Annotated in this window: 58 protein-coding genes (1 of these 58 cut by a window edge); 36 read left to right on the top strand and 22 right to left on the bottom strand. The window is 56.5% G+C overall.

Translation table 11 applies throughout. The annotated features are described in order from the left end of the window. Positions 1–623, top strand: the 3' end of a protein-coding gene (locus BLU05_RS19085) for a DUF3422 family protein (protein ID WP_244518428.1). 685 nt of this gene lie to the left of the window's left edge; only the last 623 of its 1,308 coding nucleotides appear in the window; the start codon falls outside the window, past its left edge; it ends in the stop codon at positions 621–623. On the opposite strand, the gene BLU05_RS19090 is transcribed toward BLU05_RS19085, so the two are convergent. Together BLU05_RS19090 and tet are read right to left on the bottom strand one after the other, a co-directional pair. Further along, entirely contained in the window at positions 624–1,526 is a 903-nt protein-coding gene (locus BLU05_RS19090) for a LysR family transcriptional regulator (protein ID WP_091883484.1), read from the bottom strand. It lies immediately after the preceding gene. A 29-nt stretch (positions 1,527–1,555) separates the two neighbouring features. Continuing rightward, the gene (gene tet / locus BLU05_RS19095) at positions 1,556–2,755 is read right to left on the bottom strand and encodes a Tet(A)/Tet(B)/Tet(C) family tetracycline efflux MFS transporter (RefSeq protein ID WP_091883486.1); all 1,200 of its coding nucleotides are present in this window, start codon (positions 2,753–2,755) and stop codon (positions 1,556–1,558) included. Positions 2,756–2,821: 66 nt separating this feature from the next. Here tet and BLU05_RS19100 point away from each other — a divergent pair, with 66 nt between their 5' ends. The 5 genes from BLU05_RS19100 to glcF all read left to right on the top strand — a co-directional run bounded on the left by BLU05_RS19100 (position 2,822) and on the right by glcF (position 8,190). After that, positions 2,822–3,451: a TetR/AcrR family transcriptional regulator C-terminal domain-containing protein gene (locus BLU05_RS19100; protein WP_091883489.1), complete on the top strand. Its 630-nt coding sequence runs from the start codon at positions 2,822–2,824 to the stop codon at positions 3,449–3,451. A 129-nt stretch (positions 3,452–3,580) separates the two neighbouring features. Continuing rightward, positions 3,581–5,077 carry an FAD-linked oxidase C-terminal domain-containing protein gene (locus tag BLU05_RS19105; RefSeq protein ID WP_091883491.1) on the top strand — a complete coding sequence of 499 codons (1,497 nt, stop codon included), beginning with the start codon at positions 3,581–3,583 and terminating at the stop codon, positions 5,075–5,077. Between the two features lie 3 nt (positions 5,078–5,080). Next, the gene (locus BLU05_RS19110) at positions 5,081–5,650 is read left to right on the top strand and encodes an ASCH domain-containing protein (protein WP_091883494.1); all 570 of its coding nucleotides are present in this window, start codon (positions 5,081–5,083) and stop codon (positions 5,648–5,650) included. Between the two features lies 1 nt (position 5,651). After that, a complete protein-coding gene (locus tag BLU05_RS19115; RefSeq protein ID WP_091883496.1) occupies positions 5,652–6,863 on the top strand; it encodes an FAD-binding protein in 1,212 nt (403 codons plus the stop codon). 1 nt (position 6,864) lies between these two features. Beyond that, entirely contained in the window at positions 6,865–8,190 is a 1,326-nt protein-coding gene (gene glcF / locus BLU05_RS19120; protein WP_091883499.1) for a glycolate oxidase subunit GlcF, read from the top strand. Positions 8,191–8,262: 72 nt separating this feature from the next. Here the strand turns inward: glcF and BLU05_RS19125 are convergent, their stop codons facing one another. Next, a complete protein-coding gene (locus BLU05_RS19125) occupies positions 8,263–9,057 on the bottom strand; it encodes a L,D-transpeptidase (protein WP_091883501.1) in 795 nt (264 codons plus the stop codon). A gap of 193 nt (positions 9,058–9,250) precedes the next feature. Here BLU05_RS19125 and BLU05_RS19130 point away from each other — a divergent pair, with 193 nt between their 5' ends. The 6 genes from BLU05_RS19130 (at position 9,251) to msrA (ending at position 14,692) form a co-directional block, all read left to right on the top strand. Further along, entirely contained in the window at positions 9,251–9,898 is a 648-nt protein-coding gene (locus tag BLU05_RS19130) for a DNA-3-methyladenine glycosylase I (protein WP_091883731.1), read from the top strand. 132 nt (positions 9,899–10,030) lie between these two features. Then, entirely contained in the window at positions 10,031–11,545 is a 1,515-nt protein-coding gene (hisS, locus tag BLU05_RS19135; protein ID WP_091883504.1) for a histidine--tRNA ligase, read from the top strand. A gap of 7 nt (positions 11,546–11,552) precedes the next feature. Beyond that, positions 11,553–12,674: an ATP phosphoribosyltransferase regulatory subunit gene (locus BLU05_RS19140; protein ID WP_091883505.1), complete on the top strand. Its 1,122-nt coding sequence runs from the start codon at positions 11,553–11,555 to the stop codon at positions 12,672–12,674. Then, positions 12,671–13,369: an ATP phosphoribosyltransferase gene (gene hisG, locus BLU05_RS19145; RefSeq protein ID WP_091883508.1), complete on the top strand. Its 699-nt coding sequence runs from the start codon at positions 12,671–12,673 to the stop codon at positions 13,367–13,369. Before BLU05_RS19140 ends, hisG begins: the two co-directional genes overlap by 4 nt. 115 nt (positions 13,370–13,484) lie before the next feature. Beyond that, positions 13,485–13,982, top strand: a complete 498-nt coding sequence (gene msrB / locus BLU05_RS19150) for a peptide-methionine (R)-S-oxide reductase MsrB (RefSeq protein WP_091883510.1) — start codon at positions 13,485–13,487, stop codon at positions 13,980–13,982. A gap of 23 nt (positions 13,983–14,005) precedes the next feature. Beyond that, entirely contained in the window at positions 14,006–14,692 is a 687-nt protein-coding gene (gene msrA, locus BLU05_RS19155) for a peptide-methionine (S)-S-oxide reductase MsrA (protein ID WP_091883513.1), read from the top strand. A 64-nt stretch (positions 14,693–14,756) separates the two neighbouring features. Here the strand turns inward: msrA and BLU05_RS19160 are convergent, their stop codons facing one another. Beyond that, a complete protein-coding gene (locus BLU05_RS19160) occupies positions 14,757–15,164 on the bottom strand; it encodes a DoxX family protein (protein WP_091883515.1) in 408 nt (135 codons plus the stop codon). A 110-nt stretch (positions 15,165–15,274) separates the two neighbouring features. Next, positions 15,275–16,666, bottom strand: coding sequence for a class II fumarate hydratase (gene fumC, locus BLU05_RS19165; protein WP_091883518.1), 1,392 nt, complete (start codon positions 16,664–16,666; stop codon positions 15,275–15,277). Between the two features lie 186 nt (positions 16,667–16,852). Here fumC and BLU05_RS19175 point away from each other — a divergent pair, with 186 nt between their 5' ends. Further along, entirely contained in the window at positions 16,853–17,260 is a 408-nt protein-coding gene (locus tag BLU05_RS19175; protein ID WP_091883523.1) for an SRPBCC family protein, read from the top strand. A 1-nt stretch (position 17,261) separates the two neighbouring features. After that, positions 17,262–17,615 carry a VOC family protein gene (locus BLU05_RS19180; protein WP_091883524.1) on the top strand — a complete coding sequence of 118 codons (354 nt, stop codon included), beginning with the start codon at positions 17,262–17,264 and terminating at the stop codon, positions 17,613–17,615. A 7-nt stretch (positions 17,616–17,622) separates the two neighbouring features. Here BLU05_RS19180 and BLU05_RS19185 read toward each other — a convergent pair whose 3' ends face one another. Further along, positions 17,623–18,303: a glutathione S-transferase family protein gene (locus BLU05_RS19185; RefSeq protein ID WP_091883527.1), complete on the bottom strand. Its 681-nt coding sequence runs from the start codon at positions 18,301–18,303 to the stop codon at positions 17,623–17,625. A 69-nt stretch (positions 18,304–18,372) separates the two neighbouring features. After that, complete coding sequence (locus tag BLU05_RS19190) at positions 18,373–18,933, bottom strand: NADPH-dependent FMN reductase (protein WP_091883528.1); 561 nt, start codon at positions 18,931–18,933, stop codon at positions 18,373–18,375. 91 nt (positions 18,934–19,024) lie between these two features. Here BLU05_RS19190 and BLU05_RS19195 point away from each other — a divergent pair, with 91 nt between their 5' ends. Next, positions 19,025–19,429, top strand: coding sequence for a winged helix-turn-helix transcriptional regulator (locus tag BLU05_RS19195; RefSeq protein ID WP_091883531.1), 405 nt, complete (start codon positions 19,025–19,027; stop codon positions 19,427–19,429). 107 nt (positions 19,430–19,536) lie between these two features. On the opposite strand, the gene groL is transcribed toward BLU05_RS19195, so the two are convergent. The 3 genes from groL to BLU05_RS19210 form a co-directional block, all read right to left on the bottom strand. Then, complete coding sequence (gene groL / locus BLU05_RS19200) at positions 19,537–21,183, bottom strand: chaperonin GroEL (protein ID WP_091883533.1); 1,647 nt, start codon at positions 21,181–21,183, stop codon at positions 19,537–19,539. Positions 21,184–21,249: 66 nt separating this feature from the next. Beyond that, positions 21,250–21,546, bottom strand: coding sequence for a co-chaperone GroES (groES, locus tag BLU05_RS19205; RefSeq protein WP_091883536.1), 297 nt, complete (start codon positions 21,544–21,546; stop codon positions 21,250–21,252). A gap of 240 nt (positions 21,547–21,786) precedes the next feature. Continuing rightward, complete coding sequence (locus BLU05_RS19210) at positions 21,787–22,158, bottom strand: winged helix-turn-helix transcriptional regulator (RefSeq protein ID WP_091883539.1); 372 nt, start codon at positions 22,156–22,158, stop codon at positions 21,787–21,789. Positions 22,159–22,258: 100 nt separating this feature from the next. Between BLU05_RS19210 and BLU05_RS19215 the strand changes: the two genes are divergently transcribed. Next, on the top strand, positions 22,259–23,272 hold the full coding sequence (locus BLU05_RS19215) for a zinc-binding alcohol dehydrogenase family protein (protein ID WP_091883540.1): 1,014 nt from the start codon (positions 22,259–22,261) through the stop codon (positions 23,270–23,272). Positions 23,273–23,306: 34 nt separating this feature from the next. On the opposite strand, the gene BLU05_RS19220 is transcribed toward BLU05_RS19215, so the two are convergent. The 4 genes from BLU05_RS19220 to BLU05_RS19235 all read right to left on the bottom strand — a co-directional run bounded on the left by BLU05_RS19220 (position 23,307) and on the right by BLU05_RS19235 (position 26,794). Next, a complete protein-coding gene (locus tag BLU05_RS19220) occupies positions 23,307–24,551 on the bottom strand; it encodes an MFS transporter (protein WP_091883544.1) in 1,245 nt (414 codons plus the stop codon). 94 nt (positions 24,552–24,645) lie between these two features. Then, complete coding sequence (locus tag BLU05_RS19225) at positions 24,646–24,948, bottom strand: ArsR/SmtB family transcription factor (protein WP_091883547.1); 303 nt, start codon at positions 24,946–24,948, stop codon at positions 24,646–24,648. Further along, a complete protein-coding gene (locus tag BLU05_RS19230; RefSeq protein WP_091883549.1) occupies positions 24,948–25,955 on the bottom strand; it encodes a cation diffusion facilitator family transporter in 1,008 nt (335 codons plus the stop codon). Before BLU05_RS19230 ends, BLU05_RS19225 begins: the two co-directional genes overlap by 1 nt. 134 nt (positions 25,956–26,089) lie before the next feature. Beyond that, on the bottom strand, positions 26,090–26,794 hold the full coding sequence (locus BLU05_RS19235) for a glutathione S-transferase family protein (protein WP_091883552.1): 705 nt from the start codon (positions 26,792–26,794) through the stop codon (positions 26,090–26,092). A 133-nt stretch (positions 26,795–26,927) separates the two neighbouring features. On the opposite strand from BLU05_RS19235, the gene BLU05_RS19240 reads away from it, so the two are divergent. From BLU05_RS19240 to BLU05_RS19270, 7 genes are all read left to right on the top strand, one after another. Then, on the top strand, positions 26,928–27,263 hold the full coding sequence (locus tag BLU05_RS19240; RefSeq protein WP_091883733.1) for a winged helix-turn-helix transcriptional regulator: 336 nt from the start codon (positions 26,928–26,930) through the stop codon (positions 27,261–27,263). Positions 27,264–27,368: 105 nt separating this feature from the next. Next, positions 27,369–28,217, top strand: coding sequence for a TIGR01459 family HAD-type hydrolase (locus BLU05_RS19245; protein ID WP_091883734.1), 849 nt, complete (start codon positions 27,369–27,371; stop codon positions 28,215–28,217). Between the two features lie 12 nt (positions 28,218–28,229). Then, positions 28,230–29,210 carry a bifunctional riboflavin kinase/FAD synthetase gene (locus tag BLU05_RS19250; RefSeq protein WP_091883554.1) on the top strand — a complete coding sequence of 327 codons (981 nt, stop codon included), beginning with the start codon at positions 28,230–28,232 and terminating at the stop codon, positions 29,208–29,210. A gap of 105 nt (positions 29,211–29,315) precedes the next feature. Next, a complete protein-coding gene (locus tag BLU05_RS19255) occupies positions 29,316–30,164 on the top strand; it encodes a MipA/OmpV family protein (RefSeq protein ID WP_091883557.1) in 849 nt (282 codons plus the stop codon). A gap of 282 nt (positions 30,165–30,446) precedes the next feature. After that, a complete protein-coding gene (gene ileS / locus BLU05_RS19260; RefSeq protein ID WP_091883560.1) occupies positions 30,447–33,365 on the top strand; it encodes an isoleucine--tRNA ligase in 2,919 nt (972 codons plus the stop codon). Between the two features lie 191 nt (positions 33,366–33,556). Next, a complete protein-coding gene (locus BLU05_RS19265) occupies positions 33,557–34,225 on the top strand; it encodes a hypothetical protein (protein WP_091883562.1) in 669 nt (222 codons plus the stop codon). 132 nt (positions 34,226–34,357) lie between these two features. Continuing rightward, positions 34,358–35,344 (top strand): Lnb N-terminal periplasmic domain-containing protein, encoded by a 987-nt coding sequence (locus BLU05_RS19270; protein WP_091883565.1) that lies wholly within the window; start codon positions 34,358–34,360, stop codon positions 35,342–35,344. On the opposite strand, the gene BLU05_RS19275 is transcribed toward BLU05_RS19270, so the two are convergent. Beyond that, entirely contained in the window at positions 35,341–35,772 is a 432-nt protein-coding gene (locus BLU05_RS19275; RefSeq protein WP_091883566.1) for a nucleoside deaminase, read from the bottom strand. The genes BLU05_RS19270 and BLU05_RS19275 overlap by 4 nt on opposite strands. A 108-nt stretch (positions 35,773–35,880) precedes the next feature. Between BLU05_RS19275 and BLU05_RS19280 the strand changes: the two genes are divergently transcribed. From BLU05_RS19280 to BLU05_RS19300, 5 genes are all read left to right on the top strand, one after another. Further along, positions 35,881–37,764 (top strand): pseudouridine synthase, encoded by a 1,884-nt coding sequence (locus BLU05_RS19280; protein ID WP_091883569.1) that lies wholly within the window; start codon positions 35,881–35,883, stop codon positions 37,762–37,764. An 11-nt stretch (positions 37,765–37,775) separates the two neighbouring features. After that, positions 37,776–38,333, top strand: coding sequence for a 16S rRNA (guanine(966)-N(2))-methyltransferase RsmD (rsmD, locus tag BLU05_RS19285; RefSeq protein WP_091883736.1), 558 nt, complete (start codon positions 37,776–37,778; stop codon positions 38,331–38,333). 131 nt (positions 38,334–38,464) lie between these two features. Beyond that, positions 38,465–39,838 (top strand): M16 family metallopeptidase, encoded by a 1,374-nt coding sequence (locus BLU05_RS19290; protein WP_244518435.1) that lies wholly within the window; start codon positions 38,465–38,467, stop codon positions 39,836–39,838. Continuing rightward, positions 39,835–41,154 carry a M16 family metallopeptidase gene (locus BLU05_RS19295; protein WP_091883637.1) on the top strand — a complete coding sequence of 440 codons (1,320 nt, stop codon included), beginning with the start codon at positions 39,835–39,837 and terminating at the stop codon, positions 41,152–41,154. The genes BLU05_RS19290 and BLU05_RS19295 overlap by 4 nt, the downstream gene beginning before the upstream one ends. 13 nt (positions 41,155–41,167) lie before the next feature. After that, positions 41,168–42,070, top strand: a complete 903-nt coding sequence (locus tag BLU05_RS19300) for a patatin-like phospholipase family protein (RefSeq protein WP_091883640.1) — start codon at positions 41,168–41,170, stop codon at positions 42,068–42,070. A gap of 21 nt (positions 42,071–42,091) precedes the next feature. On the opposite strand, the gene BLU05_RS26290 is transcribed toward BLU05_RS19300, so the two are convergent. Beyond that, a complete protein-coding gene (locus BLU05_RS26290; protein ID WP_175540670.1) occupies positions 42,092–42,265 on the bottom strand; it encodes a hypothetical protein in 174 nt (57 codons plus the stop codon). Between the two features lie 116 nt (positions 42,266–42,381). Further along, the gene (locus tag BLU05_RS19305; RefSeq protein ID WP_091883642.1) at positions 42,382–44,202 is read right to left on the bottom strand and encodes a monovalent cation:proton antiporter-2 (CPA2) family protein; all 1,821 of its coding nucleotides are present in this window, start codon (positions 44,200–44,202) and stop codon (positions 42,382–42,384) included. A 143-nt stretch (positions 44,203–44,345) separates the two neighbouring features. On the opposite strand from BLU05_RS19305, the gene BLU05_RS19310 reads away from it, so the two are divergent. The 6 genes from BLU05_RS19310 to lpxK are packed head-to-tail and all read left to right on the top strand — an operon-like array spanning position 44,346 to position 49,925. Beyond that, positions 44,346–45,689: a TldD/PmbA family protein gene (locus BLU05_RS19310; RefSeq protein WP_091883738.1), complete on the top strand. Its 1,344-nt coding sequence runs from the start codon at positions 44,346–44,348 to the stop codon at positions 45,687–45,689. Beyond that, a complete protein-coding gene (locus BLU05_RS19315) occupies positions 45,676–46,485 on the top strand; it encodes a 3'(2'),5'-bisphosphate nucleotidase CysQ (protein WP_091883645.1) in 810 nt (269 codons plus the stop codon). The genes BLU05_RS19310 and BLU05_RS19315 overlap by 14 nt, the downstream gene beginning before the upstream one ends. A gap of 41 nt (positions 46,486–46,526) precedes the next feature. Beyond that, positions 46,527–46,775: a DUF4170 domain-containing protein gene (locus BLU05_RS19320; RefSeq protein WP_091883647.1), complete on the top strand. Its 249-nt coding sequence runs from the start codon at positions 46,527–46,529 to the stop codon at positions 46,773–46,775. A 29-nt stretch (positions 46,776–46,804) separates the two neighbouring features. Then, entirely contained in the window at positions 46,805–47,578 is a 774-nt protein-coding gene (locus BLU05_RS19325; protein WP_091883650.1) for a lysophospholipid acyltransferase family protein, read from the top strand. Continuing rightward, positions 47,575–48,897, top strand: coding sequence for a lipid IV(A) 3-deoxy-D-manno-octulosonic acid transferase (gene waaA / locus BLU05_RS19330; protein ID WP_091883652.1), 1,323 nt, complete (start codon positions 47,575–47,577; stop codon positions 48,895–48,897). Before BLU05_RS19325 ends, waaA begins: the two co-directional genes overlap by 4 nt. Beyond that, a complete protein-coding gene (gene lpxK, locus BLU05_RS19335; protein WP_091883655.1) occupies positions 48,894–49,925 on the top strand; it encodes a tetraacyldisaccharide 4'-kinase in 1,032 nt (343 codons plus the stop codon). The genes waaA and lpxK overlap by 4 nt, the downstream gene beginning before the upstream one ends. Here lpxK and BLU05_RS19340 read toward each other — a convergent pair. The 3 genes from BLU05_RS19340 to mutL form a co-directional block, all read right to left on the bottom strand. After that, on the bottom strand, positions 49,920–50,375 hold the full coding sequence (locus tag BLU05_RS19340; RefSeq protein WP_091883658.1) for a hypothetical protein: 456 nt from the start codon (positions 50,373–50,375) through the stop codon (positions 49,920–49,922). The two genes, lpxK and BLU05_RS19340, sit on opposite strands and share 6 nt — an antisense overlap. Before the next feature lie 3 nt (positions 50,376–50,378). Next, on the bottom strand, positions 50,379–50,615 hold the full coding sequence (locus BLU05_RS19345) for a DUF2093 domain-containing protein (protein WP_175540671.1): 237 nt from the start codon (positions 50,613–50,615) through the stop codon (positions 50,379–50,381). A 65-nt stretch (positions 50,616–50,680) separates the two neighbouring features. After that, positions 50,681–52,540 carry a DNA mismatch repair endonuclease MutL gene (mutL, locus tag BLU05_RS19350; RefSeq protein ID WP_091883739.1) on the bottom strand — a complete coding sequence of 620 codons (1,860 nt, stop codon included), beginning with the start codon at positions 52,538–52,540 and terminating at the stop codon, positions 50,681–50,683. Positions 52,541–52,680: 140 nt separating this feature from the next. Here mutL and BLU05_RS19355 point away from each other — a divergent pair, with 140 nt between their 5' ends. Together BLU05_RS19355 and BLU05_RS19360 are read left to right on the top strand one after the other, a co-directional pair. Then, positions 52,681–53,871, top strand: a complete 1,191-nt coding sequence (locus tag BLU05_RS19355) for an acyl-CoA dehydrogenase (protein ID WP_091883663.1) — start codon at positions 52,681–52,683, stop codon at positions 53,869–53,871. Further along, positions 53,871–54,722 (top strand): MBL fold metallo-hydrolase, encoded by an 852-nt coding sequence (locus tag BLU05_RS19360; RefSeq protein WP_091883666.1) that lies wholly within the window; start codon positions 53,871–53,873, stop codon positions 54,720–54,722. The genes BLU05_RS19355 and BLU05_RS19360 overlap by 1 nt, the downstream gene beginning before the upstream one ends. A gap of 2 nt (positions 54,723–54,724) precedes the next feature. On the opposite strand, the gene BLU05_RS19365 is transcribed toward BLU05_RS19360, so the two are convergent. Continuing rightward, positions 54,725–56,011, bottom strand: a complete 1,287-nt coding sequence (locus tag BLU05_RS19365) for an aspartate aminotransferase type Ic (protein ID WP_091883668.1) — start codon at positions 56,009–56,011, stop codon at positions 54,725–54,727. Between the two features lie 96 nt (positions 56,012–56,107). After that, the gene (locus BLU05_RS19370) at positions 56,108–56,446 is read right to left on the bottom strand and encodes a protein tyrosine phosphatase family protein (protein ID WP_091883671.1); all 339 of its coding nucleotides are present in this window, start codon (positions 56,444–56,446) and stop codon (positions 56,108–56,110) included. Positions 56,447–56,498 lie beyond the last annotated feature (52 nt).

Genomic DNA, 56,498 nt, shown 5'->3' on the forward strand with positions numbered 1-56,498 from the left:
CTCGCATTCGCCGTATCGAGGATCGTCTGGCGGGGCTGACGACGGAAATGCGTGCGGCAGATGCGGATAATCATAAGCTTTTGGATGAATTGACATTGCTGGCAGCGGAACTGGAAGCTGATGCTGCCTCAAGCCTTTATCGCTTCGGTGCCAGCCGCGCCTATGATGGCATTGTGCTGGAACGTCTGGCCGCGCTGCACGAAGAGTCTGTCACCGGATATGAGACGTGGGCGGCCTTCATTCAGCGCCGTATGGCACCTGCCATGCGCACCTGTTATTCGGTCAGTGAGCGTCAGGAAAACCTGTCGGAAAAACTCTCTCGTGCGGCAACGCTGCTGCGCACCTCCGTCGATGTGGAACTGGAACGCCAGAACCGCGATCTGCTGAGTTCGATGAACCGGCGCGCGCAATTGCAATTGCGTTTGCAGCGTACGGTCGAAGGGTTGTCCGTTGCCGCGATTTCCTACTACGTGGTGGGGCTGTTCTATTATCTCGCCAAGGGCGTCGAAGCCTATGCGCCGGACCTGCATTCTTCCGTTGTGACGGCGGCATTTGTCCCTGTTGCCATCATCGCCATGTGGTTTGTGGTCAAATCGATCCGCAAGTCCCACAAGGACGAATGATCAGACCCGGTCCCATGGAGCCACGGGCCCGTAAAGCCCAGCGAGATAGTCGATGAACACCCGCACCTTTGCCGGAAGAAACTGCCGGGAAGGGTAGATCGCATAGATGGCGATATTGCCTGATGCTGCGTAATCTTCAAGCACGCGCAACAACTGACCCGATGCCAGTTCCGGGCCGATATCCCATGTTGAGCGCAAGGCAATTCCAAGACCGCCAAGCACCGCCGCCCGCACCACTTCGCTGGAATTGGTCAGGATTGGCCCGGTCGGGCGTAATGATATGCTGCCATCCAGACCATTCAGGCGCCAGGGATCACCATTGTGCGCGGCAAGGCAAACATGATTGTCGAGATCAGCAATGGAGCATGGCATTCCATGTTCGGCGATATAGCGCGGTGAGGCCACAAGAAACCGCCGCACCGGCGCCAGTTTGCGCGCGACGAGACTTGAATCCGACAATTCGGCGATGCGGATGGCGAGGTCATAACCTTCGCCGACAATATCGACAAATTCATCAGTCAAAATAAGATTGATGGAAAGGTCAGGATTGGCCCGCATGAAAGGTTCCAGATGCGGGGCAATATGCATACGGCCAAAGGTTGTAGGCGCAGAAACTTTCAATTGACCATGCGCCTGCTCGGATCGGCGGGAGACGAAAGCTTCCGCCTCTTCAATGCCTGATAGAATGGCAAGCACCCGCTCATAATAGCCCTGGCCCGTTTCGGTCAGGGCTATTTGCCGGGTGGTGCGTTGCAAAAGCCGCGTACCCAACCTTTCTTCCAGCCGTCGCAACCGTTTGGACATGACGGCAGGAGACAGGCCAAGTTCCCGTCCAGCCGCCGACATGCTGCCAGCGGAAACAACACGGGCAAAAATTTCCATATCGTTCAAATGATCCATCAGAGCACTCTTTCTGCCTGATTATCTGAAGGTCAAGCCCTCGAAGCACTTTCGGCATGGCGATAGGCGACGACACGCAGCATCGGAATGCAAAGCACATAGAGCGCTGCACCACAAACCCACACCAGACCACTCCAGTCGGTCCGCGTTGCCGCATAAATCGTCGTGAAGATCACCGGCCCGATAATACCGGCCAAACTGGTTGCGCTGGCCAGAACCCCCTGAACTTCGCCGACTTTGCTCGCATCAACCTGCCGGGTGATGATGGATTGAAGTGCAGGTGTTGCAATGCCGCCCATGGAAAGGAAAAACAGGATGGGCGCGACCATCCAGCTTTCGGTGGCAAATGCCATCAGCAGATAACCGATACAATCTGTGGCCATTCCAAGGACCAGCGTGCGTTTTTCGCCGATCTTCTCGGTCACAGGGCCCGTCAGCATTCCCTGCACAAGTGCATGCAGCAGACCAAATGCTGCGAGTGAAATACCCACAGTGGAGACGCTCCAGAGAAACTGGTCCTGTGTGTAGATGATCCAGAGGGCACCGGGCAGCTGGCCGACCAGTTGCAGCAGCGTGAACATCGCAACCAGTGGCGTCAGGGTTTTGATGCTGGTGATCCACTGGAATGAGCCGATGGGGTTCAGGCTGCGCAGTGAAAAGGGCGTTTTCTCACCCTTGCTGGTTTCCGGAAGGAAGAACAGAGCAAACAGGAAGTTGAGGCCGTTGAGAGCCATGGCGAGCAGGAATGGATAGTGGACGCCGAAACCGCCTGCGATACCGCCGAGCAATGGCCCGGCGATGAAGCCAAGGCCGAAACAGGCACCGATCAGGCCAAAACGTTTGGCCCGGTTCTGTTCCGGAGTAATGTCGGCGATCGTCGCACTTGCCACGGACATGGTGGCCCCGGTGACGCCTGAAATGATGCGGCCGATATAGAGCAGCGGCAGCACGGTCGCAAAAGCCATCACCAGATAATCAAGTGCCGCGCCTGCGAGGGAGCCGAGAATAACTGGGCGTCGGCCAAACCGATCACTCAGTGCGCCGAGCAGCGGCGCGAACACAAATTGCATCAGCGCGTATAGAGCAAGAAGAACACCGTAGTTCCGTGCGACATTATCGGAATGAGCGAGCGTCGTCAGCAGTTGCGGCAAAACGGGCATGATCATCCCGATGCCGATAGCATCGAGGGTGACGGTCGTCAGGATCACGTTCAGAGGTTTGTTGAAAGTCATGGGAAACTCTTATTTATCGTTGATAAGTAACTAGACATATCCTTTATCGGTGATAAATTGTCAAGCATGGCAAAACGTAGTGATGTGAAATTGCAGCGCGAGACCGTTATTCGGGTAGCTCTCGATCTGCTTGACGAAACCGGCATTGATGGGCTGACCACCCGGCGCATTGCGACGGCTCTTGGTGTGCAGCAACCGGCGCTTTATTGGCATTTCAAGGACAAGGCTGCCTTGCTTGATGCGCTGGCCGAGGCGATTCTGGTTGAACACCACGGACCGTCAATACCTGAGAAAGACGAGGACTGGCGGCACTTCCTGATCGAGAATGCGCGTAGCTTCAGGCGCGCTCTACTGGCCTATCGTGACGGCGCGCGGATTCATGCGGGTTCGCGGCCAGGTCCGGTATTCTTTCCAGCCGTGGAGGCGCAAATTCAATTCATGGTTGCCGCTGGTTTCGATCTGGTGCCAGCTGCGCATGTGTTGCGCGTGACAGGGCATTACGTTGTCGGTTCGGTGCTCGAACAACAGGCATTCATGCCGGGGATCAGTTCGCCAGACTTTACGCCTGAGATGCGCGTGGCATTTCCAATGCTCGCTCAGGCTTTTGTCGAAGTTGAACACATCTCTCCGGATGAAGGGTTTGAATTTGGACTTGCGGCACTTGTTGCTGGTTTCGAAAAGCTGCGTTCCAGCTAGTCGCGCGTCACTTTGGCTCCATGCCGCCCCATGACGAAGGAACAGCAACAGTTTAGACTGTTTAGAAACTGCTGGTGTCACTGGTAAAAATAATTTACCAGTTGAAGCATTGCAGGCGAGGGAGGTTTTATGTCCGGGTTGGTGATGCCGAAGGCCGATGCCGCGACCATGGCGCGCCGCAGCGACATTGTCGCCGCATTACAAGCCATTGTTCCTGATGAAGGCGTGGTTGATGTCACCAATGAAATGCGCGCGTTTGAATCCGATGCTTTGACTGCCTATCACCAGCTTCCACTGGTTGTTGTCCTGCCGCAGACCGTTCGCCAAGTCTCGCAAATCCTCAAATATTGCCATGAAAACAACGTGAAGGTTGTGCCACGCGGGTCGGGTACATCGCTCTCTGGCGGTGCATTGCCGCTGGAAGATGCGGTTCTGCTCGTCATGTCCCGCTTCAATCGCATTCTCGAAATCGACTATCCGAACCGCGTCGCCGTCGTGCAGCCAGGTGTGACCAATCTCGGCATCACCAAGGCCGTCGAGCATGAGGGGTTTTACTACGCGCCTGATCCATCCTCGCAGATCGCCTGTTCCATCGGTGGCAATGTTGCGGAAAATTCCGGCGGCGTGCATTGCCTGAAATACGGGCTGACGGCCAACAATGTTCTTGGGCTGGAAATGGTGCTCATCACAGGCGAAGTGCTGCGGCTGGGCGGCAAACATCTGGATTCGGAAGGCTATGATCTTCTGGGTCTGATGACCGGGTCCGAAGGCCTGCTCGGTGTCGTGACCGAGGTCACCGTGCGCATTCTGCAAAAGCCCGCGACCGCCCGCGCGCTGATGGTCGGGTTTCCTTCAAGCGAAACAGCCGGGCAATGTGTGGCCGATATAATCGCTGCTGGCATTATTCCGGGCGGCATGGAGATGATGGATCGCCCGGCGATTCATGCGGCCGAAGATTTTGTGCATGCGGGCTATCCGCTGGATGTGGAAGCGCTGCTGATCATTGAACTCGATGGTCCCGCAGTTGAGGTCAACCACCTCATCGATATGGTTGAGAAGATTGCGGGTAAGAACGGCGCTTCGTCCTGCGTGATATCCCAGAGCGAAGAAGAGCGCATGGCGTTCTGGGCTGGGCGCAAGGCGGCGTTTCCCGCCGTTGGGCGCATCTCGCCTGACTATCTGTGCATGGATGGTACGATCCCGCGCAAGGAACTGCCGAAGGTGCTTGCTGGCATGCGCGAACTGTCGGAAAAATACGGGTTGCGTGTCGCCAATGTGTTTCATGCGGGCGATGGCAATCTGCATCCGCTGATCCTCTATGACGCGAATATTCCCGATGAACTGCGCAAGGCGGAGGATTTTGGCGCTGACATCCTGAGGCTGTGTGTGAAGGTGGGTGGTGTTCTCACCGGTGAACATGGTGTCGGCGTTGAAAAGCGCGATCTGATGCCTGAGATGTTCAACGAGATTGATCTGAACCAGCAAATCCGGGTCAAATGCGCCTTTGATGACAAGCATCTGCTCAACCCCGGCAAAGTTTTTCCGCAATTGCATCGCTGTGCTGAACTTGGCCGGATGCATGTGCATCGCGGTCAGGTGCCATTTCCAAACATTCCGAGATTCTGATCGATGTTGTTCAAGGCACAAACGCTTGAAGCTATTGCACGCGGGGAAGTCGATCTGGCGTTTCGGCGCTGGACCCGTCCGACCGTCAAGGCCGGTACACGTCTGCGCACGACCATCGGTTCGCTGATCATCGGTGCGGTGGACACAGTCGACCCAGACAAACTGACTGTGGATGACGCCAAACGTGCGGGTTTCGAGAACATTGCTGCTTTGGAGCGCAATCTGCGTGAAGGCGATGGAACGCTCTATCGTATCGCCATCGGAGCTGTTGAAGTCGATGAGAGAACCGCTCTGCACGAAGAACCATTGTCGCAAGCGGACAAGATCGCTTTGACGGATCGACTGGCGCGCTGGGACAAAGCGGCTCAGTACGTTGGTTATCACAGGCAAATCCTGCGCATGATTGCCGATCAACCGGGCGTGGTCGCTGCAAATCTTGCCGCACAGCTTGGCGTCGAAACGGTCAAATTCAAACGTGATGTGCGCAAGCTCAAGGAGATGGGTTTGACCATCAGTCTCGACATTGGCTACCGGTTGTCGCCGCGTGGCCAAAGCTTTCTGGACGGGCAATGAAATGACCGTGTTTATGCCTTCAACCGAAGCAGAAATTGTCGAAGCCGTGCAATGGGCGCTGTCCGAGCGCGTGCCGGTGGAGGTCGCGGGTTATGGCTCCAAGCGTGGGCTTGGTCGCCCTGTTCAGACCGAACATACGATTGCCCTGTCGAAATACGTGGGCGTGACGCTGTATGAACCCGATGAACTGGTGTTGAGCGCCAAAGCCGGAACGCCAATCGCGGAACTGGAAGCCCTGCTGGCATCGAAAGGCCAAGCGTTTCAATTCGAGCCTATGGATTATGGCCCATTGCTGGGCGAGGCGGCAGGGCAGGGCAGCCTTGGCGGGGTTCTTGCCACCAATCTGTGCGGTCCGCGCCGCTTGAAGGCGGGCTCGGCGCGCGATCATGTGCTGGGTGTGCGGGTCGTATCGGGGCGGGGCGAACTGTTCAAATCCGGTGGCCGTGTGGTCAAGAACGTCACCGGCTATGATCTTTCCAAGGGCATGGCCAATTCCTGGGGCACGCTTGGCATCGCAACCGAAATTACATTCAAGGTTCTGCCCGCGCCGGAGACGGAGACAACGCTCATTATCAGAGGGTTGATGGATGATGAGGCCGCGCGTGCCATGGCAATTGCCATGGGTTCCAGCGGCGAAGTGGCATCCGCAGCGCATCTGCCTGTGAATATTTCTGGCCGGGTTATTGATGGCGTGCTGAAAGGCGAGGCATCAACATTATTGCGGCTGGAGGGTTTTGCGCCTTCCGTTGCCGACCGGGTGACGATGCTACGGCGATTGCTGTCTTCGGCGGGCACCATTGAAGAAATCTCCGGCGATATCTCGCGCAGGCTCTGGCAGGAAGTACGCGATGTTATTCCTTTCGCCGATGGGACCGAACGGCCCGTGTGGCGCGTTTCGATGGCGCCGATGGAGGCCTATAAGCTGGTTGCATCCATGCGCATGGGCGCTGCGGTGGATGCTTATTATGACTGGCAGGGCGGACTTGTGTGGATGAGGCTGGAAGGCGAACCAGAAGCGGAAGCCGTGCGGGTGCTGATCGGCAAATATGGCGGGGGCCATGCCACGCTGGTGCGTGCGTCCACTACCATTCGTGCCGCCATACCCGTTTTCGAACCGCAATCCGCTCCCTTGGCAGCGCTGTCAAAGCGGCTCAAACAGCAATTTGACCCGGAGGGTATTCTCAACCCCGGCCGTATGGTTGCAGGAGTGTAGTATGCAAACCAACTTCACCCCGCAACAATTGCAGGACCCAGGTGTTGCCGAGTCCGAAAAGATCCTGCGCAAATGCGTGCATTGCGGTTTCTGCACCGCGACGTGCCCCACCTATGTCACGCTGGGCAATGAACTCGACAGCCCGCGCGGCCGCATTTATCTGATCAAGGATATGCTGGAAAATGGCCGCCCTGCCGATGAGCAGATCGTCAAACATGTGGACCGTTGCCTGTCCTGCCTCGCCTGCATGACCACCTGTCCATCGGGTGTAAACTATATGCATCTGGTGGATCATGCTCGTGCCCATATCGAGAAAACCTACAAACGTCCGGTGATGAACCGTTTCATCAGGGGGCTATTGGCCTTCGTGCTGCCATATCCGTCACGTTTTAGGCTGTCTTTGACGGCGGCGAAACTCGGCCGTCCTTTTGCCCCCCTGCTCAAATCAGTTCAGGCGCTGAAGCCGCTGGCCACCATGCTTGAACTTGCGCCGAAAACCGTTCCGGCAAAATCCCGCTTTGCCGAGCCGGGCTTGCACAAACCGGCAACCGAAAAGCGCGGACGCGTCGCAATTCTGACCGGTTGCGCCCAGCCCGTATTGAAGCCGGGGATCAATGAGGCAACCATTCGCCTGCTCACCCGTCTCGGCATCGAGGTCGTGGTGCCAAAGGGCGAGGGCTGTTGCGGCGCGCTGGTGCATCATATGGGCCGCGAGGAAGCCGCACTGGAGGATGCACGCCGCAATGTCGATGTCTGGACGCGCGAGCTGCACGATGGAGGGCTCGATGCGATCATCGTCACGGCTTCCGGCTGCGGTACGACGATTAAGGATTACGGCTATATGCTGCGGCTTGATCCTGCTTATAGCGACAAGGCGGCAGTCATTTCAGGGCTTGCCAAGGACATCACCGAATATCTGACAACCCTCGATTTGCCTGCACCACAGCACCCGGCGAATTTGGTTGTGGCCTACCATTCCGCCTGCTCCATGCAGCACGGGCAGAAGCTGACCCGGCAGCCAAAGGATTTGTTGAAAGCCGCTGGTTTCACGGTCCGCGAACCTGCCGAGGGTCATTTGTGCTGTGGTTCCGCCGGAACCTACAATATCATGCAAGCCGAAATCGCCCGCACTTTGCGCGACCGCAAGGTAAAAAACATCGAGGCAACCGGCGCTAGCATCATTGCCACGGGCAATATTGGCTGCATCACCCAGATCGCCAGTGCTGCAAAAATGCCTATTGTTCATACGGTCGAACTGCTGGATTGGGTCTATGGTGGCCCGAGACCAGAAGGTGTGCCGGCGCCTGTCCTGCAGGCTGCCGAGTAAAAAGAAGGGCGGCGGTCCAAAGGAACCACCGCCCAATTCCAGCACCGCCCCCGGTGCCGTCCCCACTAACTCTCACATCACGACGACTTTTGTGCCGACATTGACGCGTTCGTAGAGATCAGTGACATCTTCATTGCGCATGCGGATGCAGCCGCTGGATACGGCATGTCCGATTGTCCATGGCGCATTGGTGCCGTGAATACGGTAGAGCGTATCGCCAAGATAAAGCGCGCGCGCACCGAGCGGATTGGCGGGGCCGCCTTCCATGTGAACAGGCAGATAGTGGCCCTTTTCTTTCTCGCGCTCGATCATCGAGGCTGGCGGGCGCCAATCCGGCCATTCCGCCTTGCGGGAGATATTGTTGGTGCCGTTCCAGCCAAAGCCTTCCTTGCCGACGCCAACGCCATAGCGGCGCGCCTGTCCGTCAGCTTCGACGAGGAAAAGAAAACGCTGCGATGTATCGATAACGACGGTGCCCGGTGCCTGTGGTCCATCATAAGCAACGGACTGTGGCAGGAATTTCGGGTCCATACCGCGTTTTTTCGGCTGATCTTCCGTTGCGGGCTCGGCTGGCCGCCGGAATGAAACTTCGCGTGCTGCCGGGTTTGTTGCTTCCTGCGTGCGAACGGGGCGTCTCGCCTCTCGGCGATTGATAATGGTTCCACGTAGAGGTGGGTCGCTCAGTACAACCCGGTCGCGCATATTGGCTGATGTGCCAACCGGACGTTGACGCAACTGCATGACCCAAGGCGCTGAAAGATCGGGGCTCATAACCACAGGCGGCCTTGTCGCGTAACGCTCACTGGCATGAGCGCCGAATGATACTATTGTCAGGCAGGAGGTCAGAAGCAGCAATGCGGTCTTCATCGGGTAATTCTCTTGGCAATAACACTCCTGACAGGATCTGTCAGGTTTCGGATTGAGTTTGCCTGCGTGCCGGTAGAAAAAAGTGAACGAGGATCAATAAAATGCGATTCTGATCGGAAACCATTTGTTGTGGTTATCGAATGGTTTCGGCCACTGGTTAATGTCAGGTGAACATGTTCCGGAAGGACAGATGATGACGGAAGAAACGCCCGTAAAGACAGGATTGATGACGGATGAAAGCGGTGTGAGCAGATGTTCCTGGCCCGGCGCTTTGCCTGAATACATCCACTACCACGACCATGAGTGGGGACGTCCCGTCACGGACAACTATCGCCTGTTTGAAAAAATCTGTCTGGAAGGATTTCAGTCGGGTCTGTCGTGGCTCACCATCCTGCGTAAGCGCGAAAACTTCCGCGAGGCTTTTGACGGCTTTGATTTTGAACGTATCGCCCGCTACGGCGATAAGGATATCGAACGATTGCTTGGCAATGCAGGGATCATCCGCCATCGCGGCAAGATCACCTCGACCATCAACAATGCGAAGCGGGTCATCGAACTGCTTGAGGAAAAAGGCTCGCTTGGCGCTTATTTCTGGAGCTTTGAGCCGCCAGTGGATGAGCGTCCCAAGGTCGTTGATTATGGCCACCTCATCACCAATCCCTCAACACCCGCCTCGGTGCGCCTTTCCAAGGATTTGAAGAAGCGCGGATTCAGCTTTGTCGGCCCCACCACCATGTATGCGCATATGCAGGCTATGGGGCTGGTGAATGATCATGTGGAAGGCTGCAAGTGCCGTGCCGAGATCGAAAAAATCCGAGCGAATTTTAAACGACCCGTTTGATTGTCATGAAACTGCTCTCTGGCTCGTGCTGCTGCGGCAATTGCGAGCCGGTAATTCCTTGCCCTCAATGCCTTGATCGGTTAGAGCAAACTCCAATTCAAAATTGATACTTCAAGGCATCGGATCAAAATCATGACAACGAAGGCAGACAGGTTAAAGGCGCGGCTGCCGCGCGGTTTTGTGGACCGGGTTCCCGATGATCTGCGTGCCGCCGAAAAGATGATGGCCGATATCCGCAAGGTCTATGATCTCTATGGTTTTGAGCCTGTCGAAACACCGCTGATCGAATATACAGATGCGCTCGGCAAATTTCTGCCGGATCAGGATCGCCCCAACGAAGGCGTGTTCTCGTTTCAGGACGATGATGAGCAGTGGCTGTCCTTGCGTTACGATCTGACGGCGCCGCTGGCGCGCTTTGTTGCCGAAAATTTCGAGAGCCTGCCAAAGCCCTATCGCAGCTATCGCGCCGGTTGGGTGTTCCGCAATGAAAAGCCGGGTCCGGGCCGTTTCCGCCAGTTCATGCAGTTCGACGCCGATACGGTCGGCGCACCTTCCGTCTCGGCGGATGCGGAAATGTGCATGATGATGGCTGATGTCATGGAAGCCGTTGGTATCAAGCGCGGCGATTACGTCATCCGCGTCAACAACCGCAAGGTTCTGGACGGCGTGCTTGAGTCGATCGGGCTTGGTGGTGATGACAAGATGGGCCAGCGTCTGGTCGTCCTGCGTGCCATCGACAAGCTCGACAAGTTCGGCGTTGACGGCGTGCGACTGCTGCTCGGCAAAGGCCGTCTTGATGAAAGCGGCGATTTCACCAAGGGCGCAGGCCTCGATGAGGCTGCGATTACCAAGGTGTTGGCGTTTACGTCAGCGGGCGGTGCCAATGGCCGCGAGACCATCGCCAATCTTGAGACCGTTGTGGCTGGCAATGACAAAGGTGTTGAGGGCGTTGCGGAGCTTGCGACCATCGAGGCTCTTTCATCGGCTGCCGGTTATGGTGCGCGCGTTCGTATCGACCCATCAGTTGTGCGCGGTCTTGAGTATTACACTGGCCCAGTCTTCGAAGCGGAACTCACCTTCGATGTGACCAACGAGAAGGGCGAAAAGGTTGTCTTCGGCTCCGTTGGCGGCGGTGGCCGTTATGATGGTCTGGTATCGCGTTTCCGCGGCGAGCCAACGCCTGCAACCGGCTTTTCCATTGGCGTCTCACGCCTGATGACGGCGCTAAAAAACCTTGGCAAACTGGATAATTCGGACAATGTCGGGCCTGTTGTTGTTCTGGTTATGGACCGCGACACGGAAAGCCTTGGCCGTTACCAGAAGATGGTTTCGGACCTGCGGCAGGCGGGTATTCGCGCGGAAATGTATCTCGGCGGTTCCGGTATGAAGCCGCAGATGAAATATGCCGACCGGCGCGGTGCGCCTTGCGTCATCATTCAGGGCTCGCAGGAACGCGACAATGGCGAAGTGCAGATCAAGGATCTGATCGAAGGCGCGCGGCTTTCCCAGGAGATTGAGGACAATACCGTGTGGCGCGAAGGGCGTCAGGCCCAGATCACCGCCAAGGAAACCGATCTCATTGCGGAAGTGCGCAAGATTCTTGAAGCGCAGGCCGAGGACCGCGTCAACGCGGCGAAGGCTGGCTGATCCTGATATGACCGGTTCCCGTGCTCCTGCCTTTGCCAGTGACCTTGCCGCGCTGATTTCATCGCGGGAGGCGGAGCTTGTGGATATTCCGGTCATTCAGCCTGCCGATCAGTTTCTCGACATGGCAGGCGAGGATTTGCGCCGCCGGATTTTCCTGACCGAGAACGAGAACGGCCAGAGCCTGTGCCTGCGGCCTGAGTTCACCATTCCTGTCTGCCGCAATCATATTGAGCTGAATGCTGCGACGCCGAAGCGTTATGCCTATCTCGGCGAAGTGTTCCGTCAGCGGCGCGAAGGCGGCAATGAATTCTTTCAGGCCGGGATTGAGGATCTGGGCGATGCCAACCGCGCCCGTGCCGATGTCCGCTCGCTGTCCGATGCCATCGCTTCCATTCGCCTTGTGGCTCCCAAGGCAGAACTCGAAACGCTGCTTGGTGATCAGGCGATTTTTGAAGCTGTGCTGGCGGCACTCGGCCTGCCGCGCGGCTGGCAGAAGAAGCTGGCACGCGCCTTTGGCAATCCGGGTCAGCTGAAGAGCCTGCTTGCTGATCTCTCGTCCAATCAGAAAAACGGTTCGCTGCCCGAGAGGCTCGCCGCGCTGGTCTCAGCAAGCGATGAGGCAGGTTTGGCCACGGAGCTGGAACAGGATATGCAGGCAGCCGGTATCTCACCGGGTGCTGGCCGTAGCCCCACCGAGATTGCCCGTCGCCTGATCGAGAAAGCCAATCTGGCTTCGGTAAAGCTGCCCGCACAGGCTTTTGCCGCGCTGGAAACATTTCTGGCCATTCGTGTGCCATTGCAATCCGCTTCATCACATCTGCGCAATTTCTCGAAGACCAATGAATTTGACCTTGGCCCGGCGCTCGATCAGTTCGAGGCGCGGGTTGTTGCGGTGCGCGAGGCGGGCATTGAACAGGAAAACATCGTCTATGATGCCGCCTTTGGCCGTCCACTCGATTACTATACCGGTCTTGTCTATGAAACACGGGCTTTGAATCATCTTGAACTTGGCGCCATTGTTGGTGGTGGCCGTTATGACCGCTTGCTCACGATGCTTGGCGCTGTTGATTCCATTCCGGGCGTTGGTTTTTCGATCTGGCTCGACCGGCTGGAGAAGATTGCGCCATGACCATTACCCTTGCGCTTCCCTCCAAAGGCCGCCTGAAGGAACAGGCGCTTGAAGTCCTTGAAAAGGCCGGGCTGAAAGTCGTCATGCCAAAGGACCAACGCAATTATCGTGCGCAGGTCGAAGGCGACAGCAAGATCGATATCCTGTTTCTGTCAGCCTCCGAGATTGCCCGCGAATTGGGCTATGGCAGCGTTGATCTTGGCGTAACAGGTGAAGACCTGATCCGCGAAACTCTCTCCGCAGCCGATGAGCGTGTGCAGATCGAGGCGCGGCTGGGCTTTGGCCACGCGGATGTGGTCGTGGCTGTCCCCGAAGTTTGGTATGACGTGTCTACCATGGCTGATCTTGATGATGTGGCTGCGGAGTACCGCCAGCGCCATGGCAGGCGACTGCGCATCGCCACGAAATATTGGCGTTTAACCCAGCAGTTCTTCTCACAGATGCATGGCATTCAGGTCTATCGCATTGTCGAAAGCCTCGGTGCAACTGAGGGTGCCCCGGCGTCCGGTTCTGCCGATATCATTGTTGATATCACCTCGACCGGTTCGACGCTGCAAGCCAATCACCTGAAGGTGCTGGAAGACGGTATCATCCTCAAGTCCGAGGCATGCCTCGTTTCCTCACGCCAAAGCGCTGATCCTGCGGCGGTTGCTGCGCTTGCACAGCGCATACAGGCTGCACTCGCTTCCAGTTGAGTTACATCAACTATCCGTGATTTTACGGATGCTCTGTAACTTTTACCCGCTCTCATCCGTATTTCCCTGCAGATGACTGATATGCTTCGGTCATCCTGTTCAGGGAGACTATGTCATGATGACACGCCGATCACTTTTTGGCGGAGCTGTTCTCGGGCTTGGAGCGCTCATCGCCGCGCGCTTTTCCACGACGACACCCAAGGCCTATGCAGCGGGCACGTTCGAAGTCGAGCACACGGATGCCGAGTGGAAGAAGCTGCTGACGGCTGACCAATACGATGTATTGCGGCAGGAGGGCACGGAACGCCCGTTTACCAGCCCGCTCAACCATGAAAAGCGCAAGGGTACATTTGCCTGTGCCGGTTGTGATTTGTCGCTGTTTGACTCCGACACGAAATTTGACAGCGGAACCGGCTGGCCAAGCTTCTGGTCACCGATCAAGGGCGCCGTCACCGAAGTAACGGACAGTTCGTTCGGCATGTCGCGCACCGCCGTCAACTGCCACCGCTGTGGCGGCCACCTTGGGCACGTCTTTGATGATGGTCCGAAACCAACCGGTCTTCGTTATTGCATGAACGGCGTTGCCATGAGCTTCAAGCCGGCCGCTGCCTGAGTTTCCGTGAAAGGAATTGCACTATGAAATTGCGTCAAATCCTCCTTGCTTCCTGTCTCGTCTTTGCTTCGGCGCCAGCCTTTGCCGAAAGCATCACCATGGTTCCGCCACCCGCCGTTGACCAGACCGCTAGCGCCCAAACGGAGACTATCGTTCTCGCCGGTGGCTGCTTCTGGGGCGTACAGGGCGTCTACCAGCACCTGAAAGGTGTCACAAATGCCGTATCGGGTTATTCCGGCGGCAAGAAGGAGACGGCCGACTATGAGACTGTCAGCTCCGGCAAGACTGGCCATGCGGAATCCGTTGAGGTGACCTTCGATCCCAAGATCGTCAGCCTTGGCAAGATATTGCAGGTCTACTTCTCCGTGGCGCATGATCCGACTGAACTGAACCGGCAGGGCCCGGATTCGGGAACGCAGTATCGCTCTGCAGTCTTCACCACCACCGAGGATCAGGCCAAAATCGTCAAGGCCTATATCGATCAACTCGACAAGGCCAAGACCTATTCGGACCCGATCGTGACCAAGGTGTCAGCGCTGGATAAATTCTACCCGGCCGAGGGTTATCATCAGGATTACGCCACGATCCATCCCACGCAGCCCTATATCGCCTATTATGATATTCCGAAGATCGAGGGACTGAGCAAATTCTTCCCGCAGGATTACCGGGCAAAGCCTGTTCTGGTCAGTGAAACGAAGGTTTCAAACTGACTTGTGAGTGAGACAACAAAAAAGGCCGCTGAAAAGCGGCCTTTTTCGTGAAATACCTCAGATACTAGCGGAGCTTCGCGTCAACAGAGAGCGAACCCGCGCCGTGTTGGGCGAGAACAAAGAAACCGCCTGCGATTGCAAGGTTCTTGAAGAACTGAGTACCTTCGAACGGTGCCCAGTGACCAACATAGGCCGCACCGAGCGTGAAAAGGCCGAGAAGAACAGCCGCATATCGGGTCTTGAAGCCAAAGAGAACGGCAAGGCCGCCCACGAGTTCAACGAGACCGACGATAACTGCTGTTACAGTTGGCAACGGTAAACCCTTGGCTGCAAAATATCCGGCCGTACCGGCGATGTCGCTTAGCTTGCCAAATCCCGCTGGGATAAACAGAAGGGTCAGCAAAATGCGGCTGATCAGCGTGACGATGGCATTGCTGGATGTTGTTGTGTTGGCAAGTGCGTTGTCTGACATGGGGTTATTCTCCAAAGAATTTGTCGTGACAACCAGATAACTAAATTTGATTGTCAAACAAAGCCACTATTTTCTCGACGCATTGTTCACAATGAAATGATTTTCTTTTCTTACTCCGGTGCAATCATGCGTTCAGGACGAACGAGACGGTCGTAATCCTCAGCTGAGACATGGCCACTGGCCAGTGCTTCCTCGCGCAAGGTGGTGCCGTTCTTGTGGGCGGTCTTGGCAATTTTCGCTGCATTGTCATAGCCAATGGCAGGCGCAAGGGCCGTCACCAGCATCAGCGAACGCTCAAGCAGGTCCTTGATGCGCACTTCATCAGCTTCAATGCCTTCAACGCAATTGTCGGCAAACGAGACCATCGAGTCCGCCAGCAGACGGATCGACTGCAGAACGTTCAGGGCGATCACAGGCTTGAACACGTTGAGTTCGAAATGGCCCTGGCTGGCCGCAACGGTGACTGTCGTCTGGTTGCCGAATACCTGTGCTGCAACCATGGTCAACGCTTCTGCCTGCGTCGGGTTGACCTTGCCGGGCATGATCGATGAACCCGGCTCATTCTCGGGCAGCTTCAGTTCGCCGAGACCGGAACGGGGGCCAGAACCAAGGAAGCGGATATCATTGCCGATCTTGAAGAGATCGGTGGCCAGTGCATTCAGGCTGCCGTGGAAATTGGCAAGTGCCCCATGGCTGGCGAGCGCTTCGAACTTGTTCGGTGCGGTCTTGAAGCTGAGGCCCGTAATATCGGAGACGGCTTCGGCAAAGCCTGTGTCGAAGCCAACAGGCGCGTTAAGGCCGGTGCCGACGGCAGTGCCACCCTGTGCCAGCAGGAACACGTCAGCAAGGCTCTGTGCGATGCGCTTGCGGGCATATTCCAGCGCGGCGCGGTAGCCGGAGAATTCCTGACCGAGCGTAACGGGCGTTGCGTCCTGCGTGTGTGTGCGGCCGATCTTGATGATGTCGGCGAATGCCTTTTCCTTCTTCGCCAGCGCAGCGGTCAGATGATCGAGCGCAGGGTAAAGCCGCTTGGTTGCCTCAACAGCCGCCGCAATATGGATGGCTGTCGGGAACGTATCGTTCGAAGACTGGCTCATATTGACGTGATCGTTCGGATGGACAGGCTTCTTCGAGCCCTTTACGCCGCCGAGCATTTCGATGGCGCGATTGGAGATCACTTCATTGGCATTCATGTTCGACTGGGTGCCGGAACCGGTTTGCCAGACGACCAGCGGGAAATGATCGTCCAGCTTGCCTTCAATCACTTCTTCGGCTGCAACGGTGATGGCGCGGCCAGTCACTTCCTCCAGCTTGCCGAGCGCCATGTTGGTTTCGGCAGCGGCACGCTTGACGATACCAAGTGCGCGCACCAGCGGGATCGGCATTCTTTCGCCGCCGATCTTGAAATTGTGCAGTGAGCGCTCGGTTTGCGCGCCCCAATATTTGTCCGCGGCGACTTCGATGGGACCAAAAGTATCTGTTTCGGTGCGGGTATTGCTCATCGTGCTCTCTTCCTGTTGGGAGTTGCCGGAAGCACTACTGCGAACCTCCGCGCGAGGCAAGGTTTGCGACGGGAATGTTGTTCTGGAAATCGTCGGGCAATGGGATAAAATCGATTATAGGGATTCTATTCAGGCCTCGATCGCCTTGGTGGCAGGTGCTGTATTATTGATTTGGGAGGATAAGCCGTGACAACGCGAGACTCACGAACCTTGCAGGTATCCATCGAACGCGATTGGCATGCCGCCTATGATTTTACCTCCAATCCGCTCAACCTGCCGAAATGGGCATCGGGACTGGCAACCGGCTTGCAGAAATTCGGTGATGAGTGGCTTGCGGACGGCCCTACCGGAAAACTGCGGATACGTTTCTCCCCGCCGAACGACTATGGCGTTCTCGACCATTGGGTCGTCACTGAAACAGGCGAAGAAGTCTATGCGCCGATGCGGGTGATTCCAAACAATGACGGCTGCGAGGTTAGTTTTACCCTTTTTCGCATGCCCGATATGAGCGACGGTAAGTTCGCTGAGGACGCCGCATGGGTTTTGCGGGATTTAAAGGCCTTGAAGGCCGTTTTGGAAACGTCAGGAATATAAGATGGCTCAGTCGGGCAGGGACAAACGGATCAATTATATCGAATTCAACGTGAGTGACATTGGGCGCATGCGTGCCTTCTACGGTGAGGCATTTGGCTGGACGTTCAAGGATTACGGCCCTGATTATTGCGAATTCTCCGACGGTAATCTCAACGGCGGCTTTGCTGTGGGTGATGAGGTCAAGTTAGGCGGACCGCTGGTCATCCTCTTTTCTGATGATCTCACCGACACACTGACGCGCGTCGAAAGCGCTGGCGGGAAAATCGTCAAACCGATTTTCGATTTCCCCGGCGGTCGGCGCTTTCATTTCGCCGACCCTGATGGTTATGAACTCGCAGTCTGGTCAGACAAATAATTCTGGTTCAGGCCGCAAGTTTCAGCATGTGCGCGTCGTAACGTTCCATGAATTGGCGCAGGAGCTGCGGATATTCCGGTGTGACCGCAGCGATGACGCTGGGACGTTCCGACAAGGCCTGACGCCAGGCGCGAACTTTTGGATAATCAGCGAACACGCCATGCTCGGCGAGTGTGTCAAATGTATCGAAGTAGCGGAAAACCGGCGCAAAAACCGCATCGACAAGGCTGAACTTCGTTCCCGCGAAGAAGGGACCATCACCGAGAACCTCTTCGATACGACCGAATTTGCTTGTCAGTATTTTCAGTTTCTCGTCGAACAGACCGGCGTCTTTCGTGGTTTCCAGCGACCAGATATCCGAAAGGATGGTCGAGCCGAATTCCATCCAGCCGCGATGGCGGGCACGGTCAACCGCATTATCGGGGTGCAGGTGCGGCTCACCCTCGGTCTCTTCGATATATTCGGCAATAACCGAGCTTTCGAACAGGATGGCCTCGCTGCTATCATCCTGTTCCACTTTCAGCAACGGCACCTTGCCGAGCGGTGAAATCTTGAGGAACCAGTCCGGCTTGTTGTTGAGATCGATATAGATTTTCTCAAAAGGCACGCCCTTTTCCGCAAGCGCGATTGCCGCGCGCTGCACATAGGGGCAAAGGAGATGGCTGATCAGGGTAAGCTTCTTGGTCATGGTGTTTCTCCTGAATCGTTGTTGCTGGATAAGCAAAGGGGCGGCCATATGAACGGCCACCCCTGAAATTTACGCGGTGCGGGCTGATTTCAGCGCCTTGCCCCACCAGACCAGCTGGTCGAGCTGGTTGGTGGCAGCTTCGTTCAGATGGCCGTAGTCGCTGAGCTTCTTTTCGCCTTTGACGACAGTCAGATATTCAGGGAAGGAGATGTGAATGCCTGTCTTGACCGAAGCGGCACTCATTTCCACGAAAATCACCCGAAGATGTTCGATAGCGCGCGCGCCACCAACGCCGCCGTAACCGACAAAGCCGACCGGCTTGTGAATGAAATCGCCAAGATCGATGGCGTTCTTCAGAACGGCTGTCGGGCCGTGGTTGTATTCAGCCACTGTGAAGACATAAGCATCGAATTCACGCAGCTTCTTCTTCCAGCGCTCGGCCGTTTCCGACTGCTCGGTGGTGGCGCGTTCTTCGCCGAAAAACGCCATCGGATAGTCGATGAGGTCAAGAATCTCGACTTCGACATCCCCGCGTGCGCCGGCAACTTCGGCGATCCATTTCGCCGGGAACTCGGCAAAGCGGCCAATCCGCGTACTGCCAACGATGACACCGATTTTCAGTTTCGTCATATTCAGAATTCCTCAGGTTTTTGCTATGGTAACTATTGGTTACTGGCGCTATATAAGTGACTGTTCAAAATACCCGCAAGGAGGCACTTTTTTGAAACCGAAGCACTTTCAAGTAACCTCTGCCTGTACGGCGGTGAATCACATTCTGGCCCGTGTCGGGGACAAATGGACCGTGCTGGTTATCAACTATCTGGGCAATGGTTCAATGCGCTTTAATGAGTTGAAGCGAACCATCAACGGTATTTCGCAAAAGATGCTTACCAGCACATTGCGCGGCCTTGAGCGTGATGGCTTTGTCACCCGCACTGTCTATCCAACCATTCCGCCACGCGTCGATTATGAACTGACGGAGCTTGGCCGCGAGTTGCTCGTGCCGGTTCGCGGACTTGCCGACTTTGCCATTCAGAACGAACACCGCATCGCCAATGCGCGTGCCCGGTTCGATTCTGGACATGGTGTTGAGATCGCCGCCAGCTTCGCTGAAGCAGCTGAATAGATGATTTTCATGTGACCTTGCGATCAGCCGTTGGCTGGCGCCATGTTCACGCAATAAAAAAGGCGGGCCGAAGCCCGCCTTTTCCGTATGTATCAGCGTTGGACTAATTAGAAGTCCATACCGCCCATGCCGCCCATTCCGCCGCCTGGCATCTGTGGAGCGCCGCCATTGTCCTTCTTAGGAGCTTCGGCAATCATGGCTTCGGTGGTGACGAGAAGGCCAGCAACCGATGCAGCATCCTGCAGGGCTGTGCGAACAACCTTGACCGGATCGACAATGCCGAGAGCGATCAGATCGCCATATTCGCCATTGGCTGCATTGTAGCCGTAGGTTTCCTTCTTGTTGTCAAGGATCTTGCCAATAACGATGGAAGCTTCGTCACCTGCGTTTGTTGCGATCTGGCGAGCCGGAGCCTGCAGAGCACGACGAACGATGTTGATGCCAGCGTCCTGATCGGAGTTTGCACCCTTGAGCGTCAGGTTTGCCGAAGCGCGGAGCAGAGCAACACCGCCGCCAGGAACGATGCCTTCTTCAACAGCAGCGCGTGTTGCGTTGAGAGCGTCGTCAACGCGGTCCTTCTTTTCCTTCACTTCAACTTCCGTAGCACCGCCAACGCGGATAACGGCAACACCGCCAGCGAGCTTGGCAAGACGTTCCTGCAGCTTCTCACGGTCGTAGTCGGAAGTGGTTTCATCGATCTGCTGCTTGATCTGGCCGACGCGGGCGTTGATTTCGCCCTTCTTGCCATGACCGTCAACGATCGTGGTGTTTTCCTTGGTGATCGACACCTTCTTGGCGCGGCCGAGCATGTCGAGCGTAACGCTTTCGAGCTTGATGCCGAGATCTTCGGAAATAACCTGACCACCGGTGAGGATCGCGATGTCTTCCAGCATGGCCTTGCGGCGATCGCCGAAGCCAGGAGCCTTGACAGCAGCAATCTTCAGGCCGCCACGCAGCTTGTTGACGACGAGCGTAGCAAGAGCTTCGCCTTCTACGTCTTCAGAAATGATGACGAGTGGCTTGGAGGTCTGAACAACAGCTTCGAGTACAGGCAGAAGAGCCTGAAGGTTCGAAAGCTTCTTTTCGTGCAGAAGGATGTAGGCGTCTTCGAGGTCAGCAACCATCTTTTCAGGGTTGGTGACGAAGTATGGGCTGAGGTAGCCGCGGTCGAACTGCATGCCTTCAACGACTTCAAGCTCGGTCTCAGCGGTCTTGGCTTCTTCAACGGTGATAACACCCTCGTTGCCGACCTTCTGCATTGCCTTGGCAATCATTTCGCCGATTTCAGTCTCGCCATTGGCAGAGATCGTGCCAACCTGCGCAACTTCTTCCGAAGTCTTGATCTTCTTGGCGCTCTTGCCGAGCTGCTTGACAACTTCTGCAACAGCAAGATCGATGCCGCGCTTCAGATCCATCGGGTTCATGCCGGCAGCAACAGCTTTGCCACCTTCCTGAACGATAGCCTGAGCCAAAACAGTAGCGGTCGTGGTGCCGTCACCGGCAATGTCGTTCGTCTTCGAAGCGACTTCACGGACCATCTGTGCGCCCATGTTTTCGAACTTGTCTTCAAGTTCGATTTCCTTGGCAACAGTTACGCCGTCCTTGGTGATGCGCGGAGCGCCGAAGGACTTGTCGATAACAACATTGCGGCCTTTCGGGCCGAGCGTTACCTTGACAGCGTCAGCAAGGATGTTGACACCGCGCAGCATGCGCTCGCGCGCGTCGCGGCCGAATTTTACTTCTTTGGAAGCCATTTTATCTCTCCTGGGATTGAACCCGGTTTGATCGAAATTCGTTGGTTTAAAGGCAGTGTCGGCTGATTAGCCGAGGATGCCCAGAATGTCGGATTCTTTCATGATCAGCAGGTCTTCGCCGCCGATCTTGACTTCCGTGCCGGACCACTTGCCGAACAGGATGTGGTCGCCAGCCTTGACATCGAGCGGGATGAGCTTGCCAGCTTCGTCACGAGCGCCAGTGCCTACGGAGACGATTTCGCCTTCCTGTGGCTTTTCCTTGGCAGTATCCGGAATGATGATGCCGCCTGCAGTCTTTGCTTCGGATTCGATCCGGCGTACTACGACGCGGTCGTGAAGCGGGCGGAACTTGGTCTTGGCCATGGTTAGAACCCTTGATGTTGGTGTCAAAACAGTGAAGCGAACGAATGATCATTCGCGTTATTAGCACTCGCCATTGATGAGTGCTAACTGGGCTCGGAGATAGTGGGAGGTCTTGGAAGAGTCAAGGGAGAGGTTGGCCAATTTTTTTGGCGAAGTGGTAAAAACCACGCGGTTACAGGTCCTCGGACCAGCATAAAAATCATTCCATAGAATTGTGAACCAATGATGACCCCGGGGTGTTCAAGCCGCCTGGCGGGCAGCTGCATCCTTGGCAGCTTCCGACCGCAGATGCGTGTCGCCCCAGATCTTGAGCGCGGAGATAATCGGCTCAAGACTGCGGCCGTGTTCCGTCAATGAATATTCGACCTTGGGCGGCACCTGCGCATAGACCTTGCGTGTGATGAAGCCATCGGCTTCCAACTCGCGCAGCTGATTGGTCAGCATCCGCTGGGTGACACTATTCAGATGGCGGCGCATTTCATTGAAGCGGAGTGTGCCGGACATGAGATGGTAAAGGATCATTCCCTTCCATTTGCCGCCGATCAGATTGAGCGTTCCCTCGACGGGGCAACCTGGAGCGCAATCAAAATTCGTATGGCGTACACGCGGCATCACGGTATCCTTTATGACACTATATGCAATTTATGTGCATTCTTGCACTTATCAAACATAGCGCGCATTTGAACAGCGTCAACTTATCTGGAGAATGCCTATGCGTGCCGTTGCCTATTACGAACCACAGCCAATCACTGCGGATACATCCCTTGTCGATATTGATCTGCCCAAGCCCGAAGCAAAGGGGCGCGATCTTCTGGTCGAAGTGAAAGCCGTATCGGTCAATCCGGTGGATACGAAAATCCGTGCAGGTGTGAAGCCGGAAGCGGGCCAGCCCAAGGTCCTTGGCTGGGATGCTGCAGGCATTGTCACCGCCGTGGGACCGGATGTGCAGCACTTCAAAGTCGGTGATGAAGTATTCTATGCGGGCGCGGTGGATCGTTCGGGAACCAATGTCGAGTTTCATCTGATCGATGAGCGTATTGCCGGAAAGAAGCCGAAATCTCTCGATTTCAGTGCCGCCGCTGCTTTGCCACTGACATCCATTACAGCGTGGGAAATGCTGTTTGACCGCATGCAGATCAAAACCCCGGTTGTGGGTGCAACCAATGCCATCCTTATTATTGGCGGTGCCGGTGGTGTCGGTTCCATTGCGGTCCAACTTGTCCGAAAACTGACCAACCTGACTGTCATAGCCACAGCTTCACGCCCGGAGACGAAGAAATGGGTTGAGGAGTTGGGTGCCCATCATGTGATTGACCACTCGAAGCCGATTGCCGCGCAGGTAGAAGCACTCGGCTTCGGTGCGCCCGCCTTTGTTTTTTCGACAACAAACTCCGATGATCATCGCATGGAGATTGCCACGCTGATAGCGCCGCAGGGCCGATTTGGACTGATCGATGATCCCATAACCTATGACATCATGCCCTTTAAATGGAAAAGCATTTCCATCCATTGGGAAGTGATGTTCACGCGCTCGCGCTACAACACTGTCGATGTTGAGGAGCAGCACAATCTGCTCAACAAGGTCTCGGAACTGGTCGATGCCGGTACAATCCGCACGACGCTTGCCGACGATCTCGGTAAGATTTCCGCAGCCAATCTGAAGAAGGCCCATGCCTTGATCGAAAGCGGACGTGCCCGCGGCAAGATCGTCCTGTCAGGTTTCTGAGAGAAAGCGGGCAGGGTGCAACGCTCTGCCTGCTTCACCGCACAAAGCGCAACCACCCGGTGCAGGTAACGGCAAGATAAATGCCACCGCAGATCAGCAGAAGATCGCTCGGACTGATGCTGTTGCTGACCATTGGGGCAACCAGCATGCCGAAAAGCATACCGACATGCGTGGTGACGATATAGGCGCGTGTTGCTGGTGCAATATCGGCAGATGGCAGCTGGGTCTGGCGCAGCGTCGCGAAAGCAACATCCTTGAACGGGCCGCCAAAGCCGGACAAACCCGATGCGAGAACAAACGTGCCGAGCCGCCAATGATCCGGCATGGGTGCAAGAGTGGCCAAAGCCATCAGCAGGATGCCAGTGCCAGTTGCGCATACGCCCATGAAAATCATGCGTGCCGGTTGCTCCGGCATGGCACGGTTGCCGACAATGAGATTGGCGATGAGGTTGCTGACGCCGAATGCTGCAATGACAAGGCCGTAAAGCCCGAAGCCTGTCGTCAGCGATGCATCGAACTGGCTGGAGATGATCAACGGGACAGCAAGGAAGAATGCCACATACCATGCGCCGCCAATGAAGGCATTGCTGTCGAGCAGGAAGCCGAGCAGCGGCTCCCGGTGCATGGCGCGGTAGCCATATAGGAGGCTGGCGAAGGGGTGTTTTCGTTCAGTGCTGACGGGCGGAGCCGGTTGGGAGGTTGAGAGCGGCAAAGCTGTTATTGCGGCTGCAGACAGAAGAAAACTCAGGGCATTGGCCGTGAAAAAGTGAATGGGCGCGATAATCGCCCCCGCAAGAGCAATCAGTCCGGGGCCAAGCAGCCGCGCCAGCCGGTTGGTCGCATCAAGCAGCGCATTGGTTCCCGCCAGCAGCCCCGGCTCATTGATGATCAACTGCGGCAGGATGGTCTGAAGGGCGGGGAGAAATAAGGCTTCACCGGCTGCAAGAACAGCGACGGCAAGTGCCAGCACCCATGCATCCGGTTGGCCCTCGACCATCCAGACCACGACAACAAGCACAAGGGCAGCAAAGCGGCAAAGGTCTGCGCCGATCATCGTACGGCGACGATCCCATCCATCAGACATGGCACCACCGAAAAACAGGACGGCAAGGATAATGGCTGACTTGATCGCCGTGATGTAACCGGCGGAAGGGCCGAAAATATCGACGGCGATCCAACTGAGCGCAATCGTATAGAGCTGATCGCCGATGGCGGACAGTGCGAGACCCGACCAGAGCAGACCGATCGAACGTCGGCGGAGCAGTGTGATGAATTGCATTGGCGAAACGTGCTTGCGGAGGAACAATTCCGCCAGACTAATGCAAAACTTTTATGGCCGATATGACAATGCTGCCGGATTTTGTCAGTAGTCTTTAGTCGTCCTCGCGCACATGGTGCGCCATATCCGCGAGCATCCCGCTGACATGCTTGTCTGACAATTCATAGAAAATCTGCTTGGCAAGCCGGTTGCCGCGCACGAGGCGGGCACCGCGCAACAACCTTAAATGATGGCTGACGAGCGATTGAGACAGCTGCAGGCTTTCCGCGATATCGCCCACGGATCGCGGCGCTTCAAGACAGAAGAACAGGATGCGCAAGCGGGTGGGATCGCCAAGCAGTCTGAAAGTTTCGGCAAGTGTGGCGGTGTCGGAATCCGAGGGCAGATCGAGGGGCATCAATGTTTGTGCCCCGCATGATCGTGGTTATGATTGGCATGATCGCCTGTCTCGCTGTGATCTGCGTGATCGTGATCCGTATGTTCCCCGGGCTTTTCGCCCATGGTGCAGTCATCGCTTGGGCTGTCAGGCCAGTCGATGGCAATGGTTGCATGCTGAATATCAAAGCGCTTGGCCAGTTCCGCTTCGACCGCTTTCACAAGAAGGCGCGGATCGGTTCCATCCTTTGGCTGGACATGCAGGGTGGCAAGAGCCTTGCCTGACGTGATGAGCCAGACATGCACATGTCGCACGGCGGCAAGTCCGGTGACAGCGCTCATCAGATAGTTCTGGATTTCCTCCGGCTTTGCATTCTCCGGTGCGCCTTCCAGCAGGATATGCAGCGAATTGCGCAACAGGGCCCAGGCGCTGCGCAGGATCAACACGGAAACCAGAATGGAGAGAATTGGATCGATTGGCGTCCAGCCGGTAAAATAGATGATGATGGCGGCACTGATGGCACCGACGGAACCCAGAAGATCACCCATCACATGCAGCACGGCGCCTTTGATGTTGACGTGTTCCTTGTCGCCGCGGGTCAGAATCCAGAACACCAGCATATTGATGAGCAGCCCGATTATGGCCACGAGGAACATTGGGCCAGCCAGAATCTCGCCGGGTGTGCGGAAGCGGTCGATAGCTTCGATGGCGATCCAGATAACAATGGCAAAAAGTGCAATCGCATTGACAAGACCTGCGATCACTTCAAAGCGCAGATAGCCAAAGGTGCGGCTTTGATCCGCAGCACGCTGGCCAAAATGAAACGCCGCATAGGACAGGGCAAGCGCACCCGCATCCGTCAGCATATGCCCGGCATCGGCAATCAGAGCCAGCGAACCGGACATCAGCCCGCCAATCACCTCAACGACCATGTAGGTAAAAGTAATGATAAAGGCGATCAGCACCTTGCGCTGATTGTCGTTGGTTATCTTGGGCGCGTGGTCGTGACCCTCATGCGATTGGGACATGGTTCTGGCTCGTCTGGTTGATGACAACAAACATATAAATACATATTCATATGTTTGTTGTCAATCGCTCGTGCCGAACGCCATTTTATTCTGTCCACCGGGCGCTTGCCCGGTGGATTCTTCGGAAGGTGAGATCAGGCGGCAAGCCGTGTTCCAACCTCGTCCAGTGTCACATGGCCAAGGAACTTACCGCTTGTCGCAGCGGGGTTCTCGTCCTCGATGGCATGAGCAAAGATCACAGCCTTGTCGGCTTCTAACGTCTGTAGATAGCGGTAAAGATCAGGGTAATCAGCCTTGATGTTGAACAGGCCAAGATCTTCGCCCCAACGGGCAATGCCGATCAGATAGGCATCGGCAATTGTCCTGTTGTCACCGACCAGCCAATCCTTGCCTTGCAGATGAGACTGTAGATAAGCGTAACCTGCTGCTGCCTTCTCCTTTGCCAGATCACGCAACATTTTGATCGCCGGATCACCTTCCTGCAATTTGTAGGCGGCCCAGGCCGGGGCAAAGGCCGAATGAAAGCTGGTGTGCAGATAGGCCAGCATCTGGTTGAGTTTGTCATAGGCCTCTGTGCCTTGGGCAAAGCCCAGTTTCTTGTACAAATCCCGTCCGGCAATGTTCTGGAGAATGGCAAGGCTTTCGCTAAGGCTCGCGCCATTTTCCAGTAGCAGCGTCGGTGTCTGGTGCATGGTGTTCACGCGCCGATAGACGTCACTCTTCGATTTTGCCAGCATGTCGATGCGGGCGAGGCGATAGGGTTGGCCAAGCCATTCCAGTGCAACAATCGATCCGAAAGAACAGCCATGCGGCACGCCGTAAAACAATACAGGTTCCATTTTCATTTCCTCATTTTTGAATGTCTGACCGCGGTGAAATGCAAGATGGCAATGCCGGTAACTATTGTAAAGAAGGCACAAAAATGTAATGTTGGTACATATTTTATACCAACATTCGATGATGGTGCCGACGATGAAAGATCTGGTTTCCAAATGCCCCGTGGAAAATGCCATGCTGGCGCTGGGCGGGCGCTGGCGCATCCTTCTTATCTATTATCTGCTTGAAGGAACGAAACGTTTCAGCGATCTGCGCCGCGACATGCCAAAGATTTCGCAACGCATGCTGACACTTGACCTGCGTGCTCTTGAAGAGGCTGGCTACGTCACGCGCACGGTCTTTCCGCAAGTTCCGGTGCGCGTCGAGTACAGCCTGACGGAAGAAGGGCAACGTTTGAGGACATTGGTTGATGTGCTCAGCGAATGCGGCACCCGTCTTGCAAGTCGCGGTTTGGACTTGGCGGCCGCCTGATCCCTGTCATTCCAACGACAATCACAGGTGACACGATTGCCGCTATCGGCTAAGCGATGCCATCTTAGTTCGCTCCGGCAATCTGAAAGGATCGGCATGACCGACATGCTACATTTGCAGCGTCTCGATGCGCTCAAGGACCGTTATGATGTTCTCCTGTGCGACGTCTGGGGTGTTCTGCACAATGGCATTGATTCTTTTGCCGCAGCTTCCAGCGCCTTGCAGCGCGCGCGTGAAAACGGCCAGACTGTCGTTCTGATCACCAATGCACCACGCCCCTTTGCCGGTGTTGCCCAGCAGATCGAAATGCTTGGTGTACCGAAATCCGCCTATGACCGCATTGTCACATCAGGTGATGTGACGCGCGAGTTGATCCGCAATGCACCGCGCCGCGTGTTTCATCTGGGGCCGGAGCGCGATGAGACGCTTTATGAGGGGCTTGATGTCGAGCTTACCGAAGAGCGCGAAGCGGATGTTGTTGTCTGCACCGGCTTTTTCGATGATGATTCCGAAGGTCCCGAGGATTATGTGGATATGCTCACGCGTTTTCGCTCGCGCAATCTGCCTTTCATCTGCGCCAACCCGGATATCGTTGTAGAGCGCGGCGATCGGTTGATCTGGTGTGCGGGCGCTTTGGCGCGCGATTATGGCCAGCTTGGCGGGCGTACCTTGATTGCCGGAAAGCCGCATCGCCCCATTTACGAGGCAGCAATCGCCGCTGCCGAAGTCGTGCGCGGCAAGCCTGTTGATCTCACACGCGTGCTTGCTATTGGCGATGGCATGCTCACAGATGTGAAAGGTGCTGATCTCTTCGGGATCGACGTGCTCTATATTTCCGGCGGCATTCACGCTGGCGATTATGTGATGGGCGGCATATTTGATCTGGAAAAGCTGCTCGCCTTTCTCAAAAAGCATGGCAGCAATCCCGTTGCCACCATGCCGGCTCTCGCCTGAGGTAAATGCATCATGCCGATTCTACGCCTGACAGACCCTTCTCATCTGCCGGAGCATCTGAGGGGTGCGGTGGTGGCGATCGGTAATTTTGATGGTGTGCATCGTGGTCATCAGGCTGTTCTGGGCCGGGCGCTCGATGCCGCTCATGCGGCGGGAAAGCCTTCGCTGGTTCTGACCTTTGAACCGCATCCGCGTAGTGTTTTTGTGCCAGATCAGCCGGTGGACCGGCTGACGCCCGCCGCTGAAAAAGCCTCCATACTGGAAGCCCTCGGATTTGATGCGGTGGTGGAATGTCACTTCACCCGTGATTTCTCGCAGCTTACCGCCGATGTGTTTGTCGACGAAATCCTTGTTGCCGGTCTTGGTGCCAGCCGCATTGTTGCAGGCTTTGATTTTCACTTCGGCAAAGGTCGTCAGGGCGGCCCGGCCTTTCTCATGGATGCCGGGGAAAAGCGCGGCTTTCAGGTGACACTCGTTGATGCCTTCCGCGATGAAGGCGGGCAGGCGATTTCATCCAGTCGCATTCGCGAACTTCTGGGCGCAGGTGAAATTGTCGAAGCGTCAGGGCTTCTTGGATATCGCCACCGGATTAGGGCTGAGGTAATCCATGGCAAAGAGCTTGGCCGGACAATCGGCTTTCCCACTGCCAATATGGTTCTGCCTCCCGAGACGCATTTGAAGGAGGGCATTTATGCCGTGCGGTTTCGGCGTGCTGATGGGACGCTTTATGACGGTGTGGCGAGTTTTGGCCGCAGACCGACCGTTGATACGGATGGCGAGCCGTTGCTTGAAACCTATGTGTTTGATTTCACGGGTGATCTCTATGGTGAAATCTGCGAGGTTTCATTTTTCTCCTATCTGCGCGGCGAAGAAAAGTTTGATGGACTTGAGCCGATGATGCAGCAGATCAGACGCGATGAGGAAGAGGCGCGTAGCCTGTTGCAGGGTGTCAAGCCGCTGTCCCCACTGGATGACACGCTTAACTTTCAATGAAACGGTAAATTGTTTACCATAAGAATAAATCCAATTTTATCTATCTTTGGGTAGCGTCAATTTCAAATCTGCCGCCCTCCCAGGCGAAATTGTTGGAGTGACTTCATGCATATTCGTTTCATCGCTGCTCTTTCGGGCGCCCTTGTTCTTGCCGGTGTCGCCCCAGGTTCTGCCGATGAATATTATTCGGACGGACAGCAGACACAGACCGCTGCGGCCCCGCGCCAGCATTGGTGGTCCGGTGACTGGTATCTGACACTCGGCGCAAAAGGGTTCATCGCTCCGCGTTATGAAGGTGCGAAGGATTATCTTCTGCGGGCTGCGCCGGTTATTTCTCTTGGACGCGCCGGACCTGCCGCACGTTTCAGCTCTTTGAATGACAACGCATCGATCGGCCTCATCGATACCGGTGTTTTCCGCACCGGTATCACCGGCAAGCTGCTCACCGGACGTGACAGTGGCGATGCTCACCTCAAAGGTGTGCATGATGTCGACTGGGGTGTTGAACTCGGTGGCTTTGCCGAATTCTACCCAACTGACAATATTCGTGGCCGCGTTGAAGTACGCCGGGGTATCGGTTCGCATGATGGTGTCGTTGCTGACTTTGCTATCGATGCCTTCACGGATCTGACGCCGACGGTCCGCGTTTCCGCCGGTCCCCGCGCCACGCTCGCCTCGAAAGATTACTTTCAGCAGTATTACGGGGTAAATCCGACAGAAGCCGCCGCATCCGGCCTGTCCAGCTACAAGCCCAGCGGCGGTGGTTTGAAATCGCTTGGCGTTGGCGGTCAGATCACGTGGAAAACCACTGAAAAGATCGAAACCAGTGCCTATGCGGAATATAGCCGCCTGATGGGCCCGGCATCGGATTCCAGCATCGTCAAGGAGCGCGGTTCAGCCAATCAGGCCACCTTCGGGCTTCAGGCAACCTACCGTTTCGATTTCGGCCTTTGATGCCAATATGGCGCTGACGCGAAGTTTATTGCGTCAGCCCCTTTATTCTGGAAGCAGTGATTGCTAAAAGCGCGCTCATGAAAACTGTTTCCTGGACGCTTGCGCGCTCCATACCACTTCAGACACCACGAATTACTGGCCCGGCCTTCCGGTTTGCCTGAAGCCTAGGCTTGCGGGTGCGGAAGGTCCGGGTTTTCCGGATGCGCCATTGCGCTCTTTTTTGATTTTCGTCACATCCTAGCCTGCTGCGATCACGCGCGGGCCTGTTCACAAGCTGGAAAAATGACCGACACGCCCAAGCCACTCGACTATTCGAAGACACTTTATTTGCCGCAGACCGACTTTCCGATGCGTGCGGGCCTGCCCGCCAAAGAACCGGAATTTGTCAAGCGCTGGGGCGACATGGACCTCTACAGGAAGCTGCGGGAGGACGCGAAGGATCGTCCGCTCTACGTCCTGCATGACGGCCCACCCTATGCCAATGGTAACATCCATATCGGCCATGCGCTGAACAAGATCCTCAAGGATGTCATCACCCGCTCGTTCCAGATGCGTGGGTTCAATTCCAATTATGTGCCGGGCTGGGATTGCCACGGTCTGCCGATCGAATGGAAGATCGAGGAACAGTACCGCGCCAAGGGCAAGGACAAGGACGAGGTGCCGATCAACGAATTCCGCAAGGAATGCCGCGAGTTCGCCACCAACTGGATCAAGATCCAGTCCGCCGAGTTCAAGCGCTTGGGTATTGAGGGTGATTTCGACAATCCCTACACGACGATGGCCTTTCACGCCGAAAGCCGTATCGCTGGCGAATTGCTGAAATTCGCCATGTCGGGCCAGCTTTATCGCGGTTCGAAGCCGGTTATGTGGTCGGTTGTCGAGCGTACGGCGCTGGCCGAAGCCGAGGTTGAATATCAGGACTATGAGAGCGACACGATCTGGGTGAAATTCCAGGTCTCCACCGGTGCGGATGATCTCAAATCCGCACATGTGGTTATCTGGACGACGACGCCATGGACTATCCCCGGCAATCGTGCGGTCAGCTACTCGCCACGTATCGCTTACGGTCTCTATGAAGTTGAAACCGCTGAGAACGACTTCGGGCCACGCCCCGGCGAAAAGCTTATCTTCGCCGACGCGCTTGCCGAAGAATCTGCTGTTAAAGCCAAGCTGACCTTCAAGCGGATCAGAACGGTTGCCGCTGACGAATTTGCTGCAATGACGCTGGCGCATCCCTTCAAAGGATTGGGCGGAGGTTATGAATTTGTGGTTCCAATGGTCGCAGGCGATCACGTCACTGATGATGCTGGTACGGGCTTCGTTCATACAGCTCCCGGCCATGGCCGCGAGGATTTCGATGCATGGACCGATGCCGCCCGCGAACTGGAAGCGCGCGGAATTTCTGCGGCAATCCCGTTCACCGTCGATGATGCCGGGTTCTACACCAAGGACGCGCCGGGGCTTGGTCCTGACCGTGAAGGCGGGGCTGCGCGTGTCATCGATGATAACGGCAAGAAGGGCGATGCCAACAAGGTCGTCATTGACGAGCTTATCGCGCGCGGTGCCCTGTTTGCCCGTGGCCGGTTGAAGCACAGCTATCCGCATTCATGGCGTTCCAAAAAGCCGGTGATCTTCCGCAATACGCCGCAATGGTTTGTCTATATGGACAAGGACCTCGGTGATCTGACCACATTGCGCTCCCGTGCCCTCGCTGCCATCGACGAGACACGTTTTGTGCCCGCCGGTGGTCAGAACCGTTTGCGCGCCATGATCGAAGACCGCCCTGACTGGGTGCTGTCACGTCAGCGCGCATGGGGCGTGCCGATCTGCGTCTTTGCCGATGAGAACGGTAATGTTCTGAAAGACGATGCAGTCAATGCCCGCATTCTTGAGGCTTTCGAGCGGGAAGGTGCCGATGCATGGTTTGCCGAAGGCGCGCGTGAGCGTTTCCTTGGTGAGAAGGCGAACGAGCCTTGGGTGCAGGTTCGCGACATTCTCGATGTGTGGTTCGATTCAGGTTCGACCCATGTTTTCACACTGGAAGATCGTCCTGATCTGAAATGGCCTGCCGACGTTTACCTTGAGGGCTCCGACCAGCATCGCGGCTGGTTCCATTCGTCGCTCCTGGAAAGCTGTGGCACGCGTGGCCGTGCACCTTACAACACCCTTGTCACCCATGGTTTCACCATGGACGAGGAGGGGCGCAAAATGTCGAAGTCGCTCGGAAATACCGTGACGCCGCAGGATGTGATCAAGGACTCAGGTGCCGATATCCTGCGTCTCTGGGTCATGACCACGGATTATTGGGAAGATCAGCGTCTCGGCAAGAATATCATCCAGACGAACATCGATTCCTACCGCAAATTGCGCAACACCATCCGCTGGATGCTTGGCACTCTGGCCCATGATGCCGGTGATGAGATTGCCTATGCGGACATGCCTGAACTTGAAAAGCTGATGCTGCATCGCCTCGCTGAACTCGATGAACTGGTCCGCTCAAGCTATGATGCGTTTGAATTCAAGCGCATCACCCGCTCGCTGATCGATTTCATGAATGTCGAATTGTCGGCGTTCTACTTCGATATCCGCAAGGATGCGCTCTATTGCGATGCGCCTTCAAGTGTGAAGCGCCGCGCTTCACTGCAGGTCGTGCGTCATCTCTTCGACCGTCTCGTGACATGGCTTGCGCCGATGTTGCCATTCACGACCGAAGAAGCGTGGATGGATCAATATCCAGCGGCAAAGTCCGTGCATCTTGAGCAGTTCCGTGAAACGCCTGCCGAGTGGAAGAACGACGCCTTGGCTGAAAAGTGGCGCAAGGTGCGGGAAGTTCGCCGTGCTGTCACCGGTGCACTGGAACTGGAGCGTGCCGACAAGCGCATCGGTTCGTCGCTGGAGGCCGCGCCGGTGGTTTATGTCACCGATCCGGAATTGCTTGCCGCCGTTTCAGATCTGGATATGGCCGAGATCTGCATCACCAGTGCCATCACGATCAAGGGTGCGGCGGCTCCTGCCGGGTCCTTTGTTGCCGACGACGTAAAAGGCGTGGCTGTTGTTTCCGAGCGTGCGTCGGGCACAAAATGCGCCCGTTCATGGCGTTATACCCATGATGTTGGCTCGGATCCGGCCTATCCTGACGTTTCAGCCCGCGATGCGGCCGCTTTGCATGAATTGGCAAAACTCGGCAAACTCGCCATTTAGGTGTATAAAGGCGGATCATTCTCTGGATGATCCGCATTTTGCTTAACAAAAGCTTGCATCGGCTTGCTTATTGGGACGGGCCTCATGTAAAAGGCTTGCCATTGAGTTGCCTGATTTAACAGGCAGGGCATGGATCAGGCCTATTGAATCGGCTGAGTCGGCAATATGAGCTTGGGGCGAAAGTGGCGAGTATGGATTTGAACGGACGTATTACAGTTCTTGGTGCAATGCTTGCGTCGTTGACGTTGGCCGGATGTGCTTCGTCGCCAACCTATGGGACGAACAAGACAGCTGGTAGCCAGTTGTTGGACGACGTTTCCAATATCGCTTCGTTCGGGCCCAAGAAGAAAGATTCAATTGCCTACAATCCGCGCCCTGATCTGGTTCGCCCTGTCGCTGGCAAGCCGGGCCAATTGCCTGCGCCGCAGGACAACGCCATGGCAGCCAATAGTGCCAACTGGCCGGAATCGCCGGAAGCGCGCCGCAAGCGCTTGCGTGATGAGGCGACCGCCAACCAGAACAACCCCAATTATGTCCCGCAGATCGAAAATGATGTGCCTGCCGCCAAATCGGTTGATACGGGTGAACATGGTTTCTTCAACGACAGGAACCCGCCGCCATCAGGCGTGTCGGCCAAGACGCAATCTGCTGAATTCCGTGCGCGCCGTCTTGCCTCCACCGCCGGTTCACCGAAAACCCGTCGCTATCTGAGCGAGCCGCCGCTGGAGTATCGCGCACCGGCAGGAACTGCAGCTACCGATGAGCTGGGTGAAGATGAAGCCAAGAAGGAACGCGATCGCAAGGCCGCTGCCCGCAAGGACAAGGGCTTCAGCTTCAAGAACCTCATCCCCTGGAATTGATCCGGAATATTTTGCGACACTCGAAAGGCTCCTTCAGGGAGCCTTTCTTTTTTCGGTGATGTAAAGCGTCTTGCCTTTGCCTTGATGTACCGGGAATATCGCTTTGTCTCTGTCAGTTGAGGATCATCGATCTTGCGCCTTTTACGTATTCCCGCGTTGATTGTTCTCATTCTCCTGACAGTCTTTGCCTTTGTGTGGGGCGGGCTTGCTCTCTGGTATCAACTGCCATTCGGCCTTCCCGGTGTCGCCGGTCTGGTTGCCGTCTGGGTCATTATCGGCCTTGTCGTCCTCTGGCTTGAAGTGACCGGACGCGTCCGCCGTGCTTTGGTTGTGTTTATACCGGTTATGGCTGCCCTGCTGTTCTGGTGGAGCACAATCACGCCATCGCTCAATCGCATCTGGGCCGATGACGTGGCGCAGACTGTGACAGGCACACTTAGCGGCAATCATGTCACTCTGGCCAATATCCGCAATTTTGAATGGCGCAGCGCAACGGATTACACCCCGCGCTGGGAAGTCCGCTCTTACGATTTGGAGAAACTCGACTCGGTGGATGTGTTTTTATCCTATTGGTCGAGCCCGGCCATTGCCCATACGCTGGTGAGCTTTGGTTTTACCGATGGCGAGCACGTCGTGTTCTCCGCCGAAATCCGGAAAGAGCGTCACGAGCAGTTTTCCGAAGTGGGCGGCTTCTTCAAGGAGTTTGAGCTGGCGATGATCGCCGCCGATGAGCGTGACATTATCCGCGTACGCACCAATATCCGTAAGGAAGACGTTTATCGCTACCGGATCAACATGACACCGGAAATGCGTCAGGCGCTGTTTCTGTCCTATCTGGATACGGGAAACCGCCTGTCGAAAGAAGCACAGTTTTACAACACAATAACGGCTAATTGCACGACGGTGATTTTCGATATGATCCGGGCCATTACACCCGGTCTCCCGATTGACTACCGCGTCATTCTATCGGGATATCTACCCGGTTATTTGTATGATCTTGGCGCGATAGACCGAAGCAAGCCGCTTGAACAGGTCATTCAGGCCGCATCAATCAACCAGCGCGCGATGGACGCCGACAAGGCTGAAGACTTTTCTGCGAGAATACGCGCTGACAACTAAAGCCGTCTGGCGCGGAAGAATTCCTTGAGGATGATCTCGGCTTCCTGTTCCTGGAAGCCGGAATAGACCTCCGGCGCATGATGACAGGTTGGTTGCGCGAAAAATCGTGCGCCATTTTCCACGCCGCCGCCCTTCATATCCTGCGCGCCATAATACAAACGCCGGATGCGGGCGAAGGACATCGCCGCAGCGCACATGGTGCAGGGTTCAAGCGTCACATAAAGATCGCAGCCTGTCAGCCGTTCATCATCGAGCATTGCGCAAGCAGCCCGGATGACAAGAACCTCGGCATGAGCCGTAGGATCATTAAGCTCGCGCGTGCGATTTCCTGCCTGCGCAAGCACCTTGCCGTCCTTGACCAGAACAGCGCCAACGGGCACTTCACCACGCTTTGCCGCGGCTCTAGCCTCGGCCAATGCAAGGTCCATAGGTCCCATAGGATCAGTTTTTTGGTTCACGCTGCACTCATTGTCCAGAATTTACTCGCAAGCTGCCGTCATAGCTGGTAGTTAGCCCCGCTGAAAGGCAAACATTCCATGACCAGTTCAAATGATGACGGAAAGGGCGGTAAACGTCCCTTTGAAAAGCGCAGCTTCGACAAGAAGGGCGCCGATGGCGGCCGTGGTGGCCGTCCGGCCCCGCGCAAATATGATGATGGTGCGCGGGATCCCGCGACGCGCGGTCCGCGCAAATCATCTTTTGAGGAAGCGCCAGTTGATGACAGCGAGCGTATCGCCAAGCGCCTTGCCCGCGCAGGCATAGCCTCGCGCCGCGAAGCCGAAACGATGATCGCCGCAGGGCGTATCTCGGTCAATGGCAAGGTGCTTGCCAGCCCGGCGATCAACGTCAAGCGTGAAGATCGCATTGAAGTTGATGGCAAGCCATTGCCGCAGAAAGAACGCACCCGTCTGTGGCTCTATCACAAGCCTGCGGGTCTGGTGACGACCAATCGCGACCCGGAAGGCCGTCAGACTGTTTTTGAATCGCTGCCGAAGGATATGCCGCGCGTTCTGTCCGTCGGACGTCTCGATATCAACACGGAAGGCCTTTTGCTGCTGACCAATGATGGCGGCCTGTCGCGTGCGCTTGAACTTCCATCCACTGGCTGGCTGCGCCGTTACCGTGTCCGCGCCCATGGCAGCGTGACGCAGGAAAAGCTCGATACGCTGAAAGACGGCATTGCCGTTGAAGGCGTGTTCTACGGCGCAATCGAAGCGACGCTGGAACGCGAGCAGGGCTCCAATGTCTGGATCATGATGGGTCTGCGGGAAGGCAAGAACCGCGAAGTCAAGAATGTGCTTGGCGCGCTTGGCCTTTCAGTCAATCGCCTGATCCGCATTTCCTACGGCCCGTTCCAGTTGAGCGATCTGCCTGAAGGTTCAGTGCGGGAAATGAACGGCCGCACATTGCGCGACCAGCTCGGCGAGCGCCTGATCGAAGAATCCGGTGCTGATTTTGAAGCGCCGATCATCAATGTCTTTTCCAATGATGCGGTAAAGGGTGAGGCGGTTGTACAGCAGCCTGCTGCCGATCGCCCGGCGCGCCGCTCCTCGGAGTGGATTTCAAGCGCACCGGTTGCCAAAAGCCGTGGCCCGCGCAAGTCCAAGGACGAGAAGCGCGAAGAATCCCTGTCGCGTCTGACAACGGACCGCAGCGAACGCCCCGGCGCTTCTCGCGATGCCCGTGGTGGCCGTGACGAGCGTCCGGCCCGTGCGCCGCGTGCGGATGATCGCAAGCCGCGCGCCGATGACCGCAAACCGCGTGATGCTTCAGCGCCGAGAGGCAAAGGTGCAAAGGCTGAGGAGCCGCTACCGCCGCGTGCCCGCTCTGCCAATGTCTGGATGGCGCCCGGTGCACGTCCAGTCGGCAAGCCCAAGGCCAAAACTGGTGAACCACGCGGTGAGCGCAGGAATTCCGATGCTCCCCGCACCGAACGGCCAAAGCGTTTCGAGGAAGGTTCTTCGCGTTCTGCGGGCGACCGTCCGCAGCGTGAACGTCCCGCTGCTGCCTACGCAGGCGGCGACAAGCCGCGCAGCTATTCCCCGCGTCCACCACGCGGCGATGATGACAGAGCCGAGCGTCCAAAGCGTTCTTTTGGTTCGGATCGTCCAGAAGGGTCGCGTGATGGCCCGCGTCCACCCCGTCCTCCACGGGTCGGCAAGCGTGAGCGCGCCGAGTTGAAGGAACGCGAAGCCGGTGGCGGCAAGCCGTCATTCCAGTCTGATCGCCCGGCGCGTTCCGATCGCCCTTATGGCACGAGCGGTGGTCCGGGTAGGTCGGAGGGCCGTTCCGGCGATCGACCCTATGGCGGTCCAAAAGGTGCGGCGCCTCGCGGTGCTCCATCAGGTGGCCCGAAGGGTCCGCGCAGTGGTGGTTCTGGCGGCGGTGCAGGTCGTCCCCCACGCAAGCCTAAGCCATAGGCGTGGATTTGATGCGGATTGTCGGCGGCAAATTTCGCGGGCGGGCATTGGCAACGCCAAACACCAATGCCATCCGGCCAACCACGGATCGGACGCGGGAAAGCCTTTTCAACATTCTGGTGCACAATTATCCGGAAAAGTTCGAAGCGACCCGCGTGCTTGATCTTTTTGCTGGGACAGGCGCTTTGGGGCTTGAAGCCATATCGCGCGGTGCGCGCTATGGTGTGTTCATTGAGGAGTCGACCGAGGGGCGCGGTCTGATCCGCACCAATGTCGAAGCCTTCGGCCTGCTTGGCAACACCAAGATTTTCCGCCGCGACGCAGCCAAACTTGGAGAAGCCGGGACAATCGAGCCGTTTGATCTCGTCTTCGCCGACCCGCCCTATGGCAAAGGTCTTGGAGAACTTGCCTTCAAATCCGCACTTGAAGGCGGTTGGCTCAATCCCGACACACTTCTCGTGCTTGAAGAAGAGGCCGAAGCCGTGATCAATCTTGATCCGCGATTCGCGGTGGTGGAAGAACGTCACTACGGCGGAACAATCATACGATTTGTCACGTTGAGCGGCTAAACCGCTGCATTGTTGAACAGGATTGCGAAGGAAGATTGATGTCGCAAGTAATAGGCCGCACCGTTGCGGCATTCGTTTTGGCCGGAACCTTGTCGACTGCCGGTTTCATTCTTCCCACACATGCCCAGACCATGGCGCAGCTGACGGCAGAGGTTCAGAAAGCCGATAGCGCCGGTGTCTCGTCCTTCCATCTGGAAAATGGACTTGAGGTTGTGGTGATCCCCGATCATCGCGCACCCGTTGTCACCCATATGCTGTGGTACCATGTAGGTTCAGCGGATGAAGACCCCGGCAAGTCAGGCATTGCGCATTTCTTCGAACATCTGATGTTCAAGGCGACCAAGACCTATCCGGCAGGCGAATTTTCCCGCAAGGTTGCCGAGATCGGCGGTCAGGAAAACGCCTTCACTTCCTATGATTATACCGCCTTCTTCCAGCAGGTGTCGCCGCAGGCGCTCGAAATGGTCATGACCTATGAGGCGGACCGCATGGAAAACCTCATCCTCAACGATGATGTGGTGAAGACAGAGCGCGACGTTGTTCTGGAAGAGCGCCGTTCACGCGTCGATACCAATCCGGCGGCGCTTTTGTCTGAAGAAGTGAATGCAACGCTTTACCAGAACCATCCTTACCGGTTCCCGGTCATCGGCTGGTTGCATGAGATGGAGCAGCTCAACCTCAAGGATGGTTTGGCATTCTATGAGAAATTCTACACGCCCAACAATGCGACGCTCGTCGTTTCGGGTGACGTTGATGCCGACACCGTGAAAGCGCTGGCTGAAAAGACCTATGGCAAGGTGCCACGCCGCTCGGAACCCGGTAAACGCATAAGGCCGCAGGAACCGGAGCAAAACACCAAGCGTACTGTATCGCTGGCCGATCCGCGCGTATCGCAGCCAAGCTTCCAGAAATTATGGCTCGTACCGTCCTATAACAATGCCAAGCCGGGCGAAGCCGAAGCGCTTGATCTCTTAAGTGAAATTCTTGGTGGTTCGACGCGCAGCCGCGTCTATCAGGCACTTGTTGTGAAGGATGGGCTCGCCGCCAGCGCTGGCGTCTATTATCAGGGTGGATCGCTGGATGACGGCACGTTCTCTGTCTATGGCGCGCCGCGTGGTTCGGCCTCGCTGCAGCAGGTCGAGGCAGGTGTTGATGCGCAGATCGCCCGTATCATCAAGGACGGCGTGACAGAAGACGAATTGGAACAGGCGCGTAACCGCTTTTTGAAAAGCGTTATCTTCGCCCGTGACAGTCAGGCCGGAATGGCGCGTATTTACGGCTCGACGCTTTCAACAGGCCAGACGATCAAGGACATTCAGGAATGGCCGGATCGTATTCAGGCGGTAAAAGTTCAGGACATCAAGGATGTGGCCAAACGCTATCTTGTCGATGCCCGTTCTGTCACCAGTTACCTGATGCCGGAGGACGGCAAGCCCGACGAGAAAATTCCGTCAACAGGTGAAGCTGCACCTGTTCAGCCGCAAACTGAGGGAGTCATCCAATGACCAGAATGTTGACACCCGTTTTCGGCAGGATCGCTGCTGCATTGCTTTTTGTCATCTTTGCTGCCGCCCCTGTTTATGCGGTGGAGATCAAGGAAGTGGTCTCACCCAAGGGCATTCGTGCGTGGCTGGTGCAGGATGACTTTGTTCCGCTGATCGCCCTGCGGTTTTCCTTCGAGGGCGGTTCGGCGCAGGACCCCAAAGGCAAGGAAGGCCTTGCCAATCTGATGACCGGGCTCTTTGACGAGGGCGCTGGTGATTTCGATTCAGACGCGTTTCAGGAAAAGCTCGACAATGTTGGCGCTGAAATGGGTTTCAGTGCTGATGACGACCGTATCTCTGGCGCTATGCGTATGCTCGCCGATAAGCGCGATGAGGCGGTTGATCTTCTGGCGCTTGCGGTGAACAAACCGCGTTTCGATCAGGCACCGATTGATCGTATTCGCCAGCAGCTTGTTGCCAATATCAAGGCGTCGGAACGCGATCCAAACACCATCGCCGGACGCAAATTTGCCGAAGCGCTCTATGGCGATCATCCCTATGGTCGCCAGTCGCAGGGCACCGAAGCCAGTCTGGCATCCATTACCCGTGATGATCTCGTCGGCTATCACAGCCACGTCTTTGCCCGTGACAAGTTGATCGTCGGCGTTGTCGGTTCAATCAGTCCCGAACAGCTGGCTCCTTTGCTCGACAAGGTTTTTGGCGATCTGCCCGAGAAGGCGCAGCTCGAGCCGGTCAAGGATGCCAATCTTGCGTTGGGCAAGACGACCCGTGTCGACTACCCCTTGCCGCAGACATCAATTTCCATGGTTTATCCGGGCGTGCGTCGTCAGGATGCCGATTTCTTCCCGGCCTTTGTCATGAATCATATTCTGGGCGGCGGCAGTTTCTCCTCACGTATTTACAACGAGGTTCGCGAAAAGCGCGGCCTTGCCTATTCCGCCGGTTCGGCTCTCGTCAGCCGCGATCATATGGCAGCGCTGACGATTTCGACGGCAACCCGTTCTGATCGTTCAGGCGAAACCTTGCAAATTATCAAGGATGAAGTTGCCCGCATGGCCAAGGATGGCCCGACTGAGGATGAACTGGTCGAAGCCAAGAAATATCTTGTTGGCTCTTACGCCATCAATAATCTGGATTCATCATCCGCCGTTGCCAGCACACTTATTGGGCTTCAGGATGAACATCTTGGCCGGGACTATATCGACAAGCGGGCAGACCTGATCAATGCTGTGACGTTGGATCAGGTAAAGGCTGCGGCAAAGAAATTGCTCGAAACCGAACCGGCAATTCTGATTGTTGGTCCGCCCCAGTCCTGATTGAGGATATGCCATGATTGCGCGTGATCTCGAAAGTATATCCGGTTCTGCTGGCACCAGTGTTGTCAGCAGTTCGCCGAGCTTCGCCATCGCTTTTGGCGGCGGCGGGGCGAGGGGATTGGCGCATATTAATGTCATCGAGGCATTGGACGAGCTTGGCATCAAGCCGGTGGCCATTTCAGGGTCTTCTATTGGCGCGATCATGGGTGCGGGTATGGCTGCCGGCATGACCGGGCGGGACATCCGCGAATATGCCATTGCCACCCTGTCACGGCGTGCCGAAATAGCGGCGCGCCTTTGGCGTCTGCGCCCGGCGACATTCGGCGAAATGTTCGGTGGAGGCATCCGCTTCAGTCAGTTCAACATCGAAAAGGTTCTCAAGACCTTTCTGCCGGAACAGATACCAGAGACATTCGAGGAATTGCCCATACCGCTCAGTGTCACGGCAACCGACTTTTACGGCCAGCGCGAAATCCCGATTAACGAGGGCGATCTTTTCAACGCCATTGCCGCCTCCGCTGCCATCCCTGCATTGTTTAGACCGGTGCGCCGGGATGACCGTGTGCTGATTGATGGCGGCATCTACAATCCGGTGCCGTTCGATCATCTCAAGGACAAGGCGAAATTCGTCATCGGCATTGATGTGGTTGGTGGGCCGGAAGGCGATGGGCGTAAATTCCCGTCATCGATTGACGCGATGTTCGGGGCAAGCCAGTTGATGATGCAATCTATCATCGCGACGCGGCTGCGCACCGATCCGCCTGCCATCTTCCTGCGGCCGAGCGTTGCCCGTTTCGGGGTTCTGGATTTCCTGCGGGTGGAACAGGTGTTGAACGAATCAATCGGTATCAAGGACGAGCTGAAGCGCGCTGTTGATGCCGCCATCACCTATACGGAACATGCCGAGCAGGAATAACGGCAGCGATCTGCCTTCGGATCAGAAAAACATCGGTACTATGTTGAGATAAATGAAGTAGCAGAAAGCTGCTCCTGAAAGTGCCATGCAGTACCACAGCAGCGCCACGGCAAAATGCTTAACTTTCGGTGCGTGCCATACGCGATAGACAAAGGATGCTAATCCACCGGCAGCAGCGATTACAAAGGTCATCATGATGAACGCGCCTGTCTGAATGCGAATTCATCTCTTGTATCTGAGGCGGTGCGACATCAGAATCCGTATGCCTACTTATCCGAGCGCAGCTGCATCAGTGCCTTGCCAGCGTCGACTTATTCTGCGGGTTCCGGGTCTGGAAGCATCTCTTCCGTATCAATACGCTTGGATTCACGCGTTGGCTTGATCAGCGGTTCCGGCGTCACTGGCCGCGTCAGCAGCAGGTCATTGCCTGCCATCAGCCCTTCCGACGCCTGAATGTGCAGCCGGTCTTCATCGCGGCTGCGGATGTCTTCCATGATCTCATAGGCCACGTCTTCGCTCGTTCCGAGTTCTTCCAGCGTGCGTCGGCCAAAAAGCAGGCCCGACTCGAAAGTTTCACGCAATTCGTACTGCACGCCCTTGGCTCTGAGTTTCAACGTGTGGCCGCGATCATAGGAGCGCACAAACAGCTTGATATCAGGATATTCCGACTGGATCAGATCGACAATCTTGTCCGTGATCTCCCGCTTGTGCGTACAGACGGCGACAATCTTCGCTTGCCGGATACCGGCCGCCTCCAGCACTTCCTTGCGGGTGCCATCACCGAAGTAAATGCGAAAACCGAATTTCGAGGCGGCGCGGATGCGATCGGCGGAGGCATCAATCAGGGTAACGCTCGTACCACCAGCCAGAAGGATTTGCGCCGCGATCTGGCCGTAGCGCGAAAAGCCGATCATCAGGACATCGGCTCCGGCGGCACCATCAAAATCCTCGTCAATCTGTTCTTCCGCATTTGGGTCAACGAGAAAGCGATTACCGAGCGCGACGGATAGCGGCATGACTGCCATGGACAGCGTGACAACTGCGATCATCTCGGAAGCTGTTGATGAGCTTAGCAATCCGGCCGCTGCGGCTGTCGTGAACAGCACGAAACCGAACTCACCACCCTGCGGCAGGAAGAATGCAATGCGGATCGCATCATTGTGATTACAACGGAAAAGCCGCGCGAGCACATAGACCACCAAAGCCTTGACGGCCATGAACACGGGAACAGCAAGAAGGATCATTTGCCAGTCGGCAAGGATAACCTTGAGATCAATCGACAGCCCGACCGCCATGAAGAACAGGCCGAGAAAGATACCGCGAAATGGCTCGATATCCGCTTCCAGTTCGTGCCGATAGGACGATTCAGCCAGCAGCACCCCGGCAATGAAAGCGCCCATAGCCATGGAAAGCCCGGCAAACTGCATCAGCAGTGCAGCGCCGAGCACCACGAACAAGGCGGCAGCAATCATCACCTCGCGCGCGCCGGTGTTGGCGATAAAGCGAAACAGCGGATTGAGCAGATAGCGACCCACCGCAACGATAGCGCCGATACAGATGATAGCGATCAGGAACTTGCCAAGAGGATCAGCTTCGTGTTGGGCGGAGCCCGGCGCCAGTACGGGAATCATTGCCAGCAAAGGAACGATGGCGAGATCCTGAAACAGCAAAATGGCAAAGGATGTCTGACCATGTGGCATATTGGTTTCGCCGCGCTCTTCCAATATCTGCATGGCAAAGGCTGTTGATGACAGGGCAAGACCGAAGCCGATAACCAATGCTGCCTGCCAGCTCATGAGATGGAAGGCCAGAATGAGCCCGGTCAGTACGGCACCCGAAACGATAACCTGCGCCGCGCCAAGGCCAAAAATCGCATGGCGCATGTTCCAAAGGCGCGTCGGCTTCAGTTCAAGTCCGATGACAAACAGCAGGAAAACCACGCCCAGCTCGGAGAAATGCAGGACCTGTTCGCCATCGGTGATCAGATTGGCCAGCGGTCCGATCAAAAGGCCCGCCGCCAGATATCCCAGCACTGTTCCAAGGCCCAACCGCTTGAACAATGGGGCGGCAATGATTGCTCCAGCCAGCAGAGCCAGAGCCTGAAAATAGAGATTGCCGCTTTGTGAAAGCATGAGCCTGACCCAGTCTGTTGCGAATGTTACGCGTGTTTGCCTTGATAGACCCAAATTTGCACCATATAGGAGGCAGTGCATCATCTGATTATTGGTCAGATATGTCCTTGCATCCTATCATGCAATCAACTCTAGGGATGAATATGATCGAGCCGGCCAATTCCCGCGAATTCGTTGACAACGCTGCTGCGCTTGTCGAAGCCGCACGCAAAGCCGGAGCAGACGCCGCCGATGCGGTTGTCGTGCGTTCGCGGTCCACGGGCGTCAGCGTCAGGCTTGGCAAGGTCGAGGCGACCGAATCTTCGGAAAGTGACGATTTTTCCTTACGCGTTTTTGTTGGCAGGAAAGTGGCAAGCATATCGGCAACCGCCGGTTCCGATCCAAAAATTCTGGCTGAGCGCGCCGTCGCCATGGCGAAGGTCTCGCCTGATGATGCCTTTGAAGGTCTAGCCGACCCTGATAATCTGGTGCGCACCATTCGCGATCTTGATCTGTTTGATCCCACCGTTGTCGAAGCTGCGCGTCTGACACAGGATGCCCTTGCGGCTGAAGAGGCGGCTCTTGCGGTTGAAGGCGTTACCAATTCCGGTGGCGCATCCGCCTCCGCCGGTCTTGGCGGCATGGTTCTCGTCACCTCGGGTGGCTTCGTCGGCCATTACATGGGATCGCGGTTTTCCCGTTCGGTCAGTGCTATTGCTGGTACGGGTACGGGAATGGAACGCGATTATGATTTTTCCTCACGCCAGCATTTTGATGCGCTTGAGGACCCGGCTGCCATTGGCCGTTCCGCCGCAGCGCGTGCGGTGAAACGCCTTGGCGCACGGCAGGCCAAAACAGGCCTCGTCAATGTTGTGTACGATCCTCGCGTGGCGCGTGGTATTGCGTCCCATCTGTCCAGCGCCATCAACGGTTCTTCCGTTGCGCGCAAGACGAGCTTTCTCAAAGATCGCATGAACGAGAAGATCCTCGCTGACAGTATCAATGTCACCGATGATCCGCTGCGTATTCGCGGGTCTTCCTCGCGCCCATTCGATGGCGAGGGGATCGAGGGTCAGGCGCTGACCATGGTCGAAAACGGCGTGTTGAAGCACTGGTTCCTGTCCACATCGACGGGCAAGGAATTGGGGCTCAGCACCAATGGGCGCGGCGTTCGCTCCGGCACTGGCGTGGTTCCATCATCCACCAATTTTGCCATTGAACCGGGCGAGCAGACGCCCGAAGCGCTGATCCGCGCTGTTGGAACGGGCTTCTATGTCACGGAGCTTTTCGGTCAGGGCGTCGATATGATCACGGGACAGTATAGCCGTGGCGCATCCGGTTACTGGATCGAAAACGGTGAACTTGCCTATCCGGTCAGTGAAGTTACGATTGCCTCCAATCTGAAGGATATGTTCCTCAGTCTGGTGGCAGCAAATGATATTGACCGTAATTTTGGCGTTGCCAGTCCAACACTCGTAATCGAAGGCATGACTCTTGCCGGCAAGTGAACAAAACCGTGATGATCTTGCCCTGATCAGGGAAGCAGCCGAAGGCGCCGGGCGCATTGCCCTGTCCTATTTCCGGCAGGACCCGCAGGTCTGGATGAAAACCGGCAATTCGCCGGTGAGCGAGGCTGACCTTGCCGCGGACAAATATCTGAAAGACATGCTTCTGACAGCCCGGCCTGATTATGGCTGGATTTCCGAAGAAACCCTTGATGACCGTGCAGCGGCGTCGCGCCGGCGCTTTTTCGTTGTTGATCCCATTGACGGCACGCGCGCCTTTATTGAAGGTTCGGATGTCTGGTGCGTCAGCGTTGCTGTTATCGAGGATGGCAGGCCCGTTGCCGGTGTGCTCGAATGCCCGGCCCGCAATCAGACGATCACAGCACTGCCGGGACAGGGTGCCGAGCAAAATGGAACCTCCATTCACGTCAGCACCAGTGGCGTGCCGTTCAAAGTCGCTGGTCCCGGACCTTTCCTGAAGAAACTGCCGGAACATTTTCAGCAGTCGATGGAGGCCGCTCCCTATATCGCCTCGCTCGCCTATCGCATCGCCATGGTGGCGCGCGGCGATATAGCAGGCACATTTGTGCGACCAAACTCGCATGACTGGGATTTGGCCGCTGCGGACCTGATTTTGGCTGAGGCTGGTGGTCGTGTCCTTTCGGCCGATGGCGAGCCACTCATCTATGGCCTTCGTAACCACGAGAGGGGCGATTACCGCCATGGCGCGCTCGTCGCGGCCAGCGGATTGCTCATGGACAACATGTTGGACGTTGTCGCCGAAACCGCCTTCGGTTAAACAGGCTAAAAATTATCGATAACTTGAACGGATGGGCGACCATGAGCGAAAATACAGCAGAATCGAAACAACTGCTTCACCTGGTTTTTGGCGGCGAGCTGAAGAAGCTCGGCGGTGTTGAATTCCGCGATCTGGAAAAGCTGGATGTTGTCGGCATTTATCCGAACTTCGAAACGGCGCAGCGCGCCTGGAAGTCCAAGGCTCAGCAGACCGTCGACAATGCGCATATGCGCTATTTCATCGTCCATATGCACAAGCTGCTTGACCCTGATACAGGCAAGGCAAGCTGACCGGTCTCCGGTCACGCATTGACAGCGGCATGATGGATAACAGCACAGCAACCGCCAAGGTACCCCGCAAGAAGAACGGGGTGCTGAAACGGTTTTGGCGCTCGGTGCGCGGGCCTCTGGCGAAATCGCGCTTTGTCCGCTCGATGATTGTCTGGCTGATCACGCAGTTTTTCCGGCTCGTCAACAACACCAATCCGCGCCTGCCCGGCTCATCCGATCTGGAAGACATGAAGCGCGGCGGTGAGCCTTTCATCGCCGTTGCCTGGCATGGCCAGCACCTGATGGCACCGTTTCTGATGCCGCGCGGTGTGCGCTTTGTCGCCATGTTCTCCAAGAGCAAGGATGCGGAACTGAATGCCCGCGTGGCAGAGCGGTTCGGCGTCGAGATTATTCGCGGCTCCGGCGGCAGGGAGCCGACAAAAAGTATTGAAAAGGGCGGCGTTAGAGCTTTGCTCGCCCTGAAAAAGGCATTGAAGGACGGTAAGACTGCGGCGATGATTGCTGATATTCCCCATGGAACACCGCGAGACTCCGGTCTCGGTGTCATACTTCTTGCCAAACTGTCTGGCCGCCCGATCATTCCAATCTGCTATATGACGTCACGCAGGAAAATTCTGGAGAAGAGCTGGGATAAGACAACGATTCCCTTGCCATTCGGTAAGTCAGGGTTGATTGTCGGCGACCCGATCTTTGTCCCCGAGGATGCCGATGATGCAATGCTTGAAACCAAGCGTGTCGAGTTGACCGCGAGCCTGAACGCCAACACAGCTCGGGTGCAAGCGCTTGTGGATGGTCAGGCGTGAGCGAGCGTTGGGCACGCTTCATCCTGAGCAGCTACCGCTGGGTGGGTGCGATGGCATTTCCGGTGGTTGGCGCCTATGTCGCCTTCCGTGCCAGCAAGGGCAAGGAAGAGCGCGGACGGCAGGGTGAGCGCTATGGCGTCGCCAGTGTTGCGCGGCCGACAGGGCCGCTGGTGTGGGTTCACGCGGCAAGTGTAGGGGAAACATCCGCCGTCACTCCATTGGTCGAAACCATTGTCGATATGGGCATCAATGTTGTTCTGACCACAGGCACGGTTACATCGGCCAAGATGGTGCAGGAACGTCTGGGTGACCGCGTTATCCATCAATATGTGCCGCTTGATCTGAAACCGGCGGTAGATCGTTTCCTCAGTCACTGGCAGCCGGACCTTGCCGTGATTTGCGAATCCGAAATCTGGCCCATGACCATTCTCGAACTTGGATTGCGGCGTGTGCCGCAGGTTCTGGTCAATGGCCGCCTGTCAGATAAATCCTTTGCCTCCTGGCAGAAAAGATCATCCGTCGCTGAAGCCCTGTTCGAAAATCTTGCGCATGTGGTTGCGCAGTCCGACATTGATGGCGAACGGTTCCGTGCCCTCGGCGCACGCCCGGTCACGGTATCGGGCAATCTGAAAGTGGATACGGCAGTGCCGCCTGTTGTGCAGTCCGAACTTGAGATTTTGCAGCGGCAGGTCGGCAATCGCAAGACATGGGCCGCCATCTCTACCCACCAAGGTGAGGAAGAGGTTGTTGCGCAGGTTCATCATATGCTCAAGGTCAGGCACCGTGATCTTCTGACCATCATTGTGCCGCGCCATCCGGATCGTGCGCCTGCTATCGCTGAGGAAATCGAAAAGCTTGGCATGAAGGTGGCATTGCGCAGTCGCGGCGATATCATCACGCCGGATACCGACATTTATCTTGGTGATACGATCGGCGAGATGGGTCTTTATCTCAGATTGACAGAAATTGCGTTTGTCGGGCGGTCGCTGCTGGCACAGGGTGGGCAGAACCCGCTTGAACCGGCGATGCTGAAGACAGCGATCCTGTCCGGGCGCAATGTGCAGAATTTTCGTGATTCCTACCAGCGCTTGATCAAGAATGGCGCGGCAAAGCTTATTCGCGACAAGGATATGCTGGCTGGAGCGGTGAACTATCTCTTCAACAATCCGGCTGATCGTCAGATCATGATTGATGCTGGCGTAAAAACTGTCGAAGACATGCGCGGCTCTCTTGATCTCACCATGAATGCGCTCGAACCGTTTATTCAACCATTGGTGTTGAAGGCACGTCTGAGTGCCCGTGAAGGTGGTTGGAAATGACCAGCGAAGCGCCTCCATTCTGGTGGGAAAAGCCGGATTGGCGCGCGCGGGCCTTAAGTCCTCTGTCAAAGATTTACGGCATGATTGCCGGGCGGCGCATTCGCCGCGCCGTTCCCCCTGCCGTTCCCGTGCCGGTGCTTTGCATCGGCAATTTCACCGTCGGCGGGGCGGGCAAAACACCGACTTCCATTGCCTTTGCACAGGCTGCACGTTCAGTTGGGCTCAATCCCGGCATTGTCTCGCGCGGCTATGGCGGTGCTTTTTCGGGACTACACCGGGTCGATCCTGATCATGACAGTGCCCGTCATGTGGGCGATGAACCCATGCTGCTGGCCCGTCACGCGCCGGTGGTCGTGTGCGCTGACCGCTTTGCCGGTGCAAAAGCATTGCAGGCTGCGGGATGCGATTTCATCATCATGGATGACGGGTTTCAGAGCGCGCGGTTGCATTTTGACTATGCGCTGATGGTCGTTGATGCTGGGCGCGGTATCGGCAATGGTCACGTCATTCCCGGCGGCCCGCTACGGGCACCCCTGACGGATCAGTTGGTGCGCACCGATGCCGTGCTCAAGATTGGCTCAGCCAGCGGTGCCGATGGGCTCGTGCGCAATGCTGCCCGTGCGGCCAAACCGGTATACGAGGCCACGCTTCAACCCAAGGCGGTGCTTTCCGTCATGGGGCAACCGTTGCTCGCTTTTGCCGGTATTGGCGACCCATCGAAATTCTTCCGGACATTGGAAGAGGCTGGCGGCAATGTCGTCCAGACAAGGGCATTTCCCGATCATCATCCCTATACGGATGAAGAAATAACCGATTTGATCAAAATAGCCGATGCTGAAGGACTGACATTGATCACGACGGCGAAGGATCATGTCCGCCTGCTCGACGGCAGTGAAGCCGCAAGGGCATTTGCTGCGCGAACGCAGGTGCTTGATGTGGAATTGGTCTTTGCCCATCCGCAAACAGCGGCCCGCATCATCGGTGAAACGCGGGAGCGTGCGCGCCTGCGGATTATTCGCCGCTCATAGGCCGTGGCGGAAGTTGCGCAGTCTTGGCGGCGCTTCGCGCATGGGGATATCCATGTTGTGCCCGGTCGTCTGACTATACAGCCGGTCGTTGGAAAACAGGATACGGCCCGGCAAGCCGAGTTGTACCGACAGGGCTACTTTTGGCGCTGACTTTGAAGCTGGAATTTCGATCTCATAGGCAATGGGAAAATAGCCGCTGCGGCCAAGCGTAAAGCTGGTTTCGCCAATGACAGGCATCGGCTTGGAATTGCCATTCGTTGCATCATAGGCGGTGATGTAGACGACCTGGCTTGGCGTTAACCGTGCAAAAGGCGAGCCGCGCAGATAGCCTTTGATCGTTTTGGTAGGGCCGCTATAGGCGGGTTCCTTCTTGGCACCCATCGTGGTGCAGCCACTTGTAAGCAGAGCGGTGGCAACCAGTGCGAAAAGTGCAGATCGGCGATTGAGCATCAATCAGGCTTTGCTGCGTTGCCGCAGGGATGGGTTCATCTCAAGCTCGCGCTCAAGCGAAATGGTCGCATCGGCATAGGCTTCCTGCCGGGCAACGCTCCAGTACTTCAACTCATCAAGCGGAATCTTTTCCGACGTCACGGCGCAAAGTACGTAGGAGCCCGGCGACAGGACCTGAAAGTCTCCATCGAGGTAGCGTATTTTGGCTTCGCGCGAGCCGGGGCCTTCAAACCTGTTCATTATCCGGTGTTTTCCAGTTCATATCTCTGTTCATTTAGGCGGCAGATGCCCTGCGGGTCAAGACTTCACCGTCGCCCGAACAGTCGCTCGATATCGGTGAGCTTCAATTCGATATAGGTCGGGCGTCCATGATTGCAGGTGCCCGAACCCGGCGTATCTTCCATCTGGCGCAGGAGCGCGTTCATTTCGTCGGGCTTCAAACGCCGGCCTGAGCGCACGGAACCATGGCAGGCCATGGTGGCGGCGACATGGTCGAGGATGGCTTTCAGGCCATCCGATGTATCATGTTCGGCAATCTCGTCGCTGAGGTCGCGGATGAGTTGCTGCACATCGATTTCGCCCAGCATGGACGGTGTTTCCCGCACGGCAACCGCGCCGGGACCGAAGGATTCCACCCCAAGGCCGAAGCGTGCGAGGGTTTCCGCATGGGCCACAAGCCGCTCCACATCTTCCTCGGGCAGATCGACAATTTCAGGAATGAGCAGCATTTGCGCGGGCAGGGGCCTAGAGTGCAGCGCTGTTTTCAACGCTTCATAGACAAGCCGTTCATGCGCCGCATGCTGATCGACAATGATCAGGCTGTCCTCGGTTTGCGAGACGATATAATTGGCATGGATTTGCGCCCGCGCCGCGCCGAGCGGCGAAGCCAGCAGGGCTTGCGGCACGTCTGCCGTGCTTGCGCGCGTGTCGGTTGCCAGCACATCCGCTTCCCGCAGGAAGCTGCCTATCGCTTCAGAAAAGCCATTGCCCGCATAGGGCGCGGTCTGTTCCGGTTCAAATGGTCGAAACGCTGATTGCTGTGTTGTATAATTCTGGTTGACCGAGGGAGAACCCGGCCAGCGTTGCGGCTGTGGAGCCTGATACAGTGGCTCAGCACCGCCGAGCCGAAAGGATTGCAGCATGGCTTCCGCCCCGCTGGTTGCCGCGCGAATGCCCGATTGCCCCAGCGCCTGACGGATCGCACCGACGATCAGGCCGCGCACGAGACCGGGGTCACGGAACCGCACATCCGCCTTGGCCGGATGCACGTTGACGTCGACAAGCGCCGGATCGAGATTGAGAAACAGCACCACAACCGGGTGCCGGTCACGCGAAATCACATCCGCATAGGCGCCGCGAATGGCACCCCATATCTGCTTGTCACGCACCGGGCGTCCGTTGACATAGGCAAACTGGTGCAGGCTGTTGGCGCGGTTGAAGGCGGGTATTCCGGCAAACCCTGATAGGCGCACACCATCGCGTTCCGCATCGATGGCAATGGCATTTTCAGGAAACTCCTTGCCGAGAACCTGCGAAATCCGGTCCAGCATGCCAGCCGAGCCTACGCCTGTTGCAGCCAGTTCAAGCAGTGTCCGGTCACTTCCTGCAAGCGAAAAGCGGATATGCGGAAAGGCGATGGCCACCCGCTTGACGATATCGCTGATGGCGGATGCTTCCGCCCGGTCCGTCTTCATGAACTTGAGACGCGCGGGCGTGGCAAAAAACAGGTCGCGCACTTCGGCGATGGTGCCCGCATTCATACCGGTCGGACGCGGCCCATCCATATGGCCGCCATGTACGCTGATCTCGAAACCTGAATCGGCCCGTGCCGTGCGGGATTTGACCGAAAGCCGCGATACGGAGCCAATCGAAGGCAGGGCTTCACCGCGAAAACCCAGCGCCCGGATATCATGCACATCATCGGTCAGTTTCGACGTGCAATGGCGCGAGACTGCCAATGTCAGTTCGTCCGAAGGGATGCCCGAACCATTATCGGTGATGCGGATCAGGTTCTTGCCGCCACCTGCCGTCACCACTTCAATACGTGTCGCACCCGCATCAATGGCGTTTTCGACAAGCTCTTTCACCACGCTGGCGGGGCGTTCGATGACTTCGCCCGCTGCGATCTGGTTGATGATGGTTTCGGTAAGCTGTTTGATGGCCATGTCATACATATAGGGGATTCGGCCGGTGACGGAAATTGTTCGCTGCCAAAGCGCACCGGAATATATTTTAAGCCGAAACTATCTGGTCATCGATGCAAATTTGGTGCTAGGTCTGTGAAAAGCATCATGGAGGAAATTACATGGCCAATTCCAAAGCTTCCTTTGTCTGGACGGACCCGTTTCTGCTGGAAGATCAGTTGACCGAAGACGAGCGGATGATCCGTGACAGCGCGCGGGCTTTCGCGCAGGGAGAGCTGGCACCGCGCATCGAGGAAGCCTATCTGGAAGAAAAAACCGATCCGTCGCTGTTTAAGCTGATGGGCGAGGCTGGACTTCTCGGTGTTACACTGCCGGAAGAATATGGCACCGCCGGTGCGTCCTACGTAGCCTACGGTCTGGTGGCGCGCGAAGTTGAACGTGTGGACAGCGGCTACCGCTCGATGATGAGCGTGCAGTCCTCGCTGGTCATGTATCCGATCTATGCCTATGGCTCGGAAGAACAACGCAAGAAATATCTGCCGAAACTGGCTTCGGGCGAGTGGATCGGCTGCTTTGGTCTGACCGAACCCGATGCGGGTTCTGATCCAGCCGGTATGAAGACGCGTGCCGAAAAGGTTGCCGATGGCTACCGGATTTCAGGCGCGAAAATGTGGATTTCCAACTCGCCCATCGCCGATGTCTTCGTTATCTGGGCCAAATCCGATGCCCATGACGGCCAGATTCGCGGTTTCGTCCTCGAAAAGGGCATGAAGGGTCTCTCCGCACCGAAGATTGGCGGTAAGCTTTCACTGCGTGCCTCGATCACCGGCGAAGTGGTGATGGATAGTGTTGTGGTGGGTGAAGAACATCTCCTGCCCAATGTTTCCGGCCTCAAGGGGCCGTTCGGCTGCCTCAATCGCGCTCGTTACGGCATTTCCTGGGGCGTGCTCGGTGCGGCTGAAGATTGCTGGCAGCGCACTGTGCAATATGGTCTCGACCGCAAGCAGTTCGGCAAGCCACTGGCGGCAACACAGCTGTTCCAGAAGAAATTCGCTGACATGCAGACGGAAATCACGCTCGGCTTGCAGGCAAGCCTGCGCGTTGGCCGTCTGATGGATGAAGGCCGCATGGCGCCGGAGATGATCAGTCTGGTCAAGCGCAACAATTGCGGCAAGGCATTGGATATTGCCCGCGTTGCCCGCGACATGCATGGCGGCAATGGCATCCAGATCGGCTACCATGTGATGCGTCATTCGCAGAACCTTGAAACGGTCAACACCTATGAGGGCACGCATGACGTGCATGCGCTCATTCTTGGCCGTGCGCAAACCGGCATCCAAGCTTTCTTCTGATGGCTGACAGGCTCGTCCTGCTTGGAACCAAGGGTGGCCCGGCGATACGTCAGGGCGGCCCGTCGCCGACGTCCTCACTGCTGGAAATATCAGGTCGGCGGATTGTTGTTGATTGCGGACTTGGTGTTACCCGCGCTCTGGTCAATGCGGATGTGTCGCTGAAGGATCTGGATCTGATTCTGATCACCCATCTGCATTCCGACCATGTGCTGGAATTTGGTCCGTTGCTGCATACGGCATGGACATCAGGTCTTTCCCGCAAAGTCACGGTTTATGGCCCCGCCGGGATCGATGATTACTGGTCCGGTTTCCTGCAATCCATGCGTTACGACATCGACCTGCGCATTGATGATGAGGGGCGGCCCGATCTGCGCGATCTTGTCGAGTTGAAGATTTATGCGGATGGCATCGTGCATAGGGATACGGATTTGGTGATCACCGCCTTACGGGTCGATCACCCGCCAGTCGTCGATTGTTTTGCCCTGAAGATCGAAGCTGCTGGCAAGTCCATCGTGTTCTCTGCCGATACCAGCTATTTTCCGCCACTCGCTGATTTTGCGCAAGGCGCTGATATTCTCGTGCATGAGGCGATGTTATCAGATGGTGTGGACCGTCTCGTCGCCCGAACAGGCAACGGCGCACGGCTGAAAGAACACCTTCTCGCCAGCCATACATTGATCGAGGACGCCGCCCGTATTGCCAATGCCGCTGGGGTCAAGCACCTTGCCCTGCATCACCTCATTCCAGCCGACGACCCGCAATTTGGCGAGGCCGACTGGATAAAGGCATTGAGCGGCAAGTGGGATGGCCGCTTGACCATCGGCCGCGACGGTCTGGTCATCCCGCTTTAGGGTCAGCCATTCCTGTCTGAATAAAGCTTTTCGACCGCTGCCAAGAGAATGCACAATGCAATACCCTGCGAGGCCAGTTCCACTTCAGCCAAGGAAGGGAATGTCGGCGCCAGCCGCAATGTGCGGTCATGCGGATCCTTGCCATAGGGCGAGGTTGCTCCTGCCGGGGTCAGGACCACACCGGCCTGTTTGGCCAACTCAACCACCTGTTTCGCCGTACCCTCCATTGCATCGACGCAGATGAAGTAGCCGCCCTGCGGCTTTGTCCATTCGGCGACGCCGGTTCCGGCAAGGCGCTTTTCCAGTGCCTTGATGACCGTATCGAACTTCGGCGCAATGAGACTGCGGTGCGCGGCCATATGTTTGCGAATACCGGCCTCATTCTTGAGGAACCGCACATGGCGCAGCTGGTTCAGCTTATCAGGGCCGATTGTCCGCTTGGTGGCGCTGGCGAGATACCAGCGCACATTGGCCGCTGACGACGCGAAGAACGCAAGACCTGCCCCGGCAAGCGTCACCTTGGATGTGGAAGCAAAAATAAACGCGCGATCCGGGTTTCCGGCCTTTTCGCACAGTTCAAGAATATCGGGGATTTCATGCCCTGCTTCGGTCAGATGATGCACCGCATAGGCATTGTCCCAGAACAGGCGGAAATCCGGTGCACCTGTCTTCATCGCCGCAAGCCGCTCGATCACCGCATCGGAATAGGTCTCGCCCGACGGGTTCGAATATTTCGGCACGCACCACATGCCTTTCACATTGGGATCGGCCGCAAGTGCCTCGACCATATCCATATCAGGCCCATCGCCCTTGAGCGGTACGGGTAGCATGCGGATGCCATATTCCTCGCAAATGGAGAAATGCCGGTCATAGCCGGGCACCGGGCAGATAAAGGCTGGAGATTCCGTCTTTTGCCATGGCTCGCTACCACCCGGAACGCCTTTGACCAAGGCCCAGAGCAGGCAGTCATGCATCAATGCCAGACTGGAATTGTCGCCGACGACGATACGGTCGGGCGAAGTGCCAAGCGTGGAGGAGAAGAGTGCGCGCACCTCAGCCAAGCCCTGCAGCCCGCCATAGTTACGGGCGTCTTCGCCAGCTTCACTGAAATGATCGCCATTGCCGGGTAAGGTCAGCATGCCATTGGCCAGCGCCAGCTGCTCCGGGCTCGGTTTGCCGCGGGTCATGTCGATCTTCAGCCCACGGGCGCGAAACGCCTCGTAGTCATTCAATGTCTGCTGGCGCAGAGCGGCGAGGTCGTCACTGTTCAGATCGGCAATACGGCTCATGGGAACGTTGGCTCTGTTGAATCAGGGTGGAAAAAAGGGCGGTTGGATCGGCTCGCAGGAAGCGGGCTGTGCATGAGTCAGCCCGCTCTTTGGAGATCAGCCTTTTTGCTGCTGAACAATGCCGTAAATGTTGGTCGAACGGGCACCGGAGCGGCAATAGGCAAGCACAGGACCTTCAGCTTTATCAAGCGCTGCGGCCATGGCGTCCACATCGTCCTGCGTCAATTGTCCTGATATAACCGGAACGTAATAAATCGGAATGCCCGCTTTTTCGGCAACCTTGGCAATCTCGGCAAAATCCGGCTGATCCGGCCCCTCGCCATCGGGACGGTTGCAGATGAGGGTCTGATAACCTGCCGCAGCAATATCGCGCACATCATCGGGTGAAATCTGCCCGGTCACGGCAAAGCCTTCGTCAATCTGACGGATATCCATTTTCTTTCCTTGAGAATGTGATTGGTGGCAGCACCATACATCAAACAATGGC

This window comes from Phyllobacterium sp. OV277, from assembly GCF_900104355.1.
In the GTDB taxonomy this organism is placed as follows: Bacteria; Pseudomonadota; Alphaproteobacteria; order Rhizobiales; family Rhizobiaceae; genus Phyllobacterium.

Bases quoted from the DNA above. Each gene is read 5' to 3' on its own strand.
- tet (WP_091883486.1), bottom strand. From the start codon at position 2,755: ATGACTTTCAACAAACCTCTGAACGTGATCCTGACGACCGTCACCCTC.
- BLU05_RS19100 (WP_091883489.1), top strand. From the start codon at position 2,822: ATGGCAAAACGTAGTGATGTGAAATTGCAGCGCGAGACCGTTATTCGG.
- BLU05_RS19105 (WP_091883491.1), top strand. From the start codon at position 3,581: ATGTCCGGGTTGGTGATGCCGAAGGCCGATGCCGCGACCATGGCGCGC.
- BLU05_RS19110 (WP_091883494.1), top strand. From the start codon at position 5,081: ATGTTGTTCAAGGCACAAACGCTTGAAGCTATTGCACGCGGGGAAGTC.
- BLU05_RS19115 (WP_091883496.1), top strand. From the start codon at position 5,652: ATGACCGTGTTTATGCCTTCAACCGAAGCAGAAATTGTCGAAGCCGTG.
- glcF (WP_091883499.1), top strand. From the start codon at position 6,865: ATGCAAACCAACTTCACCCCGCAACAATTGCAGGACCCAGGTGTTGCC.
- BLU05_RS19125 (WP_091883501.1), bottom strand. From the start codon at position 9,057: ATGAAGACCGCATTGCTGCTTCTGACCTCCTGCCTGACAATAGTATCA.
- BLU05_RS19130 (WP_091883731.1), top strand. From the start codon at position 9,251: ATGACGGAAGAAACGCCCGTAAAGACAGGATTGATGACGGATGAAAGC.
- hisS (WP_091883504.1), top strand. From the start codon at position 10,031: ATGACAACGAAGGCAGACAGGTTAAAGGCGCGGCTGCCGCGCGGTTTT.
- BLU05_RS19140 (WP_091883505.1), top strand. From the start codon at position 11,553: ATGACCGGTTCCCGTGCTCCTGCCTTTGCCAGTGACCTTGCCGCGCTG.
- hisG (WP_091883508.1), top strand. From the start codon at position 12,671: ATGACCATTACCCTTGCGCTTCCCTCCAAAGGCCGCCTGAAGGAACAG.
- msrB (WP_091883510.1), top strand. From the start codon at position 13,485: ATGATGACACGCCGATCACTTTTTGGCGGAGCTGTTCTCGGGCTTGGA.
- msrA (WP_091883513.1), top strand. From the start codon at position 14,006: ATGAAATTGCGTCAAATCCTCCTTGCTTCCTGTCTCGTCTTTGCTTCG.
- BLU05_RS19160 (WP_091883515.1), bottom strand. From the start codon at position 15,164: ATGTCAGACAACGCACTTGCCAACACAACAACATCCAGCAATGCCATC.
- fumC (WP_091883518.1), bottom strand. From the start codon at position 16,666: ATGAGCAATACCCGCACCGAAACAGATACTTTTGGTCCCATCGAAGTC.
- BLU05_RS19180 (WP_091883524.1), top strand. From the start codon at position 17,262: ATGGCTCAGTCGGGCAGGGACAAACGGATCAATTATATCGAATTCAAC.
- BLU05_RS19185 (WP_091883527.1), bottom strand. From the start codon at position 18,303: ATGACCAAGAAGCTTACCCTGATCAGCCATCTCCTTTGCCCCTATGTG.
- BLU05_RS19190 (WP_091883528.1), bottom strand. From the start codon at position 18,933: ATGACGAAACTGAAAATCGGTGTCATCGTTGGCAGTACGCGGATTGGC.
- groL (WP_091883533.1), bottom strand. From the start codon at position 21,183: ATGGCTTCCAAAGAAGTAAAATTCGGCCGCGACGCGCGCGAGCGCATG.
- groES (WP_091883536.1), bottom strand. From the start codon at position 21,546: ATGGCCAAGACCAAGTTCCGCCCGCTTCACGACCGCGTCGTAGTACGC.
- BLU05_RS19210 (WP_091883539.1), bottom strand. From the start codon at position 22,158: ATGCCGCGTGTACGCCATACGAATTTTGATTGCGCTCCAGGTTGCCCC.
- BLU05_RS19215 (WP_091883540.1), top strand. From the start codon at position 22,259: ATGCGTGCCGTTGCCTATTACGAACCACAGCCAATCACTGCGGATACA.
- BLU05_RS19220 (WP_091883544.1), bottom strand. From the start codon at position 24,551: ATGCAATTCATCACACTGCTCCGCCGACGTTCGATCGGTCTGCTCTGG.
- BLU05_RS19225 (WP_091883547.1), bottom strand. From the start codon at position 24,948: ATGCCCCTCGATCTGCCCTCGGATTCCGACACCGCCACACTTGCCGAA.
- BLU05_RS19230 (WP_091883549.1), bottom strand. From the start codon at position 25,955: ATGTCCCAATCGCATGAGGGTCACGACCACGCGCCCAAGATAACCAAC.
- BLU05_RS19235 (WP_091883552.1), bottom strand. From the start codon at position 26,794: ATGGAACCTGTATTGTTTTACGGCGTGCCGCATGGCTGTTCTTTCGGA.
- BLU05_RS19240 (WP_091883733.1), top strand. From the start codon at position 26,928: ATGAAAGATCTGGTTTCCAAATGCCCCGTGGAAAATGCCATGCTGGCG.
- BLU05_RS19245 (WP_091883734.1), top strand. From the start codon at position 27,369: ATGCTACATTTGCAGCGTCTCGATGCGCTCAAGGACCGTTATGATGTT.
- BLU05_RS19250 (WP_091883554.1), top strand. From the start codon at position 28,230: ATGCCGATTCTACGCCTGACAGACCCTTCTCATCTGCCGGAGCATCTG.
- BLU05_RS19255 (WP_091883557.1), top strand. From the start codon at position 29,316: ATGCATATTCGTTTCATCGCTGCTCTTTCGGGCGCCCTTGTTCTTGCC.
- ileS (WP_091883560.1), top strand. From the start codon at position 30,447: ATGACCGACACGCCCAAGCCACTCGACTATTCGAAGACACTTTATTTG.
- BLU05_RS19265 (WP_091883562.1), top strand. From the start codon at position 33,557: ATGGATTTGAACGGACGTATTACAGTTCTTGGTGCAATGCTTGCGTCG.
- BLU05_RS19275 (WP_091883566.1), bottom strand. From the start codon at position 35,772: ATGGACCTTGCATTGGCCGAGGCTAGAGCCGCGGCAAAGCGTGGTGAA.
- BLU05_RS19280 (WP_091883569.1), top strand. From the start codon at position 35,881: ATGACCAGTTCAAATGATGACGGAAAGGGCGGTAAACGTCCCTTTGAA.
- rsmD (WP_091883736.1), top strand. From the start codon at position 37,776: ATGCGGATTGTCGGCGGCAAATTTCGCGGGCGGGCATTGGCAACGCCA.
- BLU05_RS19290 (WP_244518435.1), top strand. From the start codon at position 38,465: ATGGCGCAGCTGACGGCAGAGGTTCAGAAAGCCGATAGCGCCGGTGTC.
- BLU05_RS19295 (WP_091883637.1), top strand. From the start codon at position 39,835: ATGACCAGAATGTTGACACCCGTTTTCGGCAGGATCGCTGCTGCATTG.
- BLU05_RS19300 (WP_091883640.1), top strand. From the start codon at position 41,168: ATGATTGCGCGTGATCTCGAAAGTATATCCGGTTCTGCTGGCACCAGT.
- BLU05_RS26290 (WP_175540670.1), bottom strand. From the start codon at position 42,265: ATGATGACCTTTGTAATCGCTGCTGCCGGTGGATTAGCATCCTTTGTC.
- BLU05_RS19305 (WP_091883642.1), bottom strand. From the start codon at position 44,202: ATGCTTTCACAAAGCGGCAATCTCTATTTTCAGGCTCTGGCTCTGCTG.
- BLU05_RS19310 (WP_091883738.1), top strand. From the start codon at position 44,346: ATGATCGAGCCGGCCAATTCCCGCGAATTCGTTGACAACGCTGCTGCG.
- BLU05_RS19320 (WP_091883647.1), top strand. From the start codon at position 46,527: ATGAGCGAAAATACAGCAGAATCGAAACAACTGCTTCACCTGGTTTTT.
- BLU05_RS19325 (WP_091883650.1), top strand. From the start codon at position 46,805: ATGATGGATAACAGCACAGCAACCGCCAAGGTACCCCGCAAGAAGAAC.
- lpxK (WP_091883655.1), top strand. From the start codon at position 48,894: ATGACCAGCGAAGCGCCTCCATTCTGGTGGGAAAAGCCGGATTGGCGC.
- BLU05_RS19340 (WP_091883658.1), bottom strand. From the start codon at position 50,375: ATGCTCAATCGCCGATCTGCACTTTTCGCACTGGTTGCCACCGCTCTG.
- BLU05_RS19345 (WP_175540671.1), bottom strand. From the start codon at position 50,615: ATGAACAGGTTTGAAGGCCCCGGCTCGCGCGAAGCCAAAATACGCTAC.
- mutL (WP_091883739.1), bottom strand. From the start codon at position 52,540: ATGGCCATCAAACAGCTTACCGAAACCATCATCAACCAGATCGCAGCG.
- BLU05_RS19355 (WP_091883663.1), top strand. From the start codon at position 52,681: ATGGCCAATTCCAAAGCTTCCTTTGTCTGGACGGACCCGTTTCTGCTG.
- BLU05_RS19360 (WP_091883666.1), top strand. From the start codon at position 53,871: ATGGCTGACAGGCTCGTCCTGCTTGGAACCAAGGGTGGCCCGGCGATA.
- BLU05_RS19365 (WP_091883668.1), bottom strand. From the start codon at position 56,011: ATGAGCCGTATTGCCGATCTGAACAGTGACGACCTCGCCGCTCTGCGC.
- BLU05_RS19370 (WP_091883671.1), bottom strand. From the start codon at position 56,446: ATGGATATCCGTCAGATTGACGAAGGCTTTGCCGTGACCGGGCAGATT.